Here is a 56,753-nt window from a genome sequence, read left to right on the forward strand (position 1 = left end):
CGTTTATCATCCCGCCTGTCATAAAGTCATAAAAGTGTCACAGAAAGTTCTAATAATTGGCGCACCCATCTTCACAGAGGAGAGAGAAGGGATATGGCTAAGCGAATTCTGGTGGTCGAGGACGAGGCACCCATCCGCGAAATGCTCTGCTTCGTGCTGGAGCAAAAAGGATATGAAACGGTTGAAGCGGAAGACTATGCCGATGGACTGGCGAAGGTGCGCGAGCCCTACCCCGAGCTCATCGTGCTGGACTGGATGATGCCAGGTGGCAGCGGCATCCAGTTCATCAAGCAGCTCAAGCAGGATGAGCTGACCCGCCAGATCCCGGTGGTGATGCTGACCGCCCGCGGTGAAGAGGAGGACAAGGTCCGTGGCCTGGAGGCGGGGGCCGATGACTACATCACCAAGCCGTTCTCTCCCAAGGAGCTGACCGCCCGCCTGCACGCCGTGATGCGCCGGGTCTCCCCCACCTCGGTGGACGAGGTGATCGAGGTACAGGGGCTCAAGCTGGATCCGGTGTCCCACCGCGTCAGCGCCGAGGACAAGGCGCTGGACATGGGGCCGACCGAGTTCAAGCTGCTGCACTTCTTCATGACCCACCCGGAGCGTGTCTACAGCCGTGAGCAGTTGCTGAACAACGTCTGGGGCACCAATGTCTATGTGGAAGACAGAACCGTGGACGTGCACATCCGTCGCCTGCGCAAGGCCATCGAAGAGACGGGGCACGACAAGTTGATCCAGACGGTGCGTGGAGCCGGATACCGCTTCTCAATCCGCCTCTAGGGGACGATATGTTGCAACCTTACGCCTGGCGGCGACAGTTGTGGCGAATGGCGTTCTTCTACGCCCCCTTCGTCCTGGTCGGCTGGCTGGTCGATCACCTTGCCCTCTGCCTGCTGGTGGCAACGCTGCTGCACCTGGGCTGGCACTACCGCTTCCAGAAGCGGCTGTCGGACTGGCTGTGGCACGATCGCAGCCTGGTGCCTCCCAATGGCAGCGGCAGCTGGGAATACATCTTCAACGGTATCTACAAGCTGCAACAGCGCCACCGGGCCCGTCGCCGCGAGCTGGCGGGCCTCATCCGCCGCTTTCGGGAGGGGGCCGAGGCCCTGCCCGATGCGGCCGTGGTGTTTCGCACCGATGGCAGCATCCTTTGGTGCAACCGGCTGGCGGAGCAACTGCTCGGCTTTCGCTGGCCGGAGGATGCCGGTCAGCACATCGGCAACCTCATCCGCCATCCCGCCTTCGTCGCCTACCTGAACAAGGGGCTCTATGACGAGCCCTTCGAGATGAGCTCCCCCATCAACGAGGAGAAGTTTCTCGAGTTTCGGATCATGCCCTATGCCGAGGATCAGGCGATGCTGGTGGTGCGGGACGTGACCCGGCTGCGCAGTCTGGAGAAGACCCGCAAGCACTTCGTCTCCAACGTCTCCCACGAGTTGCGCACCCCGCTCACCGTGCTCAAGGGCTATCTGGAGATGACCGAGGAGCCGCCGCCGCCCGCCATGTGGGCCAAGGCGCACAGGGTGATGATGGAGCAGACCATCCGCATGGATAATCTGGTCAATCAGCTGCTCACCCTGTCGCGCATCGAGGCGGCGCCCTCGGTGGATCTCTCCCATCTGGTGGACATGCCCGCCATGCTGGGGCTGCTTGAGCAGGAGGCGCGGGCACTGTCGGGAGAGAGCGCGCATCAGTTTGAGTTCAAGGTGCAGTCCAACCTGTTCGTGCGCGGCGACCGGGATCAACTGCGCAGCGCCGTCTCCAACCTGGTCTACAACGCCATTCATTACACCCCGGCGGGTCGCAAGATCAGCGTGGAGTGGCGCAAGCAGGGGGCCATGGCGCTGTTCCTGGTGCAGGACGAGGGGGAGGGGATAGCCCCCGAACATCTGACGCGGCTCACCGAGCGCTTCTATCGGGTCGACAAGGCGCGCTCTCGCCACACCGGCGGCTCCGGGCTCGGCCTTGCCATCGTCAAGCACGCCCTCAGTCATCACGATGCCCAGCTCGAGATTGAGAGCCGGGTCGGTGTCGGCAGCCGTTTCAGCTTCCTCATCCCCGGTCGCATGGTGGTGGTTAAATAACCATTTGAGTCAATTGGTTAGTATCAATATCAGGGCCGCTCACGCGGCCCTTTTTGCATTTGTCATAATCCTGCGTCATGTCATTAAAGTGTCACATTAAATCCATAAATTTGTCACTGCCAGGTCAGATACTGGCGCCGTCTTAAGAACGGACCTTCTGGCACTCTGGAGACGAGAGGGTACGGAATGAAACTTAACAATCTGACTGATGCAGTCGGGTTGACCACAGCAAGACAGTGTTAATCGGCGCCATGTATTGGCAATAGCCTTCTGTAACTTTGGAGAGATTGGATGAAACTCAACAAACTGGCTGGTGTAATCGGATTTACCGCAGCAACCCTGTTTTCCGTCAGCGCGCTGGCTGCCGGTGTGGATAAAGACCTGCCGGATTACACTCCGACCAGCGGCATCTCGGGCAACCTGTCCTCTGTCGGCTCGGACACTCTGGCCAACATGATGACCCTGTGGGCCGAAGAATTTAAGCGCATGTACCCCAACGTCAACGTGCAGATCCAGGCCGCCGGCTCTTCTACCGCCCCGACCGCGCTGACCGAAGGTGTCGCCCAGTTTGGCCCCATGAGCCGCGCCATGAAGGCCGGTGAAGAAGAGGCGTTCGAGAAGCGCTACGGCTACAAGCCGACCGCCATCCGCGTCGCGGTCGATGCCCTGGCCGTATTCGTCAACAAGGACAACCCCATCAAGGGGCTGACCATGCCGCAGATCGATGCCATCTTCTCCAGCACCCTCAAGTGCGGCGAAGCCAAGGCCGCCACCAAGTGGTCTGATCTGGGTCTGGATGGCAGCTGGTCCGCCAAGGATCTGCAGCTGTTCGGCCGCAACTCGGTATCCGGCACCTACGGTTACTTCAAGGAGCACGCCCTGTGTAACGGCGACTTCAAGAGCGGCGTGAACGAGCAGCCGGGTTCGGCTTCCGTGGTGCAGTCCGTCTCCTCCTCCCTGAACGGCATCGGTTATTCCGGTATCGGTTATGTCACCTCCGGGGTACGCGCCGTACCGCTCTCCAAGGATGGCAAGACCTTCATCGAGGCCACCTCGGACAACGCCATCACCGGCAAGTACCCGCTGTCGCGCTTCCTGTACGTTTACGTGAACAAGCACCCGAACAAGCCGCTCTCCCCGATGGAGCAAGAGTTTGTGAAGATGATCCTGTCCAAGGCCGGTCAGAACATAGTGGCGAAGGACGGTTATGTACCCGTCCCGGCCAAGGTGGTCCAGGCCGACCTGAAGAAGCTGGGCGTAATGTAATCCACCCTCTTCCCATGACAGACAAACGAGCCCCATGTGGGCTCGTTTTTATTGGTGTTTCGGGACCTTTTTGGTCGCAAGGCATGGCAGCCTGCTTGCGCCGGAGGGCGGCATTTCCGAGAATAGGGCAATCACCTCATGGTAAAGGATCCCTTCATGCGTGCCTCTTCTTCCCTGTCCAAATTAGGCCTGGCTGCCCTGTGCAGCGCCTTGCTGGCCGGTTGTGCCCAGTCTCCGACCGGCCGCAACCAGATGCTGCTCTTCTCTCCCCAGCAGATGAACCAGCTGGGGGCCGACTCCTTCGAACAGATGAAGAAGCAGGAGAAGGTGAGCAAGGATGCCAAGATGAATGCCTACGTCTCTTGCGTGGCCAAGGCGGTCACCGCCCAGGTGCCGGCGAGCTACGGCATCACCAGTTGGGAGGTGGTGGTGTTCGACTCCAAGGAGGTGAACGCCTTCGCCCTGCCCGGCGGCAAGATCGGGGTCTACAGCGGCTTGCTCAAGGTCGCCAAGAATCAGGATCAGCTCGCCACCGTCATCGGCCACGAGCTGACCCACGTGCTGGCCCAGCACTCCAACGAGCGGCTCTCGCGCGATCAGCTGACCGGCATCGGGCTGGCGGTGGCCGATGCCGCCATCGGCAGCAGCCAGGGGGGCGGTGCCACCATGGCCGCGCTCGGCCTCGGGGTGCAGGTCGGCATTACGCTGCCCTATGGTCGTGAGCAGGAGAGCGAGGCGGACCGGCTCGGGCTGGCGCTGATGGCCCGTGCGGGCTTCGATCCGGCGCAAGCCGTTCCCCTGTGGCAGAACATGAGTGCCGCCTCCGGTGGCAAGGCACCGCCCCAACTGCTCTCCACCCACCCGAGTGACGCGAGCCGCATCGCGGAGCTGCAGGCCCAGCAGGCCGAGGTGCAACCCCTGTATCAGCAGGCACGTGCCGCGGGGTTGGCGCCTCAGTGCAAGGCGTAAGCCTGCGGCTGGCCCGTCCCGCCGATGCCGCCGCCATGACGGTGATGCAGCGGGCCAGCTGGCTGGCGGTCTATGGTGATCTGCTCGGTGAAGATCTGCTGACTCAGCTGGCGGTCACCGATCACCTGCAGATCTGGCATCGCCGGCTCACTGGATCTGGCCCCGCGCCCATGTTGCTCTGCCTGGATGAGGTCATCATAGGCCTGCTCTACTGGCAGCCGACGCAGGAGGGGGCACTGATGACCGCGCGCATCCAAGCCCTCTATCTGCATCCCGGCCATTGGCGCCAGGGCCATGGCAAGCGGTTGTGGCAGGCGGTGGCGATGCAGATGCGCCGGGTGGGCTGTGAATGCGTCAGATTGTGGCTGCAGGATGGCAACCGGATCGGCGAGGGATTTTACCTGCGCCGTGGCTTCGTGTTCGATGGCCAGGAGCGCACCCTGCAGAGCCTCGGGCAACCCTGTCTGCAGCGGCAAATGTTCCGTTTGCTTTGAGCTGGCTCTCATTTTTCCCCCATGGTGACTTTATTTTTGTCACGAATTAATACAATGTGCCCCTTCTGGACAGACTGAGGTGGACAGGTTCACCGGCAAGGGAGTGTGGCATGTATTACGGCTTTGATATTGGTGGCACCAAGATTGCGTTTGCGGTGTATGACGGCGCCCTGAACCTCTGTCACGAGGAGCGGATGAGCACCCCGGGTGATGATTACTCGGGGTTGCAGCAACTCATTCACAGCCGGGTTCTGGAGGCTGACGCCCGTTTTGGCTCCCGAGGGGCGGTCGGTATCGGCTTTCCCGGCATTCTCAATCGCCAGGATCGCAGCATAGTTGCGGCGAACCTGCCCGCCATCCACGGTCGTCATCTGGGAGCCGATCTGGCCGAACTGCTCGGCCGCCCCGTCAGCGTCGACAACGATGCGAACTGCTTCCTCTGGTCCGAGGTGCATCAGGGGGCGGCGGCCGGCGCCGAGAGCGCACTGGGGATGACCATAGGCACCGGCATAGGTGGCGCCGTCTATCTGGCGGGCAAGCTCATCCAGGGGCGCAACTGGCTGGCGGGTGAGATAGGCCACTACCCGCTGCCGGCCACCATCCTGATGAAGTACCCCGAGCTGCCCCGCCCCCGTTGTGGTTGTGGTCGCCTGGTCTGTTTCGAAACATATGCCTCGGGCACCGGCCTGGAGCGGCTCTATCTGCATTTCCACGGCGAGCGCGCCAGCGGCCACCAGATAGTCGCCCGCGTTGAGGCCGGTGAGGCGAGTGCCCTGGCCACCCTCGATTGCTGGCTGGAGATCCTGGCCGCCGGGCTCGCCACCGCCATCTCGGTGATCGATCCCGAGGTGGTGGTGCTGGGCGGGGGGCTAAGCGGCCTGCCTGTGTTATACGAAGAGCTGCCCCGGCGTCTGCCCGGCCACCTGCTGCCAGGGGTCGCCCTGCCTGCCGTTCGTCAGGCCCGTTTCGGCGGTGCCGGTGGCGTGCGCGGCGCGGCCCTGCTCAATTTATGAGATCAGACACAGGGTCTGATCTCCCCGGATAAGGAGTCATCATGACCCGTCTTGAAATCTGTATCGACAACCTGGAATCCCTGTTTACCGCCCAACAAGCCGGCGCGGATCGCATCGAGCTCTGCTCTGCGCTGGGACTCGGCGGCCTCACTCCTTCCTATGGCTTCATGCAGCAGGTGGCGCGCCACGCGACCATTCCGGTCTACGCCATGATCCGCCCCCGCGCCGGGGATTTCTGTTTCAGTGCTGCCGAGTTTGAACTCATGCTGCTGGATATCGCCGCCGCCCGCGCCGCCGGCCTGCAAGGGGTGGTGATAGGCCTGCTGGACGAGACCGGCCGGGTCCCCGCCGGGCAGCTCCGGCAGCTGGTGGAGGCGGCCGGCCCCCTCGGTGTCACCTTCCATCGCGCCATCGATCTCAGCTCGGACTGGCGCGCGGATCTGGAGACCATAGTGGCGGCCGGTTGTGAGCGGATCCTGAGTTCCGGTCATGCCCCCACCGCCCTGGCGGGGCTGGAGACCCTGCAAGCCATGCAGCAGACCCTGGCGGGCCGGGCCAGCCTGATTCCGGGGGCCGGCGTCAATGCCGACAACGTGCGCACCATCCTCGAGTTCACCGGGGTGAGCGAGGTGCACATGTCCGGCATGGGCTGGCGCGGCGGCATGGTGCCCCATGGTGTCAACATGGGCACCTCGGACGATGGCCGGGTCAATATCACCGACGGCACCAAGGTGGCCGCGGTGCGGGCCCTGCTGGATCGCGCCTGATAAGGCATTGGCGTGGTGGCATTGTGTCTCTCCTTGTCACGGCGTCAACATGGGCACCTCGGACGATGGCCGAGCCAATATCACCGACGACACCAAGGTGGCGGCGGTGCGGGCCCTGCTGGATCGCGCCTGATAAGGCATTGGCGTGGTGGCATGGTGTCTCTCCTTGTCACGGCGTCAACATGGGCACCTCGGACGATGGCCGGGTCAATATCACCGACGGCACCAAGGTGGCCGCGGTGCGGGCCCTGCTGGATCGCCCCTGATATTGGCGTGGTGGCATGGTGTCTCTCCTTGTCACGGCGTCAACATGGGCACCTCGGACGATGGCCGGGTCAATATCACCGATGGCGCCAAGGTGGCCGCGGTGCGGGCCCTGCTGGATCGTGCCTGATAAGACATTGGTGCGGCGGCGATGCCCTGTTTCCCTGTCCCCCTTCTCCCCTTGCGGGAGAAGGGCCGGGGATGAGGGGGCATATCACCGGCGCCAAGCTGGCGGCGGTGTGAGCCTGGCTGGACAGCACTGCAAGCAGATCGCCGTCGATGGACGGCGATCACGCCTGACTTGTGTGAACTCTCTCCCATGAGCGGGGAAATCAGGGCGCCCGCCCGCAGCACCTCGGGAAAAAGTCTGATATCATCCCGTCTCTTTTTAATGCCTCATTACTTGGATCTGGAGCTAACTCTCAATGTCCCAATACGACTCTATCGAACAGAAGGCCAGCTATGGCATCGGCCGCAACATGGGTGATCAGCTGGCGCAGCAAGCCTTCGCCGGTCTGGATATCCCGGCTCTGCAACAAGGCCTGGCAGATGCCCTGAATGGTCTGGAGTTCGCGGTCAGCCGTGACGATATCAACGATGCCTTCCAGGTCATCACCGCCCGCATGCAGGAAGAGCAGGAAACTGTTGCCAAGGCCGCTGCCGCCGATGGTGAAGCCTTCCTGGCCGACAATGCCAAGCGTGCCGACGTGAAAGTGACCGACACCGGTCTGCAATACGAAGTCATGGTCGAAGGCGATGGCGCCGTGCCGGTGGCCGGTCAGTCCGTGCGCGTGCACTACCACGGTACCTTCACCCACGGTGGTGTGTTCGATAGCTCCGTCGCCCGTGGCGAGCCGGCCGAATTCCCGGTGACCGGCGTCATCGCCGGTTGGGTTGAAGCGCTGCAGATGATGCCGGTTGGCTCCAAGTGGAAGCTCTACATCCCCCACGATCTGGCCTACGGTGCCCGTGGTGCCGGCTCCATCCCGCCGTACTCCGCGCTGGTCTTCGAAGTGGAGCTGCTGGACATCCTGTGATCCGGCTGGCTTGACCACGAAAAAACGGCGACCCTCGGGTCGCCGTTTGTTTTTGGCCGACTTGGGCGAGCAATGGGCAGATGAAGGGGTTTTGGATATAGTCAGGTCAGCTCCCGGGAGAGAGACCATGACGCCCATCCTCGAAGTCGTTGACCTTATCAAGCACTTCCCCGGCGTGAAGGCGGTGGACGGGCTCAGCTTTGCCATCCCCGCCGGCAGCTGTTTTGGCCTGCTAGGACCGAACGGGGCGGGCAAGACCACCACCATAGAGCTGCTGGAGGGGATCCTCACTCCGGACGGCGGCCAGATCCTGTTCCATGGTGCTCCCCGTGGCTCCGATTACCGCTCGCGCATCGGTATCCAGTTCCAGCACACGGCGCTACAGGATTTTCTGACGGTGCGCGACACCCTGCGCTTGTTCGCCAGCCTCTACCCCAACCCCTTGCCGCGGGATCTGCTGATCGAGCTGTGCGCCCTCGGCGAGTTCATCGACAGAGACAGCCGCAAGCTCTCCGGCGGCCAGCGTCAACGGCTGCTGCTGGCGCTGGCCCTGCTCGGCGACCCCGAGCTGCTGTTTCTGGACGAACCCACCACTGGGCTGGATCCCCAGGCGCGCCACCACTTCTGGCAACGGATCGAGGCCGTCAAGGCCCAGGGCAAGACGGTGGTGCTCACCACCCACTACATGGATGAGGCGCAGCAGCTGTGCGATCGTATCGCCATCGTCGATCACGGCCACCTGCTCAGCCTGGATACGCCGGCGGCCCTTCTGGCCCAGCACTTTGACGGTGTGTTGGTGCGGCTGATGGATCATCCGGCCCTCGCGAGTCTGGGGCATCCGCTGCAGCGCCACGGGGATCAGGTGGAGTTGACCTGCCCCGACGTGGCAGCCCTGCTGCCACAGCTGCTCGGTCTGGGGGTGCCACTCACCGGCATGCAGGTCCGTTCTCCCAATCTGGAGGATCTCTTCTTGCACCTGACCGGCCACAGCCTGAGGAGCGGCGCATGAACGGATCCATCAAGCGCATCGGCGCGCTCTTCTACGCCCGCAACCTCGAATTCGTGCGGGACAGGGCGGCGCTGGTCTGGAACCTGGTGTTTCCGCTGTTGCTGGTAATAGGCTTTTCCCTCATCTTCTCCGGCCCCCCCAAACCCCTGGTGCAGATCGGGGTGCTGGGAGCACTGCCCGCGGCCTATCAACCCCTGCAGCGCATTCCGCTGCTCAAGCTGATCCCCTATGACGACGAGGGGGGGGGCCAGCTCAAGGTACGCCATCATCAGTTGGATCTGCTGCTCGCACCGGCACTGAGCCGCTACTGGGTCAATCCGGATGCCCCTCAGGGCGCCATGGCGGAATACCTGCTACGCCAGGCCGTCCCTGTGCCACTGCACAAGGAGGCACTGAGCGGTCAGGCCATCCGCTACGGCGACTGGCTGCTGCCCGGGGTCATCGGCATGAACCTGATGTTCTCCGGCCTGTTCGGGGTGGGCTTCGTCATCGTCCGTTATCGCAAGAACGGGGTGCTCAAGCGGCTGCGGGCCACGCCGCTCTCTGCCGCCGAGTTTCTCTGTGCCCAGTTGTTGTCACGGGTGCTGATCACCCTGGTGGTGAGCCTGCTGGTGTTTCTGGTGGCTTACTGGCTGCTGGGTGTGCCGCTGCTCGGCTCGGGTTGGTTGCTGCTGCTGATCGCCCTGGCCGGTGGCACCGCCATGGCGTCCCTCGGGCTGCTCATCGCCGCCCGGATCCAGAATGAAGAGCTGGCGAGCGGTTTGCTCAATCTCATCAGCCTGCCCATGATGTTCTTATCAGGCGTCTGGTTTTCGCTGGAAGGGGCTCCCCCCTGGCTGCAGAGCATCGGGGCCCGTTTGCCACTGAGCCAGATCATCGAGGCGGCCCGGGCCGTGATGCTGGAGGGGGCGGGCTGGCAGCAGGTGGCGGGGCCCCTGGCCCAGGTGATGCTGTTCGCGCTGCTGTGCGTCGCACTGGGGGCCATCTTGTTCAAATGGAGTGCAAAATGAAGTCAGTATGCTGGTTATTGCTGATGGTTGCCGCACTGCCGGTGAGCGCCGGCACCCTGCGTTGCAAGAGCGCCCTGCTGACCGAGGGGGATACCACGGCCGAGCTGCTGATCCGCTGCGGTCAGCCGATGCTCAAGGAAGACTTGACCCGCTATGAGGAGAATGGCTTCGGTGCCCGGATGACGGTCAAGTATGCCGAACGCTGGACCTACAACTTCGGCAAGAGCGAGTTCATGCAGTTTGTGACCGTCGAAAACGGTGTCATTACCGAGATAGAAGACGGCCCCCGCGGCGGCTGAATCCCCCCGTGGTGAAGAGGTTCTCCCAAGCGACTCCGACGGGCAGTTCGTCAGACTCGAACTGTCCTCCCCTGGATAATTTACCCACGGCGCCACCCCTTATCTTCGTCTTCCCATCACGTTGTCGGATCCTGGCCTGTCGTGGCTCAAATAATGGCTCAGCCCCCGCCATCTTTGTGCTACCTGTCTGAACAGCGCGCCCCAAGTTGGGGCAACAAGCCAGAAATACAAAGTAAATGAGGGAATTAAGCGCTATTTTCCTACCTTGTGAGGAGCGGCACGCTTATTGCTTTTAAAATATTTATCACGGCATAGAGGGGTTTTTGAAGCGCATTATTTGGTCGAAGTTGTAGGTTTTTTTGTTATGAATATGTATATAGTTATGTTTGGGTGTTTTATGCTGCCGCTCCAATAAGGGACTTATTTGAGTTGGTTGACAGTTTTTTTGCCAACTGGATAAGCTGCACGGGCGCAGGGAAAGCGAGGGCATTTTGTGAGTTATAAACGATGCCCAATTGAATCAAACCACAGGGAAGAGTGACATGAAACAGATAACAAAAGTGGGAATGGCGGTGTTGCTGTCGCTGGCGGCGGCGAATGCCTGGGCAGACGGCACCCTGGATGCGGTCAAGAAGAAGGGGTTCGTGCAGTGCGGGGTCGGTGATGGCCTGCCCGGTTTCTCCAACCCGGATGCCAAGGGCACCTGGACTGGTCTGGATGTGGACGTGTGCCGCGCCGTGGCCGCCGCCGTGCTGGGGGATGCCACCAAGGTCAAATACGTCTCTCTCACCGCCAAGGAGCGCTTCACCGCCTTGCAGTCGGGCGAAGTGGACCTGCTCTCTCGCAACACCACCTGGACGCTCACTCGTGACGGCTCCCTGGGCCTGACCTTCGCCGGGGTGAACTACTACGACGGCCAGGGCTTCCTGGTCAAACAATCCCTTGGGGTCAAGAGTGCCAAGGAGCTGGATGGCGCTGCAGTTTGCATCCAGTCCGGCACCACCACTGAACTCAACCTGGCGGATTACTTCCGTGCCAACGGCGGCATGAAATACACCCCTGTGGTGTTCGATACCTCGGATCAGACCGTTAAAGGCTTCGAGGCCGGTCGCTGCGACGTGCTGACTTCGGATCAATCCCAGCTCTACTCCCTCAAGATCAAGCTGACCAAGCCGGAAGAGGCTCTGGTACTGCCGGAGGTGATCTCCAAGGAACCGCTGGGCCCGGCCGTGCGCCAGGGGGATGAGCAGTGGTTCAAGGTGGTGCGCTGGAGTCTGTACGCCATGCTCAACGCCGAAGAGGCCGGGGTGACCAGCGCCAACGTGGACGAGATGCTGAAATCCACCAACCCGGACATCCGCCGTTTGCTGGGGCTGGAAGAGCCCAAGGGCAGCGTGTTGGGACTGGATGACAAGTGGGCCTACAACATCGTCAAACAGGTCGGCAACTATGGTGAGTCCTTCGATCGCAACGTGGGAGCCGGCTCTCCCCTCAAGATCGATCGTGGCATCAACGCACTCTGGAACAAGGGCGGTCTGATGTACGCGCCGCCCATCCGCTGAGTCGATGAGCCGTTGGGGGGCCTAGCCCCCCATTTTCCCCTTGCCTTGGCTTTGTCGGAGTCATCCTGATGGCGTTACATGCATCAAACCATAGGAAGAAACAGGGCCGCTGGTGGTATGACGCTAAGGTGCGGGCCCTGATCTTTCAGTGCCTGGCCGTCGCGGCCGTTATCGCGTTTCTGTTCTACATCGTCAACAATGCCCTGACCAATCTGGCGACCCGTGGTATTACCACCGGCTTCGATTTTCTGGGCAATGCGGCCGGGTTCGGCATTCTGCAGAGCCTGATCCCTTACGACGAGACCTATACCTTTGGCCGTACCTTTGTGGTAGGGCTGCTCAATACCCTGCTGGTCTCTGTGCTCGGCATCCTGTTTGCCACCCTGCTGGGCTTCGTACTCGGGGTCGCTCGCCTGTCGAGCAACTGGCTGGTGGCCAAGATTGCCACCCTCTATATCGAGACCTTTCGCAACATTCCACTGCTGCTGCAGATCTTCTTCTGGTACTTCTCGGTACTGCGCACCCTGCCATCGCCCCGCCAGAGCGTGGAGATGGGGGGGCTAGCCTTCCTCAACGTGCGGGGCTTCTACCTGCCCAAACCACTGTTTGAAGAGGGGTTTGGCTACGTGCTCTGGGCCCTGCTGCTGGCGGTGCTGGTCAGCTGGGGGCTGAGCCGCTGGGCGCGCCGTCGTCAGGAACTGACCGGCAGGATCTTCCCGGTCTGGAGTTGCAGCCTGGGGCTGATCGTCCTGCTGCCCTTCATCACCTTCCTGCTGGCGGGGAGCCCGCTTGCCTGGAGCATCCCGACCCTGCAGGGCTTCAACTTCCGGGGCGGGTTGACGGTGTTGCCCGAACTCGCGGCGCTGTTGCTGGCGTTGACCATCTACACGGCGGCTTTCATCGCCGAGATAGTGCGATCCGGCATCCTCGCCATCAGCAAGGGCCAGACGGAGGCGGCCTCGGCACTGGGACTGTCACCCACCAAGACCCTGCGGCTGGTGGTCATTCCGCAGGCGATGCGGGTCATCATACCGCCGCTCACCAGCCAGTATCTGAACCTCACCAAGAACTCGTCCCTGGCCACCGCCATCGGCTACCCGGATCTGGTCTCGGTGTTCATGGGCACCACCCTCAACCAGACGGGGCAGGCGATCGAGGTCATCGCCATGACCATGGGTGTCTATCTCCTCATCAGCATCACCACCTCAGTCCTGATGAACATCTATAACCGCAAGATGACGCTGGTTGAGCGCTAGGGAGCTTCCATGTTCGTGAACGATCTACAAGAGGCGCTGCCACCTCCCGACAACAGGCGTGGCGTGCTGGCCTGGTGCAGGCAGAACCTGTTCCCCAACTGGTGGAATGGGCTGCTGACCCTGGTGCTGGCCTACCTGTTGTTGCCCCTCATCTGGTCCGCGCTGGACTGGGCGCTGTTCTCGGCCACCTGGCAGGGGAGCGGGCGCGCCGACTGTACTGTGGGCGGGGCCTGCTGGATCTTTATCGAGAGCCGGTTGGGACAATACCTCTACGGTTTCTATCCGGCCGATCAGTATTGGCGCATCAATCTGACCTTCGTCGGGTTGGCGGTGCTGCTGGCGCTGCTCATCTGGCCGCGCACGCCGCGCAAGGGCTGGCTGGCGTTATTTACCCTGCTGGTGTTTCCGGTCATCGCCTTCCTGCTGATCCACGGCGGTGCCGGTCTGGAAGTGGTGGATACCAACCGCTGGGGCGGGCTGATGCTGACCCTGGTGCTGGCGGTGGTGGGGATAGCTGTCGCCCTGCCATTCGGGATCTTGCTGGCCTTGGGGCGTCGCTCCCACATGCCGGTGATCTCCAGCCTCTCCACCGTCTATATCGAGTTCTGGCGCGCGGTGCCGCTCATCACAGTGCTGTTCATGGCGTCCGTCATGCTGCCGCTGTTCATGAGCAGCGAGGTGGAGCTCGACAAGCTGTTGCGGGCGCTGATCGGCATCATCCTGTTCCAGGCGGCCTACGTGGCGGAAGTGGTACGCGGTGGCTTGCAGGCGATCCCCAAGGGGCAATATGAGGCGGGGGAGGCGCTTGGGCTCTCCTACTGGAAGCTGATGGGCCTCATCATCATGCCCCAGGCCCTCAAGATCACCATCCCCTCCCTGGTGAACACCTTTATCTCCCTGTTCAAGGACACCAGCCTGGTGCTGATCATCGGCCTGTTCGACCTGCTCGCCATCTCCAAGGTGGCGCTGGCGGACCCGGCCTGGCTGGGCTTCTCGACCGAAGCTTATGTGTTTATCGCCATGATCTTCTGGATGTTCTGTTTTGGCATGTCCCGCTACTCCATCTATCTGGAGCGCAAACTCAACACGGGTCACAAGCATTAGGAGTAGTTTGAGAATGGATGCAACAAAAGCTGTCGTTGAGCTCAAAGAAGTCAACAAGTGGTACGGCGAGTTTCATGTGCTGCGTAACATCAACCTGCAGGTGGGCAAGGGCGAGAAGATCGTCATCTGCGGGCCCTCCGGCTCGGGCAAGTCCACCATGATCCGCTGCATCAACCGACTGGAGGAGCACCAGAGTGGCGACATCCTGGTCAAGGGCACGGCGCTCACCTCGGATCTCAAGAACATCGAGATGGTGCGCCGGGAGGTGGGCATGGTGTTCCAGCACTTCAACCTCTTCCCCCATCTGACGGTGCTGGAAAACTGCTGCCTGGCCCCCATCTGGGTCAAGCAGCTGCCGCGCAAGGAGGCTGAGGAGATCGCCATGACGTTCCTGCGCCGGGTCCGGATCCCGGAGCAGGCCCTCAAGTACCCGGGACAGCTCTCCGGCGGTCAGCAGCAGCGGGTGGCCATCGCCCGCAGCCTCTGCATGAACCCGCAGGTGATGCTGTTTGACGAGCCGACCTCGGCGCTGGATCCCGAGATGGTGCGCGAGGTGCTGGATGTCATGGTGGAGCTGGCCCATGAGGGGATGACCATGCTCTGCGTCACCCACGAGATGGGCTTTGCCAAGCAGGTGGCGGATCGGGTGATCTTCATGGACCGCGGCCAGATCATCGAGGAGAACGTGCCGGATCAGTTCTTCGACCATCCCCAGTCGGAACGTACCAAGCTGTTCCTCTCCCAGATCCTGCAGCATTGAGTGCAGGCCCCGCGCAATGAAAATAGCCCGCTCGCTCGGTGAGCGGCGGGCAAAGACATGCATGGAAGCAGACTACAGACGGAGTATGTCAGCCCGGCAACAGGGCGGTGGTGCGCAGATCCCGCACCGCCAGATTGATCTGCCGGGCCAGGCGCAGCGCCTGATGGCAGCTCAGAGTCTTGAGATCGATGGCCCCACCCTGAAATTCGAATCGCCCCAGCGCCTCTACCATGAAGCTTCCCTGATGAAAGCTCTTGATATGGCGGGCAATCTGGCGAGGAGACAACTGCTTGAACACCTTCATGGCAAAACACCCTGTTGCTTGGACAGGGCACACTATGCCGCCCTTCCGTGACACTGATGTGACATTTAATAAAGGGTTGTATGAATCCATTCGTTCGTTGCATCTCGCCCTGGCGCGGCCTTCTCCCAGGCACTGAAAACCCTCTCCCCATGCGTTGAAAAAGTAGTGCCGTGCCGGGCCCTGGCCTCGATATACTGCTGCTCATCGAGGATTGTAACGGGGTAGTGTGCGTGGAGTGGGTAGACGTAGTGGATGAGCAGGACCGCGTGATCGGGGTTGCCGAGCGAGCCAAGGTACGGCGGGAGAACCTGCGTCATCGTGCCAGCTATATCCTGGTGCTCGATGACGCCGAGCGCGTGCTGGTGCAGCGCCGCACCCTCGGCAAGGACTTCTGCCCCGGCATGCTGGATGCCTGCGCCGGTGGCGTGGTGACTCAGGGTGAGGCGATGGAGCCCTCCGCCCGGCGCGAGCTGGCGGAGGAGCTGGGGATCTTTGATGTGCCCCTGCAAAGCTTTGGTACTTTCTACGCCGAAGGGGCGCTGGATGGTAAGGGTTATCGGGTCTGGGGTGGCCTGTTCAGCTGTCACTATCAGGGGCCCTTGCAACTGCAGGCGGAAGAGGTGAGCGCCGTGCACTGGATGAGCCTGGCCGAGATAGGGTTGCGGGCTGATGAGTTTACCCCGGACTCCCTGCTCGCCATCGCCACCTGGCAGGCACGGCGATCCGAACGTGCATAATGTCGCGAACCATCGGATTTACGGCCCATATATCCCTGCTGGCCATCGTCACCAAGCTGGCGCGCAGGCACTCTTGAGCCGGTGTCGCCCCTTGGGGAGTTGGCGTAGACTGGACTGCTTTCATCCACTGCATCCACTTAAGGACGAGACATCATGATCACAGTCGGCCAATCCCTGCCCGCGGGCGAATTTACCTTTATCACCGCCGAGGGCAAGCAAGTCCAGGACAGCCAGGCCCTGTTCGCTGGCAAGACAGTGGTGCTGTTTGCGGTGCCCGGCGCCTTTACCCCCACCTGCTCCAACGCCCATCTGCCCGGCTACGTGGTGCTGGCGGACCAGTTCAAGGCCAAGGGGGTCGATGCCATCTATTGTCTGTCGGTGAACGACTCCTTCGTGATGAAGGCGTGGCGTGAGGCGCAAAATGCCGAGGCCATCACCATGCTGGCAGATGGGGACGGCAGTTGGACCCAGGCGCTCGGCCTTGCCAAGGAGACCGGGGCCTTCGGCGGCCTGCGCGCCCAGCGTTTCGCCCTGATAGCCCGGGATGGGGTGGTGCAGCAGCTGTTCGTGGAGGCCCCCGGCAAGTTCGAGGTATCCGATGCCCAGAGTCTGCTGGCGGCGCTATAAAATGTTAATCATTGTTTGATTTCATCTTGAAATAGCAAGGCGGCCCGCTACACTGAGCCCGCTTTTGGGTGGAGCCAGGCACAGCGCCTGGCTCTCGTGTTTGAGTGGATGGGATAGACGATTATGACCCTGGCTTTTGTTGCCCTGATTGCCGGACTGGCGCTGCTGGTCTGGAGTGCGGATAAATTTGTGGATGGCGCCGCCGCGACCGCCCGTTACGCCGGCATGCCACCCTTGCTCATCGGCATGGTGATCATCGGCTTTGGCACCTCGGCCCCCGAGATGGTGGTCTCTGCACTGGCAGCCGCCCAGGGCAACCCCGGTCTGGCGCTCGGCAATGCCTACGGCTCCAACATCACCAATATCGCCCTTATTCTCGGCCTGACGGCCCTGATCAGCCCCATCGCCGTCTCCTCCCAGGTGGTGCGCAAGGAGATCCCCATACTGCTCGGCATCACCCTGCTCTCTGGCGCCCTGCTGATCGATGGTCATCTGGGCGGCACGGACGCCCTGATCCTGGGGGTCGTGTTCCTCGGGCTGATGGGCTGGTCCATCTGGGCCGGCATGCGCGGCAAGGGGGATGCGCTCGACGCGGACACCGACGACGACATCAGCAGCGAGGGCATGTCACGCAAGCGGGCGCTGATCTGGCTGGTGGTCGGTCTGGTGCTGCTGGTGCTGGCCTCCCGCCTGCTGGTGTGGGGCGCCGTCACCATAGCCCAGGCGCTCGGCATCAGCGATCTGGTGATTGGCCTGACGATCGTGGCGGTGGGCACCTCATTGCCGGAGCTCGCCTCCTCTCTCATCGCCATTCGCAAGAAGGAGCACGATCTGGCCCTCGGCAACGTGCTCGGCTCCAACCTGTTCAACACATTGGCGGTGGTCGGGATCGCTGCCGGCATAGCGCCGCTGGAGGTGGACTCCATGGTGCTCTCCCGCGACTGGTCGGTGATGATGGGGCTGACCCTGTTGCTGCTGGTGATGTGCTTGGGCCGCAAGGGGCAGGGCCGGATCAATCGCTGGGAAGGGGGACTGCTGCTCGCCATCTTCGTGGCTTACACTTCCTGGTTGCTGGGTAGTCAATTTATCTGAAAATTATTTTATTAATGGTTGTTTGTGCTGTGAAATAAGGCTGATTTGGTCACTATTCAGAGAGGGTCACCGACCTTATCGACCAGCAGATTGACATGAAAAAGGGGGAAGCATCGGCTTCCCCCTTTTTATTGGCGCACTCGATGTTAGGCCACCGCCACCAGTTTCTGCTTCTGGGCGCTGTCCAGGATGAGGATGCTCGCCTTGGGGAAGAAGTTGAAGGTGGAGGCGGACGCCCAAGTGTAGGCTCCCATCACCCGACCCACCACCAGCTCGCCGATGGCGAGATCCGGCAGCATGATGCCGTCCCGGATCACGTCCACGCTGTCGCAGGTGGGGCCGGAGAGCACCGCATTGTGCAGCTCGCCGTGGGCATAGGGGGTGCTCACCGGGTAGGTGACGTGGTCGTAGAGTTGGCCGTTGTAGCTGCCGTAGAGACCGTCATCCAGGTAGTACCAGATCTTGTCGCCGCGGTGGGCCTTGCCCATCACGCTGGCCACCGAGGTCATGGCCGGCGCGCTGATGAAGCGGCCCGGCTCGGCGATCTTTTGCACGGTGGCGGGCAGCTTGGCCAGCGCCGCGCGGATCGGGGCGCAGAAACCGTCGATGTCGAACTCGCCGCCCTCATAATCCACCGGGAAACCGCCGCCGATGTCCAGCACCCAGGGCTTGAGGCCGAGATCCCAGGCCTGCTCCATGATCTCGCGGCAGGCGTCGATGGCCTGCACGTGGCGACGGGAGTGAGGCACCTGGGAGCCGACATGGAACGACAGCCCCATCACCTTGATGCCCTTGGCCTGGGCCAGTTGCAGCAGCGGCAGTGCCTGCTCCGGGGTGCAGCCGAACTTCTTGGAGAGATCGACCTTGGTCTCCGGGTTCGGGAAGCTGACGCGCAGCAGCAGCTTCACCTCGTCCTTGTAGGGAATGAACTTCTCCAGCTCCAGCGGGTTGTCATAGACGAACACGGTGCAACCGAATTCCAGCGCATAACGGATGTCGCTGTCGCGTTTGATGGGATGGGTGTGAATGCAACGGCCCGGGCGAACCCCTTGGCTGCGCACCAGATCCACTTCGCCATTGGTGGCCAGATCGAAACAGGCCCCCTCTTCCTTCAATACAGAGACCACCGCTTCGTGGGGCAGGGGCTTGAGTGCATAGTGCAAGCGCACATCGGGCAGGGCGGCTGCCAGGGCCCGGTACTGTTTGCGGACGGCTGCCTTGTCGAGCAGCAGCAGGGGAGAGCCAAATTGTTCAACCAACTGACGGTAATCTTGTGCGACCAGAGTCTCGTTCATTCTCTTTTGAAGATCCTTAGGGGGCGTGATAGGCCCAAGCCATATGCGATTGAACCGGCGACGGCCGGCTCAGGCGAGTGGTCCGGAGGGACCAACCAGACACAGTGCATAACTTAGGTGCAAAGTGCTTAGTTATGCGCGGAATTATCTTCTTATTGCGTTTCTGTGCAAGCATTTTGATTGGATATGTTAGCAAGTTTTTCTGGTCGAGACGAAAGGTGCTGTCGATATAAAAGCCGCCATCGGGGCCCCGATTGGAGTGCGCCGGGAAAGGTGCTCTAACTCATTGACGCATAACGAACATTTAACATTTTGTCAGGAAAGGGTCTGGACGGAAAAAAGTGCGCGCACCCAGGGGGTGAGTGCGAGACAGCTCACAGTTTTTTGATTAATATGCCCGCTTCCTAATCCAAACTAGTTCGGATGAAGGTAGCAGGAGAGCGATGGGGGACCATCCACCGAAGAAGTGAATCTTTCAGGTACCGGGCAACCGGTGTGGACTGCTACTGGACGATACTCTGGAGAGACCCGTTAAATCGGGCGCCGAAGGAGCAAGGCACCATGACTGCATCGCAGGCTGGCGTCGGAAACTCTCAGGCAAAAGGACAGAGGGGATGGGATGGTTGTACCTGAGCTTAGAACTGTTCACGAGCTGTCACGAGAGGTCGTCAGCAAGGTAAAGAGCAGCGCAGGAACCGGAGTGTATATGAATACATGAGGATTCCGAGCAGCACATGAGCCTTGATCACGGCCTCGCAGTAAGAGTGTGAACAAGTTCTTGGCCCGCATCCGATCGCCTTTGGGGATCGCGACACCTATGGGAAGATCATCCTTCTCCTCCTTAATCGTTGTTTTTTAAGGAGGATGCATGTCATCAATTCAATCGGCGTTAACCGCCATCGATAGCTTTATCTGGGGTCCACCCCTGCTGCTCCTGCTGGTCGGGACCGGCTTCTATCTCACCCTGCGTCTGGGTCTGCTTCAGGTCGTGCGTTTGCCGCTCGCCCTCAAGCTGGTCTTTGGTCGCGATCAGGGCCAGGGCAAGCAGGGGGATGTCTCCAGCTTCGGCGCGCTCTGCACCGCGCTCTCCGCCACCATAGGCACCGGCAACATCGTCGGGGTTGCCACCGCCATCAAGCTCGGCGGCCCTGGCGCCCTGTTCTGGATGTGGATGGCGGCCCTGTTCGGCATGGCCACCAAGTACGCGGAGTGCCTGTTGGCGGTCAAGTATCGCCAGCAGGATGCCAACGGCCAGATGGCCGGTGGCCCCATGTATTACCTCGAGAAGGGGCTCGGCTCCAAAGTGCTCGCCAAGCTGTTCGCCCTGTTTGGCATCGGCGTCGCCTGCTTCGGCATCGGCACCTTCCCCCAAGTCAACGCCATCTCCGATGCCATGAGCCTCTCCTTCGCGGTGCCCCGCGAGGCGACCGCCGTGGTGCTGACCCTGATAGTGGCGCTGGTGACCCTGGGGGGCATCAAGTCCATCTCCAGCGTGTCGAGCAAGGTGGTGCCCTTCATGGCCATCTTCTACATCCTGGCCTGCGCCGGGGTACTGGTGAACAACGCCGGCGCCCTGCCGGAGGCGGTGCTGCTGGTGATCAACAGTGCCTTCACCGGCCACGCGGCCACCGGCGGCTTCGTCGGTGCCGGCATCATGCTGGCGATCCAGTCCGGGGTGGCGCGGGGGGTCTTCTCCAACGAGTCGGGCTTAGGGTCGGCCCCCATAGCAGCGGCGGCGGCCAAGACGAACTCCTGCGTGGAGCAGGGGCTGGTCTCCATGACGGGCACTTTCATCGATACCATCATCATCTGCACCATGACCGGCCTGACCCTGGTGGTGACCGGCGTCTGGAGCGGGGATCTCAGCGGCGCCGCCATGACCAGCCAGGCCTTCGCCCAGGGGCTGGATGCTCACATCGGCCAGTATCTGGTGAGCATAGGGCTGCTGTTCTTCGCCTTCACCACCATCCTCGGCTGGAACTATTACGGTGAGCGCTGCACCGAGTACCTGTTCGGGGTCAAGGCCATCAAGCCTTACCGTTTCCTCTATCTGGCGCTGGTGGCGAGCGGTGCCTTCCTCCATCTGGACCTGATCTGGCTCTTGGCGGACATCGTCAACGGCCTGATGGCGGTGCCGAACCTCATCGGCCTGATCGGCTTGCGCCACGTGGTGATCGCCGAGACCCGGGCCTACTTCAGCCGGGATCTGGATAATGAGGCAGAGCCGGAGCCACAGGCGGCCTGAATCCGTGTTCGTACCATCCTAAAAAGCAAAGCCACGACCCGGGTCGTGGCTTTTTTATGGGCCATTCGCATAAACGGCAGCAGGGAGGGGGTCTTCTCTTAAGAGGGTCAGGGGAGCTGCTCCTCGGTCAGCAGGCTCTCCAGCCGCGCTCGCACCTTATTTACCAGCCTTTCATCGCTCTCCTGCCAGCCAATGCAGTGCGCAAGCGTGGTGGAGGTGCCGGGCAGGAAGCGCAGCTCCCCGCCCGCCAGCTCGTAGAAACGGCTCGCCATCCGGGTGCCTTCATCCACATCGCCCCCTACCAGCAGCATGGCCTGAGCCAGCACGGCGCCCCGATGATCCTGGCCCGGCGCCAGCCAGCGTTGGGCGGTGCCGGTTACCTTGCGGCCCCCGATCACCAGATTGTACTGGCCGTCGCAGAAGGAGCCGGGCACGAAGTCGTAATTGCCCTCCAGGCCATGCTCCCCGAGCAGGGCCAGCAGCGGCGCCCCCAGCAGCCGGTAATAGTGGGCGAGATCCGTGGTGGTGCGGGGCAAGAAGAGCGACAGGTTGAGGATGCCGGCGCCGTGGGGCACGGCGGTGCCGCCGCTGTCGCGCACAAACACGGGCCAACCCTCGCTGGCGAGTTGCTCGCAGGCTTCTCTATAGCGGGGCAGCCGTATGTCCTTGCGGGTGACGATGAGGCATTGGGGCGCCTGCCAGAGGTGGGCGCGGGCCAGGCCGTCGCGGGCGCACTCTCGCAGCCACTGCTGTTCGTGGGCCAATATCTGGTCGGGCGTGTCTGAGGGGGAGGAAAGCAGGCGATAGGGCATGAGGGCATCCTTGGGCAGAGGCTGCCAAGCACAGTACCCGCGGCAGGAGGCGAGGTAAAGCCCCGCACGGCGGGGCTTTGGTTGGGCAGGTTAGTCGTGGGCCTGGCTGCGCCTCGGCAGCAGCAGGTTCATGATGATGGCGGTGAGGCCGCCGGTGGCGACGCCGTAGGAGAGCACGCTCCTGGCGAGCTCCGGCAGGTGTTGCAGCACCTCGGGCACCTGGGCAACCCCCAGCCCCATGGCGAGCGACACCGCCAAGATCATCAGGGCGCGGCGGTCGAGCTCCTCGCGGGAGATGATGCGCACCCCGGCGGCGGCGATTGTGCCGAACATGACGATAGTAGCGCCGCCGAGCACGGGTTCGGGTATCTGCTGTACCAGGCTCGCCACCGCCGGGAACAGGCCGAGCAGGGCCAGCATGGCGGCGATGAAGAGGCCGACGTGGCGGCTGGCCACCCCGGTCAGCTGAATGACGCCGTTGTTCTGGGCGAAGGTGGACATGGGGAAGGTGGAGAAGACCGCCGCCAGCATGGAGTTGACGCCGTCGGCCAGCACGCCCCCCTTGATCCGCGCCATGTAGACGGGGCCGTCCAGCGGCTCGCCCGAGATGTCCGAGGTGGCGGTCATGTCGCCGATGGCTTCCAGCGCCGTCACCACGAAGATGATGGCGAGCGGCACGAACAGCTGCCAGTCGAAGCCGAGACCGTAGTGCAGCGGGATGGGCACCATCACCAGCGGGCCCTCGAAGGTCGGTGCGCTCACCTTGCCCAGCAGCAGGGCGGCGCCATAGCCCACCAGCATGGCGAGCATGATGGCGGAGAGGCGCAGCCAGGGGTTGCGGCTGCGCTGCAGCAAGACGATGAGGCCAAGCACCAGCAGGGAGAGGAAGAGGTTGCTGTGGCTGGCGAAGCTGCCATCGGCCAGGGCGCCGTAGCCGCCCCCCATGCTGATGAGGCCGACCTTGATCAGGGTCAGGCCGATCAGCAGCACCACTATGCCGGTCACCAGGGGGGTGATGATCCGTTTGACCAGGTGCAGGAAGCGGCTCATCACCACGATTGTGAGAGCCGCCACCAGCATGGTGCCGAACAGGGTGCCCAGCAGATCCTCGGTGGGCATGGCCGCCTGTTTGAGGGCGAGGCCGGAGGCGATGATGGGGCCGAGGAAGTTGAAGCTGGTGCCCTGCACCGACAACAGACCTGAGCCGAGCGGGCCGAAGCGGCGGGTCTGGATGAAGGAGGCGATGCCGGACATGACCAGGGACATGGAGACGATATAGCGGGTGTCGGCGGCGGGGAGGCCGAGGGCATTGGCGATGATGAGGGGCGGGGTGATGATGGCGACAAACATGGCGAGCATATGCTGCAGGGCGGCGAACAGGGTCTGGGGCAGGGGCGGGACCTCTTCTATGCCGTAGACCAGTTCGCTGTGGGGTCGCCTCGGGGGATGTGCCTCTGCGACGGGGGCGCGCGCGACGGCTGCCTGTTCCATAGATACCTCAAATTTTGTGGGGGAGGGGGAGAAAATTGGGCGCTATTGTAGTGGCTGAAATGAGGCTGACCAGTGCTAATTGAGCAGGATCAGGTTTATTTCTTGATGGGTTGAAACGTTTGCGTGTGGCGATTATGATCCGCCGGTTTGTGTGAGGCCGTTCTCGTTATTAATGGGGCGAGTGCTGATGCATCCCGCTAGTAGCGGTGTAGAATGAGCCCTCAGTTGTTATGTGGAGACTCTGGATGCTGAAGCTGTCGGAGTTTTGGAGTGCCCGGGCTCACTCCGAAGATTTTACCCTGACCCGCATGGGTTTCATGACTGTGCGGCTGCGGCTGCTGACCTGTCTGCTGATGATAGGCCTCCCCGCCTGGGCGCTGGTCGATTGGCTGACCCTGCCCGGCGCCCAGTTTGACGTCCTGCTCAAGGCGCGGGTCTTCTGCCTGCTGGCTCTCTCCCCGCTCATCCCCTTCTCCTATCTCATCCACTTCAAGCGCGAGCGGATGAAGCTGGCGCTCGGCTACCTGATGACGGTGATGATGCTGTTCTCCCTCGTCTGCCTGGGGAGTTTCGGGGCGGAGCAGGAGCCGCAGGCGGGTTACCTGGTTTTCCCCTATCTGCTGATCAGCCTGTTTGCCATCTTCCCCATCCCGCTCTCCCTCAGCCTGCAACTGGCGGGGGGCATCTTGGTCACCATGCTGGCGGGTAACTGGTGGATGCAGGATCAGCCGCTCTGGAGCCAGCAGACCCTCAACCAGATCTGGCTGCTGGCGCTCTTCACCGTGGCCAGCGCCTGGGTGCAGTGCGGTCAGCTCAACATGTTGTTGCAGCTCTATCGGGAGTCCACCACCGACGAGCTGACCGGCATGATGAACCGCCGCCTGCTGATGAAGCGGCTGGAAAAAGCCAGGGTCACCATGATCCGCAAGCAGGCGCCCTTTGCGGTCTTGTTGCTGGATCTGGACCGCTTCAAGCGGATCAACGATAACTTCGGCCATCTGGCGGGGGACGCTGTGCTCAAGGAGGTGGCGGCGACCCTGGCGGAGCAGCTGGAGCCCGGCATGGTGCTCGGCCGCTACGGCGGTGAAGAGTTTGCCGTTCTGTTGCCCAATTGCGGCGAGATGAACAAGGCGAAGCGGGTCGCCGAGCGGCTGCGCATCGCGGTGGAGGCGCGGCTGGTGAAGAGTCCCACCTCCGATGAGCTGCTGGAGGTGACGGTGAGCATAGGCCTGACCCTGGCCCGGCGCGGGGAGAGCATAGAGGATCTGTTCAATCGGGCCGACGAGTGTCTCTACCTGGCCAAGATGGCGGGGCGCAACTGCGTGGCGGGGGACAACGAGCTTCCCCCCAAGCCCGCCGACACGAACGCGGCCTGAGGGCGGCCTCCCGATATCAGGTCCGCCGCCACCGGCATCCCCGGCGGTCGGGCCTGCCCTTGACCATTGAACGGCATCTGGCGTCAGTACCCGAGCCTAGGTGAGCACCAAGCTCCCCTCGAATAGTCCCCATCTTTTTCTCCCCTGCTATTTATCTCCTCCTCAATGTTTGTTCTTGAATGGATCCCTTGGCCTTGGCGTTGCGTCCGCTGACTCGCCCGGTCGACTAGCCAAAGCCCGATGACGCCGATGCGAATGATGAGGGGGCGGATAATTGGCTGCTATTGTGTAACTCAACAGTTTCCAGCTCGGGTTGGCACTGTGTTGTCTGCGATGGCCGGCATGGCGCCGGTCAGCGCCACAAGGATGAGACTTCTGGCTTTCAAGGGGAACATGAATGATATCAGCCGTCCACTTCAGCACTCATTACCGTAATGGTGATCGCATCATGCTGGGTTTGCTTTGGTTTACACTATTTTGTTCGGCTGGATTAGCATTTTGGCACGACACCTGGCTGCAAACTGCGCTGGTGGGCGGCTCGGTCTGCGCGCTGTTGACGGCGCTCTACCGGGTGCTGGCGGGCACTCGATGGATGCGTTGCCTCATCGGGGTGGGGCTGATGGTGATGGCGGCGCTGCACATCAACCAGGCTCGGGGGGTCATCGAGATCCACTTCGGCATCTTCGTGTTGCTGGCGGTGCTGACCTTCTACCGCGACTGGTTGCCTATCGTGGTCGCGGCGGCGGTGATCGCGGTGCATCACGTGTTGTTTCATGTGCTGCAACACGCCGGTTTTCCGGTCTATGTGATGCAGTTCCATGGCGGTTGGGGAATGATCTTCCTGCACGCGTTTTATGTGGTGGTGGAGAGCGTGATCCTCATCTATCTGGCGCGGCTCAGCCTGGCCGATGCCACCGAGAATCAGGAGGTGTTGAACAAGGTGCTGGTGGCGGCCAACCAGCTCAATCAGGGCGCTAGCCCGGACGCGCAGGCAACGGGCATCAAGCTCTCTTCCGGGCAGCGCTTCGATCACTTCCTCGAGCAGGTGTCCAATCTGGTGGACGGTGTGGCACGGGATAGCCGCAGCCTGGGGGAGCTGAGTCATGAACTCTTCCGGGCGGGGCATACCCTGGAGGACGGCGCCCAGCACCAGCTGGACGAGGTGTCCCGGATGAGCGGCGCCATGGGGTTGATGCTCACGGCCATGGGGGAGATCGCCGGGCATGTTGACCACACCCTGCAGTGTGCCGGTGAGGCCAGTGATCAGGTGGGCAAGGGGCGGGTGACTGTGGATCAGACCCGGGAGGACATACTGGCGCTGGCGAGCAGCATCGATGTTACCGATCGGACGGTGCAGTCGGTGGTCGATCAGACCGAGCAGATTGGCAGGGTACTGGAGGTGATCCACGACATCGCCCAGCAGACCAACCTGCTGGCGCTCAACGCAGCCATAGAAGCGGCGCGGGCGGGTGAGCAGGGACGGGGCTTTGCGGTGGTGGCCGAGGAGGTGCGCAATCTGTCCCAGAAGACTTCGGTCTCGACCAGCGAGATCCAGCAGATCATCGAGCGGCTTCAACAAGGCAGCCGGCAGGCCGCCAGCGCCATGCACGACAGCCGCGAGGGGGGGCAGCGCTGCGTGTCCGCCAGCCAGTCTGCCGCGCAGATGCTGCACGTGGTGGCGGATGACATCGCCAACATCAACCGCTTCAACGCGCTGATCGCGGCCACCACGCAGGAGCAGTCCCGCGTCTCGGTGGACATCAGCCATCGCCTGCAAACCGTCCAGCAGATTGCCGAGTGCAATGCCGACAACATCGGTGCCCTGACTCGCAGCAGTCAGTGCCTGCCACCGCTGGCGGCGCGGCTGGAGAACCTGGGTAGAGCCTTCCACGCCTAGTGGCCTGGGCAGATGCCGGCGCAACTGCCTGCTGGCGGCCAGAAAGAGAGATGCCAACCCTGGGGTGGCATCTTGGCAAGCAGTGCTGGCGTTTACGCCAGGCGATACTTGCCTGACAGCTGCTGGGCCAGCAGCTTGAACATGTTGAACACCGCCATGGTCTTGCCGGTCGGGGTACCGTCTTCACCGAGGAAGTACTCCCCCTTGAACACCAGGATCTCCCCCTTCTGCTCCACGGCGTCGGCGCGCATGCCGTGGATGAAGTCCTCGTGCTCCTTGATGATCTTGTTGGCCATCTCCAGCAGGGCAGTCTCGGTGATCAGCTCTTTTTCTGGTTGCATGCTCGTCTCCTTAAACGACTACTGACAGGGGTGCCCCCGTCGCTGATTGAAGAGGGGCCAAGCATACTGCAAAGGGGGATTTTCTGTCATTGATATGACCCCGTTTTTTGCCCCATCCCATCAGCCCATCACCAGATTTTTGAGCCAGCGGCGTTGGCGAATGCGGCGCTGCACCAGCAGCACCTTGCACAGCTCCTCCAGCAGCACCACCGCCACCACCCAGGAGAGGGGCCAGCCGAGCAGGCTGACCGCGGCCCAGGCGAGCGGCAGGCCGATGCACCACATGCCGACGATGTCGATGAAGATGCTGTAGTTCACATCGCCGCCGGAGCGCAGCACCCCTATGATGCCCACCATGTTGAACACCTTGAGCAACATGCCGAGGCACATGATGCCGAGCACCTGACCCGCCTCCAGCATCAGCTCGGGGGGCAGGTTGCCCACCCACTGCAACAGATTGGCCTGCAGCAACCAGACCACCAGCCCCACCAGCATGGCGCCGATCGGGGCGAGCAGCAGGAACAGCTGGGAGTGTTGCCAGGCGGCATCATATTCCTCGGCCCCGAGCCGGTGGCCGAGCAGGGTGGAGCAGGCCACCGCCAGCCCGAAGAACAGAGAGATGAGGATGCTCTCCAGGGTCCCGAGCGTGGTCATGATGGCCAGGGAGTCGGTGCCGAGATGGGCGTAGAGGAAGCCGTACAGCAGCATGCCGAAGGCCCAGAGCCCGTCGTGCAGCAGCAGCGGCAGGGCGATCAGGGTGAAGCGCACCACCTCCTTGCGCTTGAAGGCCGCCAGCCAGTCCGGCTTGCGCGGTACCAGCCGGGGCTCCTGGCGCAGCACATAGAGCAGCAAGAGCGCGGTCTGCAGCAGGCGGGCCAGGGTGGTGCCCCAGGCCGAGCCCGCGACTCCCATGGCCTCGAAGCCGAAGTTGCCGAAGATGAGGGCATAGTTGAGGATGACGTTGGCGATGATGGCAATGATGCCGATCCGGGTCGGCGCCACGGCGTTACCTACGGAGCGCAGGGCCGCCTCCAGCGGCACCACCACGGCGGTGCAGAGGATGGTGGCGCCGGTGATCATCAAAAACTCGTCGGCCAGCGGGCGTAGCACAGGATCCTGGCTGGCAAAGCCCAGCACGCTGCCCGGCGAGAACACATAGATGAGCGCAAAGGGCAGGCTCACCAGCAGGGCGCCCACCAGCGCCAGCGCCAGGGAGCGGCGCACCCCGGCCAGATCCCCCCGGCCGTAAAATTGCGCCGCCAAGACCGAGACCCCGCCCGAGAGCCCTGCTATCACCAGCAGGTTGAAGAAGAAGACCCGGTTACCCAAGCCGACCGCCGCCACCTCAGTGGTACCGAGCTGGCTCACCATCATGATGTCGATGAGACCGAGCAGGGAGAACATCATGGATTGCAGCGAGACCGGCAGGGCCAGCCGCCACAACCGGGTCATGAACTCGCGGTCGGTGGTTTGTTTTAAAATCGCTTGCCAATAATTCATATCTGTTAACCGGGTTGGTAAAAGATGACACATTTCGAGGGTATGATAGGCGTGAGCCCGGGCTGACCCACTGTGAGCGACTCTCGGCTTTATTGTGCAAAACTATCCTGTTGAGGTGCCATGAGCTTTACCAGCGAATGTTTGGAAATCGCCCCCGGCTGCGATGAGCGGATGCTGGGGCGCGAGGGACTGCCCCTGCTCGGCGAGGCGGGCATCTTCCTGACCGGTCTCTCCCACATTCGGGATCATTACCTGATCCGCCGCAACAGACCCGAGTTTCACATCCTGATGGTGAGCCACGACGAGGGCGGCGTCCTGCTCACCGACGAGGGGGAACAGCTCATACCGGCGAATTCTCTGGTGTTCTTGCCCGCCGCCGTGCCCGGTGGCCTGCGCCTCGCCGGGGAGCGCTGGCAGACCAGCTGGATCCTGCTGGACGACGTGCCGCGCTGGCGCCATCTGCACCGGCTCGGCCACCGCATCTGGCAGGGGGAGGAGGGGGAGCAACTCTATCACCTGCTCAGCCTGATGCAGGGGGAGGGGGTGAGATCGCCGCTGCAGCCCCAGCTGCTCAGCCTGCTGCTGGCGCTGCTGGACAGAACCCTGCAGGGGGAGGCGCGCGGTACCCCGGAGCTACGGTTGCAGGCGCTGTTTCGACGGGTGGAGGCGCGCCTGGACGAGCCCTGGAGCGTGGCCCTGCTCGCCGACCTGATGGCCTGCTCGGTGCCGCACCTGCATCGGCTCTGCCGGCAGGCGTTCGGCATGGGCCCCATGGCCTGGCTCACTCAGCTGCGAATGAACAAGGCGCGTCAGCTGCTGCTCTACACCAACTGGCCCCTGAGCGAACTTGCCAGCCGGGTTGGCTACAGCGATGGGGCGAACTTTGCGAACCGCTTTCGTCGCCTCACTGGTCAGACCCCCGGCGCCTTTCGTCGCCTGGGTCGCAAACCTTTTGCAACGGATGTGCAAACTCTTTGAAATTAATGGCTCAAGCCCATAGGATCGGCGGGCCACACAGTCAAGGTACAGATCCATGTTTGAAGAAGATAATAATCAGAAACGTCCTCTCTACATCCCCTACGCCGGCCCGGCCCTGCTGGAGACGCCCCTGCTCAACAAGGGCAGCGCCTTCACCAGCGAGGAGCGCAGCAGCTTCAACCTGGAAGGCCTGTTGCCCCAGAACATCGAGACCATCGAAGAGCAGGCCGTGCGTGCCTACCGCCAGTTCATGGCGTTTGGCAACGACATGGACAGACACATCTATCTGCGCAACATCCAGGATACCAACGAAACCCTGTTCTACCGCCTGCTGACCAATCACCTGACCGAGATGCTGCCGGTCATCTACACCCCGACCGTCGGCAAAGCGTGCGAGGAGTTCTCCAACATCTATCGCCGCGCCCGCGGCCTCTTCATCTCCTATCCGGACAAGGACAGGATCGATGACATGCTGCAAAACGCCACCAAGCAGAACGTCAAGGTCATCGTCGTGACCGATGGCGAGCGGATCCTGGGTCTGGGCGATCAGGGCATCGGCGGCATGGGCATCCCCATCGGCAAGCTGTCGCTCTATACCGCCTGTGGCGGCATCTCCCCCGCCTACTGCCTGCCGGTGGTGCTGGACGTGGGCACCAACAACCAGCAGTTGCTGAGCGATCCCTTCTACATGGGCTGGCGCAATCCGCGCATCTCGGGAGAGGAATACGACGACTTCGTCGACGCCTTCATCCAGGCGGTCAAGCGTCGCTGGCCCGACATCCTGTTGCAGTTCGAGGACTTCGCCCAGGGCAACGCCACGCCGCTGCTCAACCGCTACAAGAACGAGCTGTGCTGCTTCAACGATGACATTCAGGGCACGGCCGCCGTTACCTTGGGCAGCCTGATCGCCGCCTGCAAGGCCTCCGGCGCCAAGCTCTCCGAGAAGCGGGTCGCCTTCCTCGGCGCTGGCAGCGCGGGCTGCGGCATCGCCGAGCAGATAGTGGCGCAGATGAAGGCCGAAGGGCTGACGGACGCCGAGGCCCGTGGTCGGGTGTTCATGGTGGACAGGTTTGGCCTCATCACCGACAAGATCCCGAACCAGCTGCCGTTCCAGCGCAAGCTCTCCCAACCGGTGGAGCGGATCGCCGACTGGCCGGTGGGGGACAACATCTCCCTGCTGGAGGTGATGGAGCATGGTCGTCCGGATATCCTGATCGGGGTGTCCGGTCAGCCGGGTCTGTTCACCGAAGAGGTGGTCAAGACCATGCACAAGCACTGTGCCCGTCCCATCATCTTCCCGCTCTCCAACCCCACCTCCCGGGTGGAAGCCACCCCGGCGGATCTCATTCGCTGGACCGATGGCCAGGTGCTGGTGGCGACCGGCAGCCCGTTCGCACCGGTGGAGCACAAGGGCAAGCGCTACGTCATCGCCCAGTGCAACAACTCCTTCATCTTCCCGGGCATCGGCCTCGGCGTCATCGCCTCCGGCGCGACCCGGGTGACCGACGCCATGCTGATGTCGGCCAGCCGGGCGCTCGCCGAGTGTTCGCCGCTGGTGAAGGGAGAGGAGGGCTCTCTGCTGCCGGATCTGGCGGACATCCATCAGGTCTCCCGCTACATCGCCAAGATGGTGGCCAAGACCGCCATGTTGCAGGGCAAGGCGGTGCAGACGCCGGACGAGGTTATAGACCAGGCCATAGAGGCGAACTTCTGGCGGCCGGAATACCGGCGCTATCGCCGTACCTCCTTCTAAGAGGCGGTACATAAATGCAGAAGGGATGCTCAGGCATCCCTTTTTTGTGCACGGCTGCGGTTGATTAGAGGAGCGCGGCTTATTGGGCCGGTTGCTCGGCCGCCGGCTCTGTGGCTGCGGGTTCTGCAGCGGGGGCGGACTGTACCCCTGTGACACGCACCTCGACCCGGCGATCCGGGGCCAGACAGTCGATGAGGGCAGCCCTTGCCTTGACGGCATCACACTGGTTGCCGGTCACCGGGTTGCTCTCGCCATGCCCCTCGATGCTGACCTTGTCGGCGGGCAGCCCCTTGCCGATCAGGAAGTCGGCCACGGTTCTGGCACGGGCCTCGGACAGCGCCTGGTTGTTGGTATCCGAACCGATGCGGTCGGTGTAACCCATCACCACTGCGTTGCCATCCTTGGGTTTGACGTCGGCGATCTGCTGGTACAGATCCTCCAGCGCTGTCATGCCTTCCGGCTTGAGCTCCGCCTTGCCGAAGGCAAACAGCACGTCCGAACTCAGGTTGAAGGTCTGATCCACCGGCTCGGGTGCTGGCGCTGCCATCACCAGAGGGGCCGCTACCGGCAAGGCGGCGACGGTGCGGTTGGGGTGCAAGACCAGCTCCAGGGTGGCGGTGCTGATGTCGCTGACCCAGCGCCCGTTGACGCTATTGGCGAAGCCGTTGTCAGAGTCATCCCCCACCCGCACCATGTAACGATAGCGAGCCTGGATGTCGATCCAGTCGCTCAGTCTGGCGGTCATGCCGAGCCCCGCCAGCGGCGCCAGGTTGTCCTCGCTGCCGTTGATGGACTTGACGTGGTAGATGTAGCCACCGCCCTCGGCGAACACCGAGAAGATGTCGTTCAGGGGCAGCCGACCCAGGACCGACAGGGTCGCCCCCTGATTGCTGAATTTGTTCCCGTTGATATCCCAGCTACCACCCGACAGATAACCCAGCTCGGCGCCCAGGTTTTCGGTGAAGTTGTAGCCGGCGAAGGCGTTGTAGGCGGTGTCGTCGTTGCTGATGTCCTTGCTGAAGTCATCGAGGTCATGGGCCCATGCCCAGCCCGCCCCAGCCCCCACATACCAGTCGTGAACGGGGGCCGCCTGCGCCGCTGTGGTCGCCAATGCCAATGCAATCCATACCGGTTTCAGTCTTATGTTCATCGCGTTTCCTCGTCGATGTTGGGTGTTATAGGGCTCCCAGCCCTTTGCTATGTATAGCCACCATTATGTATAGGCGATATAAGAGGTTTAACCACTTAAGTGACGAGGGCATATAGGGAATTTGTGAGGAAGCAGGCAAAGATAGCCGCCTGACCTGCGCGGGTGACAGGGAAAAAGGGTGATAAAAAAAGGGGCCGACTGGCCCCTTTTGTTGGATGCGAATCGATCAGCTTATTGCTGGACTTCCTGCACACCGGTGACGCGGACTTCGACGCGGCGATCCGGGGCCAGGCAGGAGATCAGCTGAGTCTTGCCCTTGACGCCGTCACACTGGGTGCCGGTGACAGGGTTGGCTTCGCCGCGACCCTCGATGGCGACCTTGCCAGCCGGCAGGCCCTTGCCGACCAGGAAGTCGGCCACGGTGCGGGCACGGGCTTCGGACAGCTTCAGGTTGTAGGCATCGGAGCCGATGCGGTCGGTGTAACCCACCACCACGGCGCTGCCGTCTTTGGGCTGAACGTCAACAATCTGCTGATACAGGGTGTTGAGGGCGGCGGTCCCTTCCGGCTTCAGGGTGGATTTGCCGAAGGCAAACAGCACGTCCGAGCTCAGGGAGAAGTTCTTGTCGACCACGACGGGCTCGGGCGCGGCCACCACGGGGGCGACGACCGGTGCGACATAGGCCTTGCGGTTCGGGTGCATCACCAGTTCCAGGGTCGCGACGCTCATGTCGGTTTGCCAGGTCTTCTGCTCGTCACCCAGATCCCACATATAGCGATAACGGGCCTGCACATCGAGCAGATCGGTGAGCTTGGCGGTCAAACCCAGACCGGCCAGCGGCGAGGTGCCGTTGTCGCTGTCGCCGTTGCCGTTGACGTGGTTGAAGTAGGCGCCACCTTCGGCAAACACCGAGAAGATGTCATTCAGCGGCAGGCGGGCGATACCGGACAGGGTCGCACCCTGGGTCTTGAAGTCGACCCCGTCGACGCCAGCCTTGCCGGCGTAGAGGTAGCCCAGCTCGGCGGCGAAGTTTTCGGTGAAGTTGTAACCACCGAACAGGGACAGCGCGGTGGCATCCTTGTCGGCATCCAGACCGAAGGAGTCCAGGTCATGGCCATATGCCCAACCGGCACCCATACCTGTGTACCAGTCGTCGGCCGCCTGGGCGGTGGAAGTTCCCATGGCTGCAATAGCCAGAGCAATCAGGGTTGGTGCCATTTTCATTTTCATCATTTTATCCTCGTTGAGTTGCCGTGCTAGGGCGTACTGCACTCTCTTGTTATACCGATCGCAGATGACATTTCATGTTGCGATTCCGTGAGCGGGTCACGGGCGGCCTGAATAAAAAATGGATGGTAACCTGGATTCTCATGAAGCCATTGCTTCATGGACAACTAACCGGGCAATTAAGCACTTTTAATAGTTCATCCAATGTCTTACAAGCGGGGCTACTGTATTCTTTTGACTCGGCTTGATCAAGTTTCTGCACAGATAAGCAGCGACGGGCCTGTGGCCTGGGGGGGAGAGCCGGGGGCGGGAAGAAGAAAAGGAGGCGCTGAGACAGAAGGTGACGCCAGCGGGGCCAGCTAATTGCAAAGAGCAGACAGCAAAAGGGGGATGCCGTGGCATCCCCCTTTTCGCATTATCTGAACCGAGTCAGATTATTGCTGAACTTCTTGAACGCCGGAGATGCGAACTTCTACGCGACGGTCCGGGGACAGGCAGGAGATCAGCTCGTTCTTGGCCTTGACGCCGTTGCACTTGGTGCCGGTGACAGGGTTGGCTTCGCCACGACCTTCGATGGCAACCTTGCTGGCAGCCATACCCTTGCTAACCAGGAAGTTGGCAACGGTGCGGGCACGGGCTTCGGACAGCTTCTGGTTGTAAGCGTCGGAACCGATACGGTCGGTGTAACCAACAACAACGGCGTTGCCGTCTTTCGGCTGGAACTCAACGATCTGTTGGTACAGAGCGTTCAGGGCAGCGGTACCTTCCGGCTTCAGGCTGTCTTTGCCAAAGGCAAACAGCACGTCGGAGTTCAGGGCGAAGTTCTTCTCAACGACTTGCGGAGCAGGAGCCGGAGCTTCTTCAACAACCGGAGCCGGAGCCGGAGCTACGTAGGAAGAACGGAACGGGTGCCATACGGCTTCCACGGTGGCGATGCTTTGGTTGGACTTGTAGTTGGCACCGTTGTCGGCGTGCAGGTCAGCCACGTCCCACATGTAACGGTAGCGAGCTTGCAGATCCAGAGCGTCGTTAACCTTGTAGGTCACGCCCACGCCAGCCAGCGGGGATACCTTGGTATCGCTGGTGCCCATACCATCGGTGTGACCCCAGTAGGCACCAGCTTCACCGAACAGGGAGAAATCGTTGCCCAGCGGCAGACGACCGATACCGGACAGGGTGGCACCCTGGCTCTCGTAACGGTTGCCGTCGGTGTTACCACGGCCGGTGTACTGGTAGCCCAGCTCGGAACCGAAGTACTCGTTGAAGTTGTAACCAGCGAAGACGTTGGTCGCAGTCGCGTCTTCTTCGCCGGTGTTCACGCCTTCGACCTTGTTCAGACCGTTGAAGTGAGTAGCACCGATACCGGCACCGAAGTAGAAATCATCAGCGGCTTGAGCAGTAGTGGTACCCAGAGCAGCCATAGCGATGGCGATCAGGGAAGGAGCCATTTTCATCATAAAAAAATCCTCGTTGAGATGGCACGTTGTTCACGTGCTTCGCAGTTTTTAATTTATGTAAGCTGCAGGCTCTGCCGAACAACGATCGTTGCGTCGGGCAGGGATCCTGGATCCCTCCAGGAGGCACCCGATGTGGGCGCACAAGCGAACGGGTTGCATTGTCACAATGCGTTCACCCCTCCACGAACAGCCGATGTCATTCCGATGACGTGGCGCACTCTATGCTCATTTCAAAACATGATCAAGCTCACAGATAATCCCTATGGCAGATTGTGTCGTGTGATTAACTCGCTGTTTATCCGGATCTATTAGTGATCCAAGTAAGCACGATGCAGCTTTTTTTCAAGCTTCATATAGGCCTCAACCCAGGCATGCTGCGGCGTGGAGCCGGGCACCCTTGCCGAGAACACCGCGAGGTAATCTGCCTCAGTTGCTTCGCACAGCAAGGGTGTGAAGCTGAGTAAAAAATGACGGGCGAGATAGGGGTCGAGTGGCCAGATATTGAGGATGGCCCGTGCCACTGGCTGAACGGCGGCTGAACAAATGAAATGTTGATGTCCCGCCTCCAGCCACTGTGCCATCTCGCACAGGCCCTGTTCGGGCACCAGCCCCCCATCCCCTTTCGTCACCGCAAGCTTCATATGATTACCATTGCCAAGCAACAGGGTGCCGTCCTCCTGCAAGACTCCGTCGTGACCGCGCAGCGGCAGTGTGACGGGGCGTTCGAGATAGAGGCTGCACTTGTCTGACAGGGCTGCCAGCACTGGCGCGGCCTCGTCTTGCATGGCCGCGGGCAGCCAGAATGCCTCGGCCCGGGTTTGTTGGCCCTGAGCGAGTTGACGGAGGAGCGTATTAGGATCTGAATCCGGGTGGAGACGGGAGATGATGCCGGGAAATGCCATGCTGATTACTCTTTAAGGGATAACCGACGAATTATACGAGTTATGTCCGTGGCAACAATAAAGGTTTCTTTTCGAGACTGTTTACCTGAGGCGACTCTGCGATTACCATCCCCGATGTTTGTAAGGGTTGTCGTCGAAAGACGCTGATTAAAGATAGAGGCTCGACCATAACGAGTCCGTTCAAAACTGATACACTTGACTACGAGTCGTCGCGAAAAATAAAGGTGGAGTCAATCCGCCGAACGGAGTATGGAACACATGAATTCAAATATCGTAACTGTTGGCAAGAAGATCCGTCAGATCCGCGAAGCGGTTGGCCTGAGCCGTCCTAAATTTGCCGATCTGTTGGGCGTCCCCCCGACTACCCTGAAAAATTATGAGCTGGGTTATCGTGAAGTCGGAGGCGCCTTCCTGGTTGCCCTGGCTCACCACCCGGAACTGCACAAGTTCACCCTCTGGCTGCTGGCCGACAAGAAAGTCGCCGAAATCGGTCAGATCGGTCCGGACGATATTGCCAAGGCTTAAGTTCGTTGAGCCCAGATAAAAGTGCCGCCCTCGAGGCGGCATTTTTTATTCACCAATCTTTACCCCAGCTGAATTGAATTCAATGAAATGTGCTCTGCGCTGAGATTTCAACCTAAAGCCCTTGGCAAACTGGCGTAATCCCCACAAAATTCCGACCCTTTGATCGGGGGGCCTCCCCGGATTGTGTACAGCGAGACAAGCATGAGTCACACCACTCCGAAAGTCAGAGACGGCTTTACCAGTACCTTCGGCGTCCTCGCCGCTACTCTGGGCTCGGCCGTCGGCCTTGGCAACATCTGGAAATTTCCCTATCTGACCGGGGAGAACGGTGGCGCCGGCTTCCTGCTGGTCTATGTCATCGCCACCCTGCTGGTCGGGCTGCCGGTGATGATTTCGGAGATCATGCTGGGCCGTCAGGCCAAGTCTGACGTTGTGACCGGCCTCATCAAGCTGGCGCCCAAGCGGCAGCCCTGGTGGCTGATCGCGGTCATGGGGGTGGCGGCGGCTTTCCTCATCATGTCCTTCTATTCCGAGGTGGCGGCCTGGGTGTTCGCCTACATCTTCAAGGCGATCAGCGGCGAGATCCTGTCGACCGATCCCGCAGTGACTGGTGCGGCCTTCAATGCCCTGATCACCAACCCGTTGCAGAGTCTGCTCTGGCAATGGCTGGTGCTGGCGCTGATGGGGGGCATTCTGCTGTTGGGGGTTGCCAAGGGGATAGAGGCGGTCACCAAGAAGCTGATGCCGGTGCTCTTCATCCTGCTGCTGGTGATAGGCCTGCGCAGCCTGACCCTGCCCGGGGCGAGCGAGGGGCTGAACTTCCTGTTCTCGCCGGATTTCTCCAAGATCACCGCCGGCGTGGTGCTGACGGCCATGGGGCTGGCGTTCTTCAAGCTCTCCATCGGCATGGGCTGCATGATGACCTATGGCAGCTACTTCCGGGATGATCAGAACATTCCGCTGACCACCTTCCGGGTCATGTGCGCCGACCTGTTCGTCTCCATGCTGGCGGGGATAGCCATCTTCCCGGCGGTGTTTGCCTTCGGTTTCGAGCCATCGGCCGGTCCCTCCCTGCTGTTCATCACCATACCGGCGGTGTTTGCCAGCATCCCGTTCGGCCACCTGTTCATGGTGCTGTTCTTCGTGCTCTCCGCCATCGCAGCGACCGGGGCCATGCTCTCCATCCTGGAAGTGCCGGTCTCGGTACTCTCCGAGCGCTTCCACATGAGCCGCGCCAAGGCGACCCTCATCAACCTGCTGGTGCTGGGCGCGGTCGGCTCGACCTGTGCGCTCTCCAACAGCACGCTGGCGGACGTGCAGATCGCCGGCAAGACCTTCTTCGATCTGTTCGACTTCGTCTCCTCCAACGTGCTGATGCCGCTGGGCGGCATTCTGCTGTGCCTGTTTGTCGGCTGGGTCTGGGGCTATGAGCGCATGGAATCGGCCTTGACCAATGGCGGCAAGCTGGAACTCAGGATCCTCAAGCCGCTGTTCTTCATCATCCGCTACGTGTCGCCGCTGCTGATCCTGGTGGTGATGCTCAAGGGGCTGGGGCTGTTCTGACAGTTCGCACTCCGAATAAAAAAGAGCGCCTGATGGCGCTCTTTTTGTTTACAGCATGACGTCAGATCAGCCGGAGCCGGGACAGCTCTTCCTTGAGTTGCTCCATGTTGCGCTCGACGCACGCCTGGCCCTCGTCGATGGCGTCCGCCGCCCGGTGGAAATCCATGATGGAGAAGCTGCCAAGACGGGGGCAGAACTGGATTTCGGGGGGATCCCCGGCCATCCGGGCGCGGGTGATCCGCTCCTGCATGATATTGATGGAGCCGGTCATCACGCTCCACATGCCGGGGGTGCTGGGCTCGCGCTCGCCCCGGTTCAGCCACTGGCTGAGCAGGCCGCCCTGGGCCGGCTCGTCCGAGTCATCGGCCCAAGGCTGGTGCATGTCGGCGTTGAGGTTGACGGCGATCACCACCTCGGCCCCCATGGCACGGGCCAGAGAGATGGGCACCGGGTTGACCACGGCCCCGTCCACCAGCCACTGCTCGTCGATGCGGGTGGGGGTCAGGATGCCGGGCATGCCGCAGGAGGCGCGCACACACTGGCGCAGCGGCCCCTCTTGCAACCAGATCTCGCGCCCGGTGTTGAGCTCGGTGGCGACGCAGGCGAAGGGCAGCGGCAGGCTCTCGATGGGGGGATCGCCGAGGTGACTGGCGGCGATGCCAAATACCTTGTCGCCCCGAAACAGGCCGCCGGAGAGTGCGGGATCGAGCAATCCCATCACCTGCAAGCGGCTGAAGCCTCGCACCCAGGATTCCAGCTTGTCCAGTTCACCGGCCGCATAGGCCGCGCCCACGAAGCTGCCGATGGAGCAACCGGCCACCAGATCCGGTTTGACACCGAGTTGTTCCAGTGCCCGTATGATGCCTATGTGCGCCCAGCCTCGGGCAGCACCGCTGCCCAGAGCCAGTCCCAGGCGGGGTTTTCGTGCCACTGTGCGTCTCCTGATGTGAATGAGGGTTCCAGCTTACTCCTGGTTCCCCTCCGCGTCATCTTGCCAGCCTTCGCTGCGATTGCGGCCGTTGGCCTTGGCCTTATAGAGGGCGGCATCTGCCCGGCGAATGGCCTCTTGCAACCGGATGCCCGGATGCTGGCGGCAATAACCCAGGCTGACGGTGACCCGCAGATCGGCCGCGATGTCGGACCAGGCGTGCTGCTCTATGCTCACCCGCAGCTGCTCGGCCAGCTGGTCGAGGGGGGTGGTCTTGCCGACCACCAGCAGCAGGAACTCCTCTCCTCCCCAGCGGATCAGGGTATTGCCCCGCACCTGCAACGGCTGGCAGAGCCGCACCAGCTGGATCAGCACCTGATCACCGACCCCGTGACCGAAGGTATCGTTGACTCGCTTGAAGTGATCGCAGTCGAACATGATGGCGCCGATGTGGTGGGAACCCGCCCTGGCATGCCGGTGTTCGAACGCATCGAAATGGTGGCGATTGAAGGCGCCGGTGAGCGCATCGTGTTGGGACAGATAGTTCAACCGGCGATTGAGCCGGCGGGATCGCAGGCTGGAGATGATCGCCACGGCCAGACAAAACAGGGTGAGCAGGGCGGTCACCGACTGCCAGAACAGCGCCTCCAGCAGGGAGATCAGCGGAATGCGGTGGATCAGGGTCAACGGGGTGCCGGGGATGGCATGGACCAGCTGGAAGGCGCCTTGCTGCCAGTGATATTCATCCTGCTGCTCGCCAAGGAGCAGGGGCGGTGCCGTACCGGGCTGGCTGCGCGCCAGGATCTGCTGGTGTGCATTGGCCAAAAACAGAGTGCCCGTCTGGGGGGCGGGTTTATGCAGGGCTTGCTCGAGATGGCTGAGCAAGATATCGATGCTGAGCACCCCCACCACTTTTCGGGCGTGGAAGATGGGTTGGGACAGGGTGATCATCTGGCCCTGTCCGGCGAAATCCTGATAGGGACGCGACAGGGCGGCGTGCCGGCTGTGGGGGGGCTGGGCCAGGGCATCCAGCCAGTAGGACTTCTGGTAAATAGTGGCGTCGAAACGAAACTGGCGGGAAGGCACCCAGGGATAGAGGTAGATGAAGTGATCCACCCCGGTGAAATAGAGCCAGGCCACGTCCTTGGAGAGCAGCTGGGCGGCGGTCGAGAGCAGGGGAGAGAGGCTGAGCGCCAGGTGGATGGTGCTTTCCCGCTCGCTGCCCGGCGCCGGCAGCGGCCCCTGGCCGGTCAGGTTGCCGACCAGGCCGGGAGGCAGGTCGACGGGCACCCTGTCCAGAGCCATGCCCAGCACCGGATCGACCCGCAGGGCGCGGTAGAGCTGGTGGGTCAGGGCCGTCTGGGGGTTGCTGCGCAGCCGCTCCTCGGCCTGGCCACGCATGGCCTCGAGCAAGGTATCTATCTGCTGATACTGGGATCTCAGCTCCGCTGCCGTGCCTATGGTGTCACGCTTGTTCAACTCGGTGATCTGGCGAAAGGAGTGCTGCAGGGCGAGGAATAACAGAAAGATGCTCAGACCCAGCAGCAGCCACTGCAGACGGTACTTGGCGAAGGCATGGAACAGTCGGGGCATAGGGTTCCGAGGTTGTTACTGATTTGCGGCTCATCAGTGTAAGGCAGAAAACGGGCATCGTCTCAGCGGGATCTGCTTTTTGCGGCTCCCTCGTCCCCGCTGTTACGATTTGTCACATTTATACATAGTCGCGGCATAGTCAGGGGGTAACATGGTGTCATCATTGATGAAGTCTCCCTCTTTTCTCTCTATTGCATGGATTGTTTGATGAAAATGCGCATATGGCTGTGGCTCCTTCCCGTTCTCCTGCTGCTGGCGGCGGGAGCCTGGACTCTCCGGCAGGCCGAACCGGCCGACAAACCCCAGCCAAAACAAGTGAATATCAGGGCCGAAACGGTCAGGCAGAGCCTGGCCGAGCCCTCGATCAAGCTGGTCAGCAAGCTGGCGGCCAATCGCTCCGTGGTGGTGAGCCCCGAGGTGACGGGCCGCATCGTCAACATCGCGGTGCGCTCCGGTCAGCAGGTCAAAGCAGGCCAGACCCTGATTGCCCTGGACGCGGGCAAGCAGCAGGCGGAGCTCGCCGAACAGAGCGCCAGCGTGCGTGACGAGAACCGCAAGCTGCGGGACATGCGCAAACTGGTGGCGCGCGGCGCCATCACCAACTCCGAGCTGGAAGGGCAGGAGGCCACGGTGGCCCAGGCCCAGGCTCGCGCCGATGCGGCCCGCTACGAGCTCTCCCTGCGCACCCTGCAGGCGCCTTTCGACGGCACCGTCAGCCTCATCGATCTCAGCGAAGGCGCCCTGGTCAACAGCGGCGACGTGCTGCTGCATCTGGACGAGCTGGCCAAGCTGCGGCTCGATCTGGCGGTGCCCGAGCGCTACCTCTCCCTGCTCAAACCCGGCATGGCGGTGACGGCGACCAGCTCGGCCTGGCCGGATCAATCCTTCTCCGGGGTGCTGGAGACGCTGGACAGCCGGATCTCCAACGAGACCCAGAACATCAAGGCCCGGGTCATCATCCCCAATCCCAGCGGCCAGCTGCGGCCCGGCATGCTGATGAACGTGGATCTCTCCTTGCCGGCCCAGAAGATGACCCTGATCCCCGCCCAGTCGGTGGAATACGCCGGTGAGCAGCGCTTCGTCTATCGCCTGGAGCCGGACGGCCGGGTGAAACGCATCCCGGTGGAGCTCGGCGATACCCATGGGGAAGAGGTCTGGGTACTCAAGGGGCTGAGCGTCGGCGATCGCATCGCGGTCGAGGGGCTGGTCAACCTGCGTGACGGTGCCCTGGTGCACGATCTGGCTGAGGTGAAAGGCTGATGTGGCTCTCCGATATGTCAGTACGCCGCCCGCTGGTGGCGGTGGTGATCAGCGCCCTGCTGACCGTGTTCGGTCTGGTGGCCTTCAGCAAGTTGACGGTGCGGGAGATGCCGGACGTGCAGACCCCGTCCGTCTCCATCACCACCACCTATGACGGGGCCGCCCCCGAGGTCATGGAGAGCCAGGTCACCAAGCCCATCGAGGATCAGCTCTCCGGCATCAGCGGCATCAAGAACATCAACTCGGTGACCCGCAAGGGGCGCTCCTCCATCACGGTGGAGTTCAAACTCGGCTGGAACATGGTGGAGGGCACCTCGGACGTGCGCGACGCCATCTCCCGCGCCCGGCCCAAGCTGCCGGACGAGGTGGATGAGCCCATGGTCACCAAGGACAACGGCAGCGGCGATGTGGCGATCTGGCTGAACTTCAGCAGCACCCAGATGGACCGCACGGCCCTGACCGACTATGCGAACCGGATCCTGGTCGATCCCCTGAGCCTGGTGGACGGGGTGAGCGAGGTGTCCCTGTCCGGCGATCTGACCCGGGTGATGTATGTGCGGCTGCGCCCCGCCGACATGGCGGCCCGCGGCATTACGGTATCGGACGTGCAGGAGGCCCTCAAGCGGGAGAACATCGAGCTGCCGGGGGGGGAGATCCGCAACAACAGCATGACCATGGCGGTGCAGATCGCCCGTCTCTATCGCAGCGCCGAGGACTTCCGCTCCCTGCCGGTGACGACCGCCGCCAACGGTCAGAGCATCTATCTGGCGGACATCGCCGATGTTGAGGTGGGGGCCAAGAACGAAGACAGCGCCTACCAGCGCAACGGCCGCGAGAGTTTGGGGATAGGCATAGTCGCCCAGTCCACCGCCAACCCGCTGGCGGTGGCCCAGGGGATCGAGCAGAAGATGGCCGAAATGCAGCGTTTTCTGCCAGAAGGTGCGAGTCTGGAAGTGGATTATGACTCCACCATCTTTATCAAGCAGGCGATCCACGAGGTCTACGAGACCCTCGCCATCTGCGCCCTGTTGGTGGTGGCCGTGCTCTACCTGTTCCTGGGGCAGGCGCGCACCACGCTCATCCCGGCCATCACGGTGCCGGTGTCCCTGGTGTCGGCCTTTATCGGCGCCTGGTATCTCGGCTTCTCCATCAACCTCATCACCCTGTTGGCGTTGATCCTCGCCATCGGCCTGGTGGTGGATGACGCCATCGTGGTGGTGGAGAACATCCACCACCACCTGCAGCGCGGCGAACCCCCGCTGCTGGCGGCCTGGCACGGCACCCGGGAGGTGGGCTTCGCGGTGATAGCGACCACCGCCGTGCTGGTGATGGTATTCGTACCCATCGCCTTCATGGAGGGCATGGTGGGCCGGCTCTTCACCGAGTTTGCGATCCTGCTCTCCTTGGCGGTGCTCTTCTCCGCCCTGGTGGCCCTGACCCTGACCCCGGCCATGGGCTCCTGGCTGATGCGCGCCGTCGACAAGCCCAATGCCCTGACCGCCAATCTGGACAAGGGCCTCGGCTGGGTTGAAAAGCACTACCGGCACCTGCTGGGCTGGGTGCTGCGCCGCAGCGCCTGGACGCCGCTGGTGTTGCTGCTCTGCCTCGGCGGCATCGGCGCCCTGTTTGGCAAGCTGCCGGCTAGCCTGATGCCCACCGAGGATCGGGGCGTGCTCTATGTGTTCGTGAAGGGGGCCGAGGGCACCAGCATAGAGCGCATGAAGCGCAACATGCAGCAGGTGGAGGCCGCCATCATGCCGCTGCTCGGCCAGGGGGTGGTGCAGGCCATGAGCTTCAGCACCCCGGCCTTCGGGCGCGGCGGTGATCAGACCGGGATGGCTATCATCCAGCTCACCGACTGGGCCGCCCGGGACGAGACCGCCACCGAATTTGGCCGTAGTTTAAGCGGTCGTCTCGCCGGCATTCCGGACGTGATGATCCGCACCTTCCAGCCGGGGTTCAGGGGCGGCTCCACCGCTGCCGTGCAGTTCGTGCTGCAAGGCTCGGATTATGCCGAGATCTATCAGCAGGGGTTGGCCCTGCAACAGGCGGCGAGCCAGAGCGGCCTGATGCTGGCGCCGGATCTGGACTACGCCGAGAAGACCCCCGAGCTGCAGGTGACCATAGAGAGAGACAGGGCCAGCCAGCTCGGCATCCCCGTCTCGACTGTGGCGAGCTCCTTGCAGGCGCTGCTCGGCGGCGTCAGCCAGACTACCTATGTGGACAGGGGGGAGGAGTATGACGTCTACCTGCGCGCCAATCAGAGCGACTTCAACGGTATCTCGGATGTGAGCCGCATTTACTTGAAGGCCGCCAGCGGCGAGATGGTGAGCCTGTCGACCCTGGCCACCGTCAAGCAGGTGGCGAGCCCGCAGCGACTCAATCACTACCAGCGCCAGAAGGCCATTGCCCTCACCGCGGACGTGGCCCCCGGCCACACCCTGGGGGAGGCGCTGGACTTCCTCGACGGCTGGGCCAGTGCCCATCTGCCCGCCGGCATGACGGTGGACTACGCCGGCGACTCCAAGGACTATCGCGACAATCAGGGGGAGATGGCGCTGGTGTTCGGCCTCGCCCTGCTGGTGGTCTATCTGGTGCTGGTGGCACAGTTCGAGAGCCTGCTGACCCCGACCGTGGTGATGGTGACGGTACCGCTCGGCATCTTCGGCGGCCTGCTGGGCTTGTGGCTGACGGGGCAGGAGCTCAGCATCTACAGCCAGATCGGCATGATCATGCTGATCGGCATGGTGACCAAGAACGGCATCCTGATAGTGGAGTTCATCAACCAGCTGCGCCAGCGCGGGGAGGGGTTCGAGGAGGCAATCATCGCCGCCTCGGTGCGCCGCCTGCGCCCCATACTGATGACCTCCCTGACCGCCATCATAGGCGCCGTGCCGCTGATGATCTCCATGGGGGCCGGCTACGAGAGCCGGATGGCCGTGGGGACTGTGGTGTTCTTCGGTCTGTCCCTGGCGACCCTGGTGACCCTGCTGATGGTGCCCGCCATCTATCACCTGCTGGCCAGGAAGGCGGGCATGACGGGGGTTCGGGATCGGCTGGTGGAGGAGGCGCTGGTCGGCGATGTGGCAAGCGTTCCCCCGGCGTCGGAGGCAACCCCGAACACGAGGGACAAGCCGGCCGCCTGATACTCTCCCCCCATCTGGGAGAGGGGACGCAAAAGAGGATGGCTGACGATGATGCCGTGGTTACTATGTGACCAGTTCACATCTGAGGCCATCCACCATGTTGCCATCCGCCATCTATGAACCGCTGCCCTTCGTCTATCTGGGTGGCGGTCTTTTGTTGCTGGGGTTCGCCGGGCATCCCGCGCTGCTGCTGGCCGGGGTCATCCTCTATCTGGCCGGCTCCCTGGTCTGGTTCAAACGCGGCGCCTATCGTCGCCTCGACAAGCAGCGTCAGCCCCATCAACGGGACTGGCCGCAATGGGTTTACGAGGGTCGCCCCTTCGCCCTGATCCTGCTCGGCGTGCTGATGTTGCGGCTTGCCACCCATCCCGTGTTCCTGATCCCGGCGCTGATCTGGTGCCTGCTCGGCGCGCAGCAACTGCTGCTGCGCCACCAGCACAGGTTCATGCTGGCTCGCCAGTTGATCTGAGAACCTGTCCACGATCTTGCTGCGAGGCTGTAATCAAGGCTCATGTGCTGCTCGGAATCCTTATGTATCCATATACACTCCGGTTCCTGCGCTGCTCTTTACCTTGCTGACAACCTCTCGTGACAGATCGTGAACAGGTTCTGAGGCGCCTTCTCCTCGTGTTTTGTGGGGGCAAAAAGCCATCGCCCCCGCTCTGCTCTGCCGGTATAATGCGCGACCCGAATTGTTCCAGGTGTTCAAAATGCAGCCGGTTACCCCTCTCTTCTCCTATCCCCGCTACTGGGCCGAGTGCTACGGCACGGCGCCCTTCTTGCCCATGTCCCGCAAGGAGATGGACAAGCTCGGCTGGGACAGCTGCGACATAGTGCTGGTGACCGGCGACGCCTATGTGGATCACCCGAGTTTCGGCATGGCGGTCATCGGCCGCATGCTGGAATCCCAGGGCTTTCGGGTCGGCATCATCGCCCAGCCGGACTGGTCCTCGAAGGATGACTTCATGCGCCTGGGCAAGCCGAACCTCTTCTACGGGGTGACCGCGGGCAACATGGACTCCATGATCAACCGCTACACCTCCGACAAGAAGCTGCGCCACGACGACGCCTACACCCCGGGGGATGTGGGCGGCAAGCGCCCGGACAGAGCCACCCTGGTCTACACCCAGCGTTGCAAGGAGGCCTTCAAGGAGGTCCCGGTGGTGATCGGCGGCATAGAGGCGTCCCTGCGCCGTATCGCCCACTACGACTACTGGTCCGAGACCATACGCCGTTCCATCCTGATCGACGCCAAGGCCGACATCCTCATCTACGGCAACGCCGAGCGGCCGCTGATCGAGGTGGCGCACCGAATTGCCAATGGCGAGACCATCGAGACCATGCAGGACATCCGCGGCACCGCGGTGATCCGCAAGGAGCCGCTGCCGGAGTGGCGCGGGGTGGATTCCAGCAAGCTGGATCAGATCGGCCGCATCGATCCCATCATGAACCCCTACATGGAAGGGGCACCTTGCTCGGATGACGAGGGCACGGCGCCGGTGGAGCAGGAGGCCAAGCCCGTGCTGGTGCAGCCGCCCAAGCAGAAGCCATGGGAGAAAACCTATGTGAAGCTGCCGGCATTCGAGCGGGTGAAAGAGGACAAGGTGCTCTACGCCCATGCGTCCCGCATCCTGCACCACGAGACCAACCCCGGCTGCGCCCGTGCGCTCTCCCAGGCCCACGGCGATCGCATCATCTGGGTCAACCCGCCCGCCTTCCCGCTCGAGACCGACGAGATGGATGGCGTGTTCGGCCTGCCGTACCAGCGGGTGCCGCACCCGGCCTATGGCAACGAGAAGATCCCGGCCTACGAGATGATCAAGACCTCGGTCAACATCATGCGTGGCTGCTTCGGCGGCTGCTCCTTCTGCTCCATCACCGAGCACGAGGGGCGCATCATCCAGAGCCGCTCGGAAGAGTCGATCATCAAAGAAATCGAAGAGATCCGCGACAAGGTGCCGGGCTTCACCGGCGTCATCTCGGATCTCGGCGGCCCCACCGCCAACATGTACAAGCTGCGTTGCAAGAGCCCCAAGGCCGAGCAGACCTGCCGCCGCGCCTCCTGCGTCTGGCCGACCATCTGCCCGCACATGGACACCGACCATACCCCGACCATCGACCTCTATCGCAAGGCACGGGATGTGAAGGGCATCAAGAAGATTTTGATCGCCTCCGGGGTGCGCTACGACATCGCGGTGGAAGATCCGCGCTACATCAAGGAGCTGGCCAAGTACCACGTCGGCGGCTACCTCAAGATTGCGCCGGAGCACACGGAAGAAGGCCCGCTCTCCAAGATGATGAAGCCGGGCATGGGCAGCTACCACAGCTTCAAGGAGCTGTTCGACAAGTATTCCAAAGAGGCGGGCAAGCAGCAGTACCTGATCCCCTACTTCATCTCGGCCCACCCGGGCACGACCGATGAGGACATGGTGAACATGGCGCTCTGGATCAAATCCAACCGCTTCAAGCTCGATCAGGTGCAGAACTTCTACCCGTCGCCCCTCGCGAACGCCACCACCATGTATTACACCGAGAAAAACCCCCTCAACAAGGTGAGCCGCCAGGGCGGGGACGTGTTTGTGGTCAAGGGTGAGCGTCGTCGTCGCCTGCACAAGGCGCTGCTGCGCTACCACGATCCGGCCGGCTGGCCCATGATCCGCGAAGCGCTGCAGGAGATGGGCAAGGGCCACCTTATCGGCAACGGCCCCGACTGCCTGGTGCCGCCGGAAGGGCGCGGCGAGGCCAAGGCCGAGCGCAGCCGCAACAAGGGCCTCAAGCCCGCGTTGACCCGCCATAGCGCCATCACCCATCAGCGTGGGAATGGAGCTGGCAAGGCTGCTGGTGGTAAGGCTTCTACTGCCGGTAAGGGAGCCGCACAGGGCGCCTCGGCTGCCGCACCGCAAGGCAATAAGGGGGCTCGTAGCGAAGCTCCAGCCAACAAGGGCGGCCATGCCGGCGCCAAGACTGGCAATGGCAAGCCGGTCGGTAGCCAGTTTGGTAAAGGAACGGGTGCCAGCGGCAAACCCTCAGCCCAAGGTGCTGGTCAGGGCAAATCCGCCCAAAATGGCAAGGCCCCCAGCCGCGCTGGCACCGCCAAGCCGGCGGCCCAGGGCGGCAAGCCTGCCGCAAAAGGCAATGGTGCCAAGCGATCGGCGCGGTGACATTTGCTGATTAGCAAAGCGATAGAAATAACAAGGGCGACCAGATGGTCGCCCTTGTGTTATGGGGTTGAAGCACAAGGCTCTACCTGTGGATGTGACGGTTACTGCAAATCTGTGCTCAGGCTGGGGGCACCGAAGTTCACCAGGCTGGCATGGGAGTGCTCGAAGTACTGTGACCAGAAGTCACCGAGGGCATCCATGGTCTTGCCGGAACGATAGGCGTGTTTCACCGCGTCGGTAACCAGTCCGGCCCCCGTAACATAGACGCGAGCGCCTTGCAGATCGGCAAACAGTCCCTTGCTCTTGGCCTGCTTGAGCTCGTCACCGACATTGAGCTGCTTGATCTTGTTGGTGGCATAGAAGCTGGTGTAATCGGAGTGTTCCAGCATGTCCGAAATAAGGAACACGACCCGATCGCTGACGCCTTGCTCGGCCTTCATATCCTCGCCCACCTTTCGCAGCGAGCTCATGATCTCGCTCTTGGGGATGTCCTGGCGGGCATCACGCAGCGCTTTCACGAACTGTTTGCCAAAGCCGTTACGAAAGACCTTGGTCTGTGTCGCCAGGCAGGTGTCCAGACTGCGCAATTTGCGCATGTTGACATCGTCCCGGATCTCTCCGTTCAGCGGCATATCCAGTTGCCCCGCGTAGGCCAGGCGAAGGTATTCGCCAGGCAAGAAGGCGGAGAAGGTATAGAGCTTGACGCGATCACCGGCCTGCACGAACCGTTCGATCTGGCCCCAGCTGCTGCGTTGCAGATCGTCGGGCATCGGAATGGTCTGATCGATGATGACTACCAGCTCGCGACCTGTGCCCGCAGGCTTGATGTCTGTCAGGCCATTGCGCTCATAGCAGCTCTGTATGTCGTTACGGTCGGCGGCCAACGCTGCGCAAGGCAGCGTTAACGCCAGTAGTAATACCTGGGTGATCTTCACAATTAGGCACTCTGCTTGGTGGGGAAGAGGCCCAGGGTCTTGAGGGCCATCTGCTGTTCACGGATATCACGCAACTGCGCTTCATCCACCCCCAGTGCGCGGCTGGCCGCGGCCAGGCTCTCTTCGGGCAGGCCAGTGACATCATGGAAATCGGCGGCCTTGACGACAGTGCCTGTCTGGCCAGGGGCATCTGTGGTGGACGGGAGCGCCGCCTCTGCCTGAGCAACTACCTGAGTAACTGCCGGCTCGGCTTGCGCAGTCTGTGTTGTCTGAGGTGCTGCCTGAGGGGCAGGCTTGGGTGGCACCGTGCCCGCCTTGTACTCGATAAAGGCCAGGAAGTTACGATGGGCGGACTTTTCCCCTTCCAGCGCACCCAGCACACCTGAGTTGGTATGGTCACGGCTCGACAACAGGGTCTGCAAGCGGCGGAGCTTGTCATCTGCATGACTGGCAATGGCGGTGCGTTGCTGGTCCATGGCGTCCAGCATCTCCTCGGCGGTCGCGTATTCGTGAGTGAGACGCCAGGCTGTTTTAGAATGAGTGCCTGCAAAGTGGTACTTGCTGGCAAGCCAGATGCTGATCCCCTGAATGGCGATGTAGATCAGCGACAGCATGACGTAGGTGGTCAGGCTGGCCTCACGGATGGCCTGCATCTTGTCGTCTATGGTGGCCTCTTCCGCCTCGCTGTTGATAGCCTGGGACTCCTCCGGCAGATCAAAGGGCGACGCCATGCTGCTGTCACTCTGCGCCGTTGTTTCTGCACGCATGTTGTTCACCATCTCGGTCTCTATGCTGTCGAGGGTGGCTGAACGCACCACGAAGGCACCAACGGCCATGCAGGCAACAAACGAAGCACAGACAATCAGCCAGACAAACTTGCGGGTAACACCCGAGTTCACATCTTTCAGGCGTGCCAGCAGCTGTTCATAGTCGGGTTTGTCAGAGTCCGAGAAGGAGTCTTCCAGATTGATGGCTTTGTTTGCCTTGAGGGTACGAGAACGTTTGGAAGGCTCTTCCCCTTGCCACCAGTGGCGTGCTCGGGCGATCAGGCTGTTGTGATGCAGGGAGTGCCCCGCAACTTCAGCCAGGAATGCGGATGCGACGGCGAGCAACAGAGCCGTCGCGGCTGCCAACAGGTGACGGTCATTGGTTGACGCATCCATGTTCATCCAGCCTGCGAGCACGTAGGCAAACCCCATTGCCTCGACCAGCACCAGCACCAGCACCAGGGCAAGCACCCATGCCGGGCGCGGGGAGCGACCTGCCTCTCCTGCCTTGGCCAGGTAGTCGAGGGAGGCATTGTAGGCATCCGGCCCCTTCAGGTGTTTCTTGTACTCGCGGTAGTACACATTCGACAGGGTCACTTCATGGTTGATCCAGCCATCACCATCGACCGAGGCGGGCTTGCGTGCGAGGCGAGCCACAGTGCCGATCAGAGGCAGGCTGTGCCATACCCGGATCAGGAAGTAGGAGACATTCTCCCAATGCCGCCACACAACAACGGCGCTGATGAGGAATGAAATAATGCCAACGGTCAGCATCTGGTTGGCGAGGATCAGCGCTTTGAGCGCTGCCAAAGAAAAGTCTTCCACTAAGTTTCTCCGTTTTCTTATTTGGAATGGGTGGCGGGAATGGGCATGTAGGAAGCCACATAAGCCTCGGAACCTGCCGGATAGAACAGGGCTCCCTGGCTTACCTTGGCGTTGCCTTTACTGAACACGAGATCCATGCAGGAGACGGGCGCCTTGGGGTCGCTGGTGAAGACGCGGTAAAGCACTTCACTCTCGCCCTCGTAGGTGTTGGCCACCGCCTTGAGGGATTGGGCCTTCTTCTGGCTTGAGGACTTGTAACCCTGAACCACCTGCAGGATCGGCTGGCGATCGACCTTGGCGTTATCCCGCAGGATGGAAACCGGAGAGACGGTCACCAGGTGGCCGTTGACGGTATTGGCCCAGACGCGGTTGTTGTAGCCGGGCATGTACTCCTTGGTGGCATGGCGTGGGAGCGGTTGGTCGTCTGCCATGCTCAGCACCTGGCCCGCACTGCGCGGCTTATCCGCTTCACAGCTCGACATCGGCATGTCGCTCGCGTAGGCGCTGCTGATCAGCGCAAAGCCGCTCGCCTTGGGCTTGATGTTCTGGGCCATGTTCCACTGGTAGGTATTGACAGGTGCGCCGCCAAAATCCACCGCTGCCTTGGCGTTGGGCGCAGCCTTGGCCGTGTTGCTGTCAGGTGCGCTCTGTTTGGCTGTGGCTTGACGAGGGGCGGTTTGCGACCTGGCCGCCACCTTGCTGGAACTGCTTGCAGACTGAGTCGCGGGTGTGGCCGCTGTCACACGAGGCTTGGCGGTATCGGACGCGCCATAACGCAGATATCTGGTGTTGCCCTCTTCGGACTGAGCCCGCATCACCAGGGCCTGCTCGTTGGCGAGTTCAACGATCTCGACCCGGCGATTCTGACCGCGCAGCAAGGGGTCACTGTTGTCTGCGATGGGGCGTGAAGAGCCCGCTCCTTGGTAATAAATGGAGCTGGCCGGGATTCCCGCTTTCACCAGGACCTTGCCGACAGCCCTGGCCCGTTGCTCGGACAGTTTCAGGTTGAATTCTGCAGGGCCGGTCGCATCGCTATGACCGACGAGGAGGATACGGCGCTCTTGACGCTCAGTGGATGCCTCGGTTTGAGTGGCGGCGGGGGGATTGGCATACACCTGAGCCAGTTTGGTCACCACCCGTTGACCGCTTTCCGTCAGCTGGTCAGAACCAATGGCGAACATGCCCGAATCGGGTATCTGGGCAACCAGCCCCGCATTCTGGGGCACATTGGTCGCGACCGCGGGTTCGGCAAGGGTCAGCTGCTCTGTGGTGATCTTGAGATTCTCTTCCTTCGCGATACGGTCAAGCTCTTGCAGCCGGGATTGCCACACATAGCCTGCCGCACAGCCCAGTACGCCGCCGATGGCCAGCCCTGCGACGGCCCCTTTTTCCCCGTTAAGAGCGTAACCTGCGGCCCCCCCTGCGATCATGCCTGCGCCACAGAGAACGGGCATACCATAATCTTTGCCGATGTCATTGACCGTCGATTTGAAACTCTGCATCTGATGAGAGCTGCAGCCAACGGCAGCAATCAATACACAGCTGAGGGGCGCAAGACGAAACGATTTATCCATAGCTATTCCTTGCCATTCTTATTTAATGCCGAGATTCAGGCATGCAAAAAATGCGCAGAGAAAGTGATCTCTCAATACGCGGTAAAATAATCGACGATTATTGACACAAAAGGCATTAGTGGTGAGTTTTTTGAATATCAGCCCACAACGCTCTCATTCTCGTAAATAACAGGCTTCCTGTTTGCCCTATTTGTCAGCAAAGGCAATCGCCCATGTCATTGAATAGGTATCGAGTGGCAATGATAAGCCAAACGAGGCTGATCAAGCGAGCGCAAAAGTGATGCAAGCATCAGAAAAACATCGTTTTTTAAATAATTTTGCCAAATTGCTTCTTTATCGGTGATAAAGGAGGCGAGTGGCTGTCAGGCTGTTTGTGAGGGGAGATCTCCGTTGTGCCCTATTGGGTCGCGGCACGGCAAGATGGAGAACAGGAGGTGGCATCTGGCGTCATTATCGTGATTCGTTGGCGAAAAAACATGCATAAACAGGATAAAACATGGCATTAATCGCAGTTGGTGAATTAATTATCGAGAGGGGCTGTCGAATAGTGGCGGCATTGCTATCTTGTGCTGCCGGATAATATCGATAAGGAGAGCGGCCGCATGCTTGCCTCTCTTGTTAATTCTTCACGAACACTTCAGCAGGCTTATCTGCATTGGGAGAGATAGATGGCGGTTAAGGTCAGATCCAGAAGAGAGAAGATTGGCAGCGGGCTCGGGCTGGTGCTCGGGATCATTGCCTTCAACCTCATGGTGCCCCTGCTGTTTGAGAAGCAGGCAAGCTTTGATTTCAACCAGCTGCTCTGGGCTGTGGTCAGCGCCATGGTGAGCTCCGAGCTGGGGGCCAGAGTGGGCAAGTGGCTCGATGTCAGAGAGCAGGCCAAGGAACTGGCGAAAGAACCCGAATAGAAAGCGCCGGATATTACTCTGTCTGCATTCCATCCATCACAAGGAGTTCCCATGCGCATTGCCCTGATTGGCCTCGGTGATATCGCCCAGAAGGCCTATCTGCCGCTGCTCGCGAGCGACGAACGAGTCACTCCGCTGCTCTGTACCCGCAGCCCAGAGGTGCTCGGCAAACTGGCCCGCCAGTATCGCATTGCCGAGTGCTTTACCGAGGTGGATGCGCTGCTGGCGAGTCGCCCGGACGCCGTGATGATCCACGCCGCCACAGCTGTGCACTTCGCGCTGGCCCGCCAATGCCTGCAAGCGGGTATCCCTACCTTCGTCGACAAGCCGCTCTGCTTTAGCTACGCCGAGGTGGAGGCACTCGCCAATCTCGCCATCGCTAAGGATTGCCCGCTGTTTGTGGGCTTCAACCGCCGCTATCTGCCCGCCATGGGGGCTGCTCGTGCCGAGCCGCTTACCGAGATCCATTGGCAGAAACACAGACACACCCTGCCTGGGTTGCCGCGCCAGTTCCTGTTCGACGACTGTATCCATGTGCTCGACAGCCTCTGCTTCTATGGCGGCGCCCCGAGCGGAGACCTTCATGCGGTGCTGAGGCGAAATAGCCAGCAGCCTGAGCTGCTGGCCGGGGTGAGCGTCGCCTGGCAGAGCGGGCAGACGGCGGTGAGCGGCAGCATGAACCGCAGCGCCGGCATCACCGAGGAGCGCATCGACGCCTATGGCGACAACCTCTCCCTGCATATCGAGAACTGCACCCGCGGTACCCTTGCGCGGGACAAAACTGTGCAAGCTCTGGCACCGGACGACTGGCAACCGGTGCTGGCGAGCCGGGGCTTCGTTGCGATGCTCGATCACTGGTATGGGCAGATTGAGGCGGGCCGCGCCGATGGGGCGCTGATTGAGAGCTATCTGCAGAGCCATCACTTGGCGGAGAGATTGGTGGCCCTGGCGGGGGAGTGAGGCTTCTCAAGTCTCTGCCGAGTTTGTTCTCGCGGGCTGGATGGCGAAGGAATAGGCAGAGCACTGTATAGGATGACGGATCCCTGCGCAGTCGGCAGGGGAGTGGGCCGCCGTGCGAGCCAAGCGCTGGCTTGTTTGCTATCTTGGCGGCAGTCACAGGGTTGAACACAGCAGCGAGTCTATGAACATTATGTTGGGCATCTACCTCGGTTCCCGGATCACTGACGATGAGAGCGTGAGCCGCATTCAGGTGGGTCAGGTGGAGCAGGTATGAGCATTATTCTGGGGATAGACCCGGGTTCCAGGATCACCGGCTACGGCGTTATCCGCATCGTCTCCGGCAAGGCGCAGTATCTGGGGTCAGGCTGCATCCGCACCGACTTGGGCGAGCTGCCGTCACGTCTCAAGCAGGTGTATGACGGGGTGAGCGAGATCATCACCCAGTTCAAGCCAGACGAGTTCGCCATCGAGCGGGTGTTCATGGCCCGCAACGCCGATTCGGCTTTGAAGCTCGGTCAGGCCAGGGGCAGCGCCATCGTCGCGGCGGTCAACGCCCTGCTGCCGGTCAGCGAATACTCGGCGACCCAGATCAAGCAGGCGGTGGTGGGCACGGGTGGGGCGGCCAAGGAGCAGGTGCAACACATGGTGACTCATCTGCTCAAGCTGTCGGCCACGCCCCAGGCGGATGCGGCGGATGCCCTCGGGGTGGCGCTCTGCCACTTCCATACCCGCCAGAGCCTGATCCGGATGGCGGGGCAGGCCAGCGGCTCTGTCCGTGGTCGCTATCGATGAGTGTCGTCCTGGTTTCAAAAAATAGGGTGACCGCTCCCTACCTGCTTAGTCACTGCTGCTAAAAACCACACTCCCGCCGCAGTCTGTCGCAGACGATGGGCGGGCTCAGCATGATTTCTAACGCGCACTAATGATGATTCACTTAATTAATCAATGGCTTGTGATGTAAATCACATTTCATAGACAAAATAGGCTCACTTCATCTTCTTGATTCACACTCCCATAATGTGGCGCCTGTTTAATGACAGTGTCCGCATGAGCCCCGGCTCATATTTCATCATCATGGGAGATTATTAGCGTGAAACCATATGCAGCTGAGTTTATGGGCACCTTCTGGCTGGTGCTGGGGGGTTGTGGCAGTGCGGTGCTGGCGGCGGCATTCCCGAATGTGGGGATAGGTCTGCTCGGGGTTTCCCTGGCGTTTGGTCTGACCGTGTTGACCATGGCCTTCGCCATCGGCCACATCTCAGGTTGCCACCTGAACCCGGCCGTGACCCTGGGCCTGTGGGCCGGTGGTCGTTTCCCTGCCTCCGGTGTGCTGCCCTACATAGTGGCTCAGGTGCTGGGCGGGATAGCGGCGGGTGCCGTGCTCTATGTGATCGCCAGTGGCCAGGCCGGCTTCGATCTGACTGCCGGCTTTGCCTCCAACGGCTATGGCGAGCATTCACCGGGTGGTTACAGCCTGCTGGCGGCCCTGGTGTGTGAAGTGGTGATGACGGGCTTCTTCCTGTTCGTGATCATGGGCGCCACCGACAGCCGCGCGCCGGCCGGTTTCGCACCGATCGCCATCGGTCTATGCCTGACCCTGATCCACCTCATCAGCATTCCGGTGACCAACACCTCGGTCAACCCGGCGCGCAGCACAGGTGTCGCCTTGTTTGTGGGTGACTGGGCCGTCAGCCAGCTGTGGCTGTTCTGGGTTGCCCCCATCGTCGGCGGCATCCTGGGTGCCCTGGCCTATCGCCTGGTGGCGACCGAGCAGAAATAAGCTCGCGCAACATGCCGCTCTAGAACACGCCTTCGGGCGTGTTTTTTGTTTTATGGGGTTGTGGGTTTTACAAACTCCGGGCGGCTCGGCAGCGCCTTGTGGTGCCGGTGCGGCAGTGGCATCCGAACCATATGGGGGCGGGTCTCGGTATCGGGGATCGCGGGGGGAATGTTGATGCTTTACAGGCCCCGGGCGTTCAGCATATCCCGGTAGCGCTGGTGCAGCAGTTTGACTCGCACCACATAGGCGCGGGTTTCCGCATGATGGATGGGAAGGGATGACGCCGTGCTTTTGTCTTACAAACCGCGGGCGTTCAGCATATCCCGGTAGCGCTGGTGCAGCAGCTTGACTCGCTCCACATAGGCGCGGGTCTCCGCATAGGGCGGGATACCGCCGTGTTTCTGCACGGCGCCGGCGCCCGCGTTGTAGGCGGCGGTGGCCAGGGAGATGTTGCCGTCGTACTGCTTGAGCAGACCCGCCAGGTATTTCACCCCGCCGAAGATGTTCTGCTCCGCCAGCAGGGCGTTGCCGACCCCGAGCTCGCGGGCGGTGGCCGGCATCAACTGGGTCAGCCCCATGGCCCCCTTGCGGGATACGGCGAGGGGGTTGAAGGCGGATTCGGCGTGGATCAGCGCCCGGATAAGGGCGGGATCCACGCTGTAGGTCTTGGCCGCCGCCTTGATGGTACTGGCGTAGTCGTAGAGGAAGAGGCCAGTGGTGCGCCAGTTGACCTTGGAGGCGGGGTCG

The 56,753-nt window shown here is 61.7% G+C and carries 52 protein-coding genes and 1 riboswitch (1 of these 53 running past the window's edge); of the genes, 36 read left to right on the forward strand and 16 right to left on the reverse strand.

Annotated features, from left to right (window positions below; translation table 11 throughout):
* Positions 1–93 precede the first annotated feature (93 nt).
* The 18 genes from phoB to BN1124_RS04935 all read left to right on the forward strand — a co-directional run bounded on the left by phoB (position 94) and on the right by BN1124_RS04935 (position 14,897).
* Entirely contained in the window at positions 94–783 is a 690-nt protein-coding gene (gene phoB / locus BN1124_RS04850; protein ID WP_033128688.1) for a phosphate regulon transcriptional regulator PhoB, read from the forward strand.
* An 8-nt stretch (positions 784–791) separates the two neighbouring features.
* Positions 792–2,087, forward strand: a complete 1,296-nt coding sequence (gene phoR, locus BN1124_RS04855; protein WP_042639691.1) for a phosphate regulon sensor histidine kinase PhoR — start codon at positions 792–794, stop codon at positions 2,085–2,087.
* A gap of 291 nt (positions 2,088–2,378) precedes the next feature.
* Complete coding sequence (locus BN1124_RS04860) at positions 2,379–3,353, forward strand: PstS family phosphate ABC transporter substrate-binding protein (protein WP_033128686.1); 975 nt, start codon at positions 2,379–2,381, stop codon at positions 3,351–3,353.
* A 156-nt stretch (positions 3,354–3,509) separates the two neighbouring features.
* Positions 3,510–4,322: a M48 family metallopeptidase gene (locus tag BN1124_RS04865; RefSeq protein WP_231553597.1), complete on the forward strand. Its 813-nt coding sequence runs from the start codon at positions 3,510–3,512 to the stop codon at positions 4,320–4,322.
* Entirely contained in the window at positions 4,310–4,816 is a 507-nt protein-coding gene (locus BN1124_RS04870) for a GNAT family N-acetyltransferase (RefSeq protein ID WP_042639695.1), read from the forward strand. Before BN1124_RS04865 ends, BN1124_RS04870 begins: the two co-directional genes overlap by 13 nt.
* A 110-nt stretch (positions 4,817–4,926) precedes the next feature.
* Positions 4,927–5,829 carry an ROK family protein gene (locus BN1124_RS04875; protein ID WP_042639696.1) on the forward strand — a complete coding sequence of 301 codons (903 nt, stop codon included), beginning with the start codon at positions 4,927–4,929 and terminating at the stop codon, positions 5,827–5,829.
* Positions 5,830–5,870: 41 nt separating this feature from the next.
* Positions 5,871–6,596 carry a copper homeostasis protein CutC gene (locus tag BN1124_RS04880; protein WP_042639698.1) on the forward strand — a complete coding sequence of 242 codons (726 nt, stop codon included), beginning with the start codon at positions 5,871–5,873 and terminating at the stop codon, positions 6,594–6,596.
* A 7-nt stretch (positions 6,597–6,603) separates the two neighbouring features.
* Entirely contained in the window at positions 6,604–6,729 is a 126-nt protein-coding gene (locus tag BN1124_RS04885) for a copper homeostasis protein CutC (protein ID WP_231553620.1), read from the forward strand.
* Positions 6,730–6,736: 7 nt separating this feature from the next.
* Complete coding sequence (locus BN1124_RS04890) at positions 6,737–6,862, forward strand: copper homeostasis protein CutC (RefSeq protein ID WP_378051207.1); 126 nt, start codon at positions 6,737–6,739, stop codon at positions 6,860–6,862.
* Between the two features lie 2 nt (positions 6,863–6,864).
* Positions 6,865–6,990: a copper homeostasis protein CutC gene (locus tag BN1124_RS04895; protein ID WP_407921195.1), complete on the forward strand. Its 126-nt coding sequence runs from the start codon at positions 6,865–6,867 to the stop codon at positions 6,988–6,990.
* 295 nt (positions 6,991–7,285) lie between these two features.
* Positions 7,286–7,897: a BamJ family beta-barrel-assembly machinery protein gene (locus BN1124_RS04900; protein WP_033128681.1), complete on the forward strand. Its 612-nt coding sequence runs from the start codon at positions 7,286–7,288 to the stop codon at positions 7,895–7,897.
* Between the two features lie 127 nt (positions 7,898–8,024).
* Positions 8,025–8,906, forward strand: a complete 882-nt coding sequence (locus tag BN1124_RS04905; protein ID WP_042639707.1) for an ABC transporter ATP-binding protein — start codon at positions 8,025–8,027, stop codon at positions 8,904–8,906.
* A complete protein-coding gene (locus BN1124_RS04910) occupies positions 8,903–9,916 on the forward strand; it encodes an ABC transporter permease (protein WP_042639709.1) in 1,014 nt (337 codons plus the stop codon). The genes BN1124_RS04905 and BN1124_RS04910 overlap by 4 nt, the downstream gene beginning before the upstream one ends.
* Positions 9,901–10,215: a DUF2845 domain-containing protein gene (locus BN1124_RS04915; RefSeq protein WP_042639711.1), complete on the forward strand. Its 315-nt coding sequence runs from the start codon at positions 9,901–9,903 to the stop codon at positions 10,213–10,215. The genes BN1124_RS04910 and BN1124_RS04915 overlap by 16 nt, the downstream gene beginning before the upstream one ends.
* A 542-nt stretch (positions 10,216–10,757) precedes the next feature.
* Entirely contained in the window at positions 10,758–11,777 is a 1,020-nt protein-coding gene (locus BN1124_RS04920) for an amino acid ABC transporter substrate-binding protein (RefSeq protein ID WP_042639713.1), read from the forward strand.
* A gap of 68 nt (positions 11,778–11,845) precedes the next feature.
* A complete protein-coding gene (locus BN1124_RS04925) occupies positions 11,846–13,033 on the forward strand; it encodes an amino acid ABC transporter permease (protein ID WP_231553598.1) in 1,188 nt (395 codons plus the stop codon).
* 9 nt (positions 13,034–13,042) lie between these two features.
* Complete coding sequence (locus BN1124_RS04930; RefSeq protein WP_042639715.1) at positions 13,043–14,137, forward strand: amino acid ABC transporter permease; 1,095 nt, start codon at positions 13,043–13,045, stop codon at positions 14,135–14,137.
* Positions 14,138–14,150: 13 nt separating this feature from the next.
* A complete protein-coding gene (locus tag BN1124_RS04935) occupies positions 14,151–14,897 on the forward strand; it encodes an amino acid ABC transporter ATP-binding protein (protein WP_042639717.1) in 747 nt (248 codons plus the stop codon).
* A gap of 88 nt (positions 14,898–14,985) precedes the next feature.
* Here the strand turns inward: BN1124_RS04935 and BN1124_RS04940 are convergent, their stop codons facing one another.
* The gene (locus BN1124_RS04940) at positions 14,986–15,201 is read right to left on the reverse strand and encodes a DUF1107 family protein (RefSeq protein ID WP_042639719.1); all 216 of its coding nucleotides are present in this window, start codon (positions 15,199–15,201) and stop codon (positions 14,986–14,988) included.
* Positions 15,202–15,431: 230 nt separating this feature from the next.
* Between BN1124_RS04940 and yfcD the strand changes: the two genes are divergently transcribed.
* From yfcD to BN1124_RS04955, 3 genes are all read left to right on the forward strand, one after another.
* Positions 15,432–15,938, forward strand: coding sequence for an NUDIX hydrolase YfcD (gene yfcD, locus BN1124_RS04945; protein WP_082041500.1), 507 nt, complete (start codon positions 15,432–15,434; stop codon positions 15,936–15,938).
* Between the two features lie 153 nt (positions 15,939–16,091).
* On the forward strand, positions 16,092–16,565 hold the full coding sequence (locus BN1124_RS04950; protein WP_042639721.1) for a peroxiredoxin: 474 nt from the start codon (positions 16,092–16,094) through the stop codon (positions 16,563–16,565).
* Between the two features lie 123 nt (positions 16,566–16,688).
* Complete coding sequence (locus tag BN1124_RS04955) at positions 16,689–17,657, forward strand: calcium/sodium antiporter (protein WP_042639723.1); 969 nt, start codon at positions 16,689–16,691, stop codon at positions 17,655–17,657.
* 146 nt (positions 17,658–17,803) lie between these two features.
* Here the strand turns inward: BN1124_RS04955 and BN1124_RS04960 are convergent, their stop codons facing one another.
* Positions 17,804–18,952, reverse strand: coding sequence for a type III PLP-dependent enzyme (locus BN1124_RS04960; RefSeq protein WP_042639725.1), 1,149 nt, complete (start codon positions 18,950–18,952; stop codon positions 17,804–17,806).
* Positions 18,953–19,460: 508 nt separating this feature from the next.
* Positions 19,461–19,571: riboswitch (glycine riboswitch) on the forward strand.
* 249 nt (positions 19,572–19,820) lie between these two features.
* Here BN1124_RS04960 and BN1124_RS04965 point away from each other — a divergent pair.
* Complete coding sequence (locus BN1124_RS04965; RefSeq protein WP_042639727.1) at positions 19,821–21,197, forward strand: alanine/glycine:cation symporter family protein; 1,377 nt, start codon at positions 19,821–19,823, stop codon at positions 21,195–21,197.
* A 107-nt stretch (positions 21,198–21,304) separates the two neighbouring features.
* On the opposite strand, the gene BN1124_RS04970 is transcribed toward BN1124_RS04965, so the two are convergent.
* A complete protein-coding gene (locus BN1124_RS04970) occupies positions 21,305–22,009 on the reverse strand; it encodes a lipoyl protein ligase domain-containing protein (RefSeq protein WP_042639729.1) in 705 nt (234 codons plus the stop codon).
* Positions 22,010–22,099: 90 nt separating this feature from the next.
* Positions 22,100–23,500: a nucleobase:cation symporter-2 family protein gene (locus tag BN1124_RS04975; RefSeq protein ID WP_042639731.1), complete on the reverse strand. Its 1,401-nt coding sequence runs from the start codon at positions 23,498–23,500 to the stop codon at positions 22,100–22,102.
* A 245-nt stretch (positions 23,501–23,745) separates the two neighbouring features.
* Between BN1124_RS04975 and BN1124_RS04980 the strand changes: the two genes are divergently transcribed.
* Both BN1124_RS04980 and BN1124_RS04985 read left to right on the forward strand, forming a co-directional pair.
* The gene (locus BN1124_RS04980; protein ID WP_042639733.1) at positions 23,746–24,876 is read left to right on the forward strand and encodes a GGDEF domain-containing protein; all 1,131 of its coding nucleotides are present in this window, start codon (positions 23,746–23,748) and stop codon (positions 24,874–24,876) included.
* Between the two features lie 448 nt (positions 24,877–25,324).
* Positions 25,325–26,773 carry a methyl-accepting chemotaxis protein gene (locus BN1124_RS04985; RefSeq protein ID WP_197066165.1) on the forward strand — a complete coding sequence of 483 codons (1,449 nt, stop codon included), beginning with the start codon at positions 25,325–25,327 and terminating at the stop codon, positions 26,771–26,773.
* A 92-nt stretch (positions 26,774–26,865) separates the two neighbouring features.
* On the opposite strand, the gene BN1124_RS04990 is transcribed toward BN1124_RS04985, so the two are convergent.
* Positions 26,866–27,114, reverse strand: a complete 249-nt coding sequence (locus tag BN1124_RS04990; protein WP_033128664.1) for a DUF2498 family protein — start codon at positions 27,112–27,114, stop codon at positions 26,866–26,868.
* 120 nt (positions 27,115–27,234) lie between these two features.
* Positions 27,235–28,614, reverse strand: coding sequence for an MATE family efflux transporter (locus BN1124_RS04995; RefSeq protein ID WP_042639737.1), 1,380 nt, complete (start codon positions 28,612–28,614; stop codon positions 27,235–27,237).
* Between the two features lie 120 nt (positions 28,615–28,734).
* Here BN1124_RS04995 and BN1124_RS05000 point away from each other — a divergent pair, with 120 nt between their 5' ends.
* Positions 28,735–29,592, forward strand: coding sequence for a helix-turn-helix transcriptional regulator (locus BN1124_RS05000; protein WP_042639739.1), 858 nt, complete (start codon positions 28,735–28,737; stop codon positions 29,590–29,592).
* Positions 29,593–29,647: 55 nt separating this feature from the next.
* Positions 29,648–31,345: an NAD-dependent malic enzyme gene (locus BN1124_RS05005; RefSeq protein ID WP_042639741.1), complete on the forward strand. Its 1,698-nt coding sequence runs from the start codon at positions 29,648–29,650 to the stop codon at positions 31,343–31,345.
* Between the two features lie 79 nt (positions 31,346–31,424).
* On the opposite strand, the gene BN1124_RS05010 is transcribed toward BN1124_RS05005, so the two are convergent.
* From BN1124_RS05010 to BN1124_RS05025, 4 genes are all read right to left on the reverse strand, one after another.
* Positions 31,425–32,495 carry an OmpA family protein gene (locus tag BN1124_RS05010; RefSeq protein ID WP_042639743.1) on the reverse strand — a complete coding sequence of 357 codons (1,071 nt, stop codon included), beginning with the start codon at positions 32,493–32,495 and terminating at the stop codon, positions 31,425–31,427.
* A gap of 231 nt (positions 32,496–32,726) precedes the next feature.
* Positions 32,727–33,725 (reverse strand): porin OmpA, encoded by a 999-nt coding sequence (ompA, locus tag BN1124_RS05015; RefSeq protein WP_042639745.1) that lies wholly within the window; start codon positions 33,723–33,725, stop codon positions 32,727–32,729.
* A gap of 431 nt (positions 33,726–34,156) precedes the next feature.
* Positions 34,157–35,179, reverse strand: a complete 1,023-nt coding sequence (ompA, locus tag BN1124_RS05020) for a porin OmpA (RefSeq protein WP_042639747.1) — start codon at positions 35,177–35,179, stop codon at positions 34,157–34,159.
* A 308-nt stretch (positions 35,180–35,487) separates the two neighbouring features.
* Complete coding sequence (locus tag BN1124_RS05025; RefSeq protein WP_042639749.1) at positions 35,488–36,081, reverse strand: hypothetical protein; 594 nt, start codon at positions 36,079–36,081, stop codon at positions 35,488–35,490.
* Positions 36,082–36,339: 258 nt separating this feature from the next.
* Here BN1124_RS05025 and BN1124_RS05030 point away from each other — a divergent pair, with 258 nt between their 5' ends.
* Positions 36,340–36,606, forward strand: coding sequence for a helix-turn-helix domain-containing protein (locus BN1124_RS05030; protein ID WP_005298604.1), 267 nt, complete (start codon positions 36,340–36,342; stop codon positions 36,604–36,606).
* 201 nt (positions 36,607–36,807) lie between these two features.
* Positions 36,808–38,169 (forward strand): sodium-dependent transporter, encoded by a 1,362-nt coding sequence (locus tag BN1124_RS05035; RefSeq protein WP_042639754.1) that lies wholly within the window; start codon positions 36,808–36,810, stop codon positions 38,167–38,169.
* 61 nt (positions 38,170–38,230) lie between these two features.
* On the opposite strand, the gene rssA is transcribed toward BN1124_RS05035, so the two are convergent.
* On the reverse strand, positions 38,231–39,100 hold the full coding sequence (gene rssA, locus BN1124_RS05040) for a patatin-like phospholipase RssA (protein ID WP_042639756.1): 870 nt from the start codon (positions 39,098–39,100) through the stop codon (positions 38,231–38,233).
* Between the two features lie 33 nt (positions 39,101–39,133).
* Positions 39,134–40,690, reverse strand: a complete 1,557-nt coding sequence (locus BN1124_RS05045) for a sensor domain-containing diguanylate cyclase (RefSeq protein ID WP_042639758.1) — start codon at positions 40,688–40,690, stop codon at positions 39,134–39,136.
* 207 nt (positions 40,691–40,897) lie between these two features.
* On the opposite strand from BN1124_RS05045, the gene BN1124_RS05050 reads away from it, so the two are divergent.
* The 4 genes from BN1124_RS05050 (at position 40,898) to BN1124_RS05065 (ending at position 48,257) form a co-directional block, all read left to right on the forward strand.
* A complete protein-coding gene (locus BN1124_RS05050) occupies positions 40,898–41,950 on the forward strand; it encodes an efflux RND transporter periplasmic adaptor subunit (RefSeq protein WP_042639760.1) in 1,053 nt (350 codons plus the stop codon).
* The gene (locus BN1124_RS05055; RefSeq protein ID WP_042639763.1) at positions 41,950–45,096 is read left to right on the forward strand and encodes an efflux RND transporter permease subunit; all 3,147 of its coding nucleotides are present in this window, start codon (positions 41,950–41,952) and stop codon (positions 45,094–45,096) included. Before BN1124_RS05050 ends, BN1124_RS05055 begins: the two co-directional genes overlap by 1 nt.
* A 97-nt stretch (positions 45,097–45,193) precedes the next feature.
* On the forward strand, positions 45,194–45,565 hold the full coding sequence (locus BN1124_RS05060; RefSeq protein WP_042639765.1) for a hypothetical protein: 372 nt from the start codon (positions 45,194–45,196) through the stop codon (positions 45,563–45,565).
* Positions 45,566–45,806: 241 nt separating this feature from the next.
* Positions 45,807–48,257, forward strand: coding sequence for a YgiQ family radical SAM protein (locus BN1124_RS05065; protein ID WP_042640848.1), 2,451 nt, complete (start codon positions 45,807–45,809; stop codon positions 48,255–48,257).
* 101 nt (positions 48,258–48,358) lie between these two features.
* Here BN1124_RS05065 and BN1124_RS05070 read toward each other — a convergent pair whose 3' ends face one another.
* Genes BN1124_RS05070 through BN1124_RS05080 form a run of 3 tightly spaced genes read right to left on the reverse strand, consistent with a single transcriptional unit; the run spans position 48,359 to position 52,358 of the window.
* Positions 48,359–49,192 (reverse strand): hypothetical protein, encoded by an 834-nt coding sequence (locus BN1124_RS05070; protein WP_042639767.1) that lies wholly within the window; start codon positions 49,190–49,192, stop codon positions 48,359–48,361.
* A gap of 2 nt (positions 49,193–49,194) precedes the next feature.
* On the reverse strand, positions 49,195–50,784 hold the full coding sequence (locus tag BN1124_RS05075) for a hypothetical protein (RefSeq protein ID WP_042639769.1): 1,590 nt from the start codon (positions 50,782–50,784) through the stop codon (positions 49,195–49,197).
* Between the two features lie 17 nt (positions 50,785–50,801).
* Positions 50,802–52,358, reverse strand: a complete 1,557-nt coding sequence (locus BN1124_RS05080; RefSeq protein WP_042639772.1) for an OmpA family protein — start codon at positions 52,356–52,358, stop codon at positions 50,802–50,804.
* A gap of 668 nt (positions 52,359–53,026) precedes the next feature.
* On the opposite strand from BN1124_RS05080, the gene BN1124_RS05085 reads away from it, so the two are divergent.
* The 4 genes from BN1124_RS05085 to aqpZ all read left to right on the forward strand — a co-directional run bounded on the left by BN1124_RS05085 (position 53,027) and on the right by aqpZ (position 56,006).
* Entirely contained in the window at positions 53,027–53,266 is a 240-nt protein-coding gene (locus BN1124_RS05085) for a hypothetical protein (protein ID WP_042639774.1), read from the forward strand.
* A 51-nt stretch (positions 53,267–53,317) separates the two neighbouring features.
* Positions 53,318–54,226, forward strand: coding sequence for a Gfo/Idh/MocA family protein (locus BN1124_RS05090; RefSeq protein WP_042639776.1), 909 nt, complete (start codon positions 53,318–53,320; stop codon positions 54,224–54,226).
* 270 nt (positions 54,227–54,496) lie between these two features.
* Positions 54,497–55,018: a crossover junction endodeoxyribonuclease RuvC gene (gene ruvC / locus BN1124_RS05095; protein WP_033132188.1), complete on the forward strand. Its 522-nt coding sequence runs from the start codon at positions 54,497–54,499 to the stop codon at positions 55,016–55,018.
* A gap of 298 nt (positions 55,019–55,316) precedes the next feature.
* A complete protein-coding gene (aqpZ, locus tag BN1124_RS05100) occupies positions 55,317–56,006 on the forward strand; it encodes an aquaporin Z (protein ID WP_042639778.1) in 690 nt (229 codons plus the stop codon).
* A 296-nt stretch (positions 56,007–56,302) separates the two neighbouring features.
* Here the strand turns inward: aqpZ and BN1124_RS05105 are convergent, their stop codons facing one another.
* On the reverse strand, positions 56,303–56,753 hold the 3' portion of the coding sequence (locus BN1124_RS05105; protein ID WP_042640851.1) for a lytic transglycosylase domain-containing protein. Its footprint extends 311 nt past the window's final position; the window shows 451 of its 762 coding nt (coding positions 312–762); its start codon lies beyond the right edge, outside the window — the gene reads right to left on this strand; its stop codon occupies positions 56,303–56,305.

It is taken from the genome of Aeromonas eucrenophila (assembly GCF_000819865.1).
Classification (GTDB): domain Bacteria; phylum Pseudomonadota; class Gammaproteobacteria; order Enterobacterales; family Aeromonadaceae; genus Aeromonas; species Aeromonas eucrenophila.

Excerpts from the sequence above, each read along its gene's own strand:
- BN1124_RS05060 (WP_042639765.1), top strand. The coding sequence starts at position 45,194 with ATGTTGCCATCCGCCATCTATGAACCGCTGCCCTTCGTCTATCTGGGT.
- BN1124_RS05085 (WP_042639774.1), top strand. The coding sequence starts at position 53,027 with ATGGCGGTTAAGGTCAGATCCAGAAGAGAGAAGATTGGCAGCGGGCTC.
- phoR (WP_042639691.1), top strand. The coding sequence starts at position 792 with ATGTTGCAACCTTACGCCTGGCGGCGACAGTTGTGGCGAATGGCGTTC.
- BN1124_RS04880 (WP_042639698.1), top strand. The coding sequence starts at position 5,871 with ATGACCCGTCTTGAAATCTGTATCGACAACCTGGAATCCCTGTTTACC.
- BN1124_RS04900 (WP_033128681.1), top strand. The coding sequence starts at position 7,286 with ATGTCCCAATACGACTCTATCGAACAGAAGGCCAGCTATGGCATCGGC.
- BN1124_RS05035 (WP_042639754.1), top strand. The coding sequence starts at position 36,808 with ATGAGTCACACCACTCCGAAAGTCAGAGACGGCTTTACCAGTACCTTC.
- BN1124_RS05055 (WP_042639763.1), top strand. The coding sequence starts at position 41,950 with ATGTGGCTCTCCGATATGTCAGTACGCCGCCCGCTGGTGGCGGTGGTG.
- BN1124_RS04985 (WP_197066165.1), top strand. The coding sequence starts at position 25,325 with ATGCTGGGTTTGCTTTGGTTTACACTATTTTGTTCGGCTGGATTAGCA.
- BN1124_RS04930 (WP_042639715.1), top strand. The coding sequence starts at position 13,043 with ATGTTCGTGAACGATCTACAAGAGGCGCTGCCACCTCCCGACAACAGG.
- BN1124_RS04995 (WP_042639737.1), bottom strand. The coding sequence starts at position 28,614 with ATGAATTATTGGCAAGCGATTTTAAAACAAACCACCGACCGCGAGTTC.
- ompA (WP_042639747.1), bottom strand. The coding sequence starts at position 35,179 with ATGATGAAAATGGCTCCTTCCCTGATCGCCATCGCTATGGCTGCTCTG.
- BN1124_RS05090 (WP_042639776.1), top strand. The coding sequence starts at position 53,318 with ATGCGCATTGCCCTGATTGGCCTCGGTGATATCGCCCAGAAGGCCTAT.
- BN1124_RS04950 (WP_042639721.1), top strand. The coding sequence starts at position 16,092 with ATGATCACAGTCGGCCAATCCCTGCCCGCGGGCGAATTTACCTTTATC.
- BN1124_RS04915 (WP_042639711.1), top strand. The coding sequence starts at position 9,901 with ATGGAGTGCAAAATGAAGTCAGTATGCTGGTTATTGCTGATGGTTGCC.
- BN1124_RS05025 (WP_042639749.1), bottom strand. The coding sequence starts at position 36,081 with ATGGCATTTCCCGGCATCATCTCCCGTCTCCACCCGGATTCAGATCCT.
- BN1124_RS04970 (WP_042639729.1), bottom strand. The coding sequence starts at position 22,009 with ATGCCCTATCGCCTGCTTTCCTCCCCCTCAGACACGCCCGACCAGATA.
- ruvC (WP_033132188.1), top strand. The coding sequence starts at position 54,497 with ATGAGCATTATTCTGGGGATAGACCCGGGTTCCAGGATCACCGGCTAC.
- BN1124_RS04920 (WP_042639713.1), top strand. The coding sequence starts at position 10,758 with ATGAAACAGATAACAAAAGTGGGAATGGCGGTGTTGCTGTCGCTGGCG.
- ompA (WP_042639745.1), bottom strand. The coding sequence starts at position 33,725 with ATGAAAATGAAAATGGCACCAACCCTGATTGCTCTGGCTATTGCAGCC.
- phoB (WP_033128688.1), top strand. The coding sequence starts at position 94 with ATGGCTAAGCGAATTCTGGTGGTCGAGGACGAGGCACCCATCCGCGAA.
- BN1124_RS05080 (WP_042639772.1), bottom strand. The coding sequence starts at position 52,358 with ATGGATAAATCGTTTCGTCTTGCGCCCCTCAGCTGTGTATTGATTGCT.
- BN1124_RS04940 (WP_042639719.1), bottom strand. The coding sequence starts at position 15,201 with ATGAAGGTGTTCAAGCAGTTGTCTCCTCGCCAGATTGCCCGCCATATC.
- BN1124_RS04960 (WP_042639725.1), bottom strand. The coding sequence starts at position 18,952 with ATGAACGAGACTCTGGTCGCACAAGATTACCGTCAGTTGGTTGAACAA.
- BN1124_RS05030 (WP_005298604.1), top strand. The coding sequence starts at position 36,340 with ATGAATTCAAATATCGTAACTGTTGGCAAGAAGATCCGTCAGATCCGC.
- BN1124_RS04955 (WP_042639723.1), top strand. The coding sequence starts at position 16,689 with ATGACCCTGGCTTTTGTTGCCCTGATTGCCGGACTGGCGCTGCTGGTC.
- BN1124_RS04860 (WP_033128686.1), top strand. The coding sequence starts at position 2,379 with ATGAAACTCAACAAACTGGCTGGTGTAATCGGATTTACCGCAGCAACC.
- BN1124_RS05050 (WP_042639760.1), top strand. The coding sequence starts at position 40,898 with ATGAAAATGCGCATATGGCTGTGGCTCCTTCCCGTTCTCCTGCTGCTG.
- BN1124_RS05005 (WP_042639741.1), top strand. The coding sequence starts at position 29,648 with ATGTTTGAAGAAGATAATAATCAGAAACGTCCTCTCTACATCCCCTAC.
- BN1124_RS04975 (WP_042639731.1), bottom strand. The coding sequence starts at position 23,500 with ATGGAACAGGCAGCCGTCGCGCGCGCCCCCGTCGCAGAGGCACATCCC.
- BN1124_RS04935 (WP_042639717.1), top strand. The coding sequence starts at position 14,151 with ATGGATGCAACAAAAGCTGTCGTTGAGCTCAAAGAAGTCAACAAGTGG.
- BN1124_RS04865 (WP_231553597.1), top strand. The coding sequence starts at position 3,510 with ATGCGTGCCTCTTCTTCCCTGTCCAAATTAGGCCTGGCTGCCCTGTGC.
- BN1124_RS04990 (WP_033128664.1), bottom strand. The coding sequence starts at position 27,114 with ATGCAACCAGAAAAAGAGCTGATCACCGAGACTGCCCTGCTGGAGATG.
- BN1124_RS04965 (WP_042639727.1), top strand. The coding sequence starts at position 19,821 with ATGTCATCAATTCAATCGGCGTTAACCGCCATCGATAGCTTTATCTGG.
- BN1124_RS04875 (WP_042639696.1), top strand. The coding sequence starts at position 4,927 with ATGTATTACGGCTTTGATATTGGTGGCACCAAGATTGCGTTTGCGGTG.
- BN1124_RS04925 (WP_231553598.1), top strand. The coding sequence starts at position 11,846 with ATGGCGTTACATGCATCAAACCATAGGAAGAAACAGGGCCGCTGGTGG.
- BN1124_RS05000 (WP_042639739.1), top strand. The coding sequence starts at position 28,735 with ATGAGCTTTACCAGCGAATGTTTGGAAATCGCCCCCGGCTGCGATGAG.
- BN1124_RS05010 (WP_042639743.1), bottom strand. The coding sequence starts at position 32,495 with ATGAACATAAGACTGAAACCGGTATGGATTGCATTGGCATTGGCGACC.
- BN1124_RS04980 (WP_042639733.1), top strand. The coding sequence starts at position 23,746 with ATGCTGAAGCTGTCGGAGTTTTGGAGTGCCCGGGCTCACTCCGAAGAT.
- BN1124_RS04910 (WP_042639709.1), top strand. The coding sequence starts at position 8,903 with ATGAACGGATCCATCAAGCGCATCGGCGCGCTCTTCTACGCCCGCAAC.
- BN1124_RS05065 (WP_042640848.1), top strand. The coding sequence starts at position 45,807 with ATGCAGCCGGTTACCCCTCTCTTCTCCTATCCCCGCTACTGGGCCGAG.
- BN1124_RS05045 (WP_042639758.1), bottom strand. The coding sequence starts at position 40,690 with ATGCCCCGACTGTTCCATGCCTTCGCCAAGTACCGTCTGCAGTGGCTG.
- BN1124_RS04905 (WP_042639707.1), top strand. The coding sequence starts at position 8,025 with ATGACGCCCATCCTCGAAGTCGTTGACCTTATCAAGCACTTCCCCGGC.